General features: G+C 67.0%; 56 protein-coding genes (2 of these 56 only partly in view). 7 read left to right on the forward strand and 49 right to left on the reverse strand.

Annotated elements, in window-relative coordinates; genetic code table 11:
- The 39 genes from LC407_RS06470 to LC407_RS06660 all read right to left on the reverse strand — a co-directional run.
- Positions 1-1,589, reverse strand: the 5' portion of a protein-coding gene (locus LC407_RS06470) for a bifunctional diguanylate cyclase/phosphodiesterase (protein WP_025878984.1). The gene continues 541 nt to the left of window position 1, outside the view; 1,589 of the gene's 2,130 nt are visible here — the first part of the coding sequence; it begins with the start codon at positions 1,587-1,589; its stop codon lies beyond the left edge, outside the window.
- Positions 1,590-1,750: 161 nt separating this feature from the next.
- Complete coding sequence (fliR, locus tag LC407_RS06475) at positions 1,751-2,542, reverse strand: flagellar biosynthetic protein FliR (RefSeq protein ID WP_032974840.1); 792 nt, start codon at positions 2,540-2,542, stop codon at positions 1,751-1,753.
- Positions 2,543-2,558: 16 nt separating this feature from the next.
- Positions 2,559-2,828, reverse strand: a complete 270-nt coding sequence (locus LC407_RS06480) for a flagellar biosynthetic protein FliQ (protein ID WP_005413254.1) — start codon at positions 2,826-2,828, stop codon at positions 2,559-2,561.
- Positions 2,829-2,937: 109 nt separating this feature from the next.
- Positions 2,938-3,717, reverse strand: coding sequence for a flagellar type III secretion system pore protein FliP (fliP, locus tag LC407_RS06485; protein WP_025878986.1), 780 nt, complete (start codon positions 3,715-3,717; stop codon positions 2,938-2,940).
- A gap of 1 nt (position 3,718) precedes the next feature.
- On the reverse strand, positions 3,719-4,123 hold the full coding sequence (gene fliO / locus LC407_RS06490) for a flagellar biosynthetic protein FliO (RefSeq protein WP_033831039.1): 405 nt from the start codon (positions 4,121-4,123) through the stop codon (positions 3,719-3,721).
- A complete protein-coding gene (gene fliN / locus LC407_RS06495) occupies positions 4,120-4,455 on the reverse strand; it encodes a flagellar motor switch protein FliN (protein ID WP_025878988.1) in 336 nt (111 codons plus the stop codon). The genes fliO and fliN overlap by 4 nt, the downstream gene beginning before the upstream one ends.
- A complete protein-coding gene (gene fliM, locus LC407_RS06500) occupies positions 4,452-5,456 on the reverse strand; it encodes a flagellar motor switch protein FliM (RefSeq protein WP_025878989.1) in 1,005 nt (334 codons plus the stop codon). The genes fliN and fliM overlap by 4 nt, the downstream gene beginning before the upstream one ends.
- A 10-nt stretch (positions 5,457-5,466) precedes the next feature.
- Positions 5,467-5,982, reverse strand: a complete 516-nt coding sequence (locus LC407_RS06505) for a flagellar basal body-associated FliL family protein (RefSeq protein ID WP_154880264.1) — start codon at positions 5,980-5,982, stop codon at positions 5,467-5,469.
- 198 nt (positions 5,983-6,180) lie between these two features.
- On the reverse strand, positions 6,181-7,344 hold the full coding sequence (locus LC407_RS06510) for a flagellar hook-length control protein FliK (protein ID WP_223482441.1): 1,164 nt from the start codon (positions 7,342-7,344) through the stop codon (positions 6,181-6,183).
- A complete protein-coding gene (gene fliJ / locus LC407_RS06515; RefSeq protein WP_025878992.1) occupies positions 7,344-7,811 on the reverse strand; it encodes a flagellar export protein FliJ in 468 nt (155 codons plus the stop codon). Before fliJ ends, LC407_RS06510 begins: the two co-directional genes overlap by 1 nt.
- Positions 7,808-9,208, reverse strand: a complete 1,401-nt coding sequence (gene fliI / locus LC407_RS06520) for a flagellar protein export ATPase FliI (protein ID WP_080148829.1) — start codon at positions 9,206-9,208, stop codon at positions 7,808-7,810. The genes fliJ and fliI overlap by 4 nt, the downstream gene beginning before the upstream one ends.
- On the reverse strand, positions 9,205-9,813 hold the full coding sequence (locus LC407_RS06525) for a FliH/SctL family protein (RefSeq protein WP_223482684.1): 609 nt from the start codon (positions 9,811-9,813) through the stop codon (positions 9,205-9,207). Before LC407_RS06525 ends, fliI begins: the two co-directional genes overlap by 4 nt.
- Before the next feature lie 29 nt (positions 9,814-9,842).
- Positions 9,843-10,829 (reverse strand): flagellar motor switch protein FliG, encoded by a 987-nt coding sequence (gene fliG / locus LC407_RS06530; RefSeq protein ID WP_025878995.1) that lies wholly within the window; start codon positions 10,827-10,829, stop codon positions 9,843-9,845.
- Positions 10,830-10,839: 10 nt separating this feature from the next.
- A complete protein-coding gene (gene fliF / locus LC407_RS06535; RefSeq protein ID WP_025878996.1) occupies positions 10,840-12,486 on the reverse strand; it encodes a flagellar basal-body MS-ring/collar protein FliF in 1,647 nt (548 codons plus the stop codon).
- A 12-nt stretch (positions 12,487-12,498) separates the two neighbouring features.
- Positions 12,499-12,864: a flagellar hook-basal body complex protein FliE gene (gene fliE, locus LC407_RS06540; protein ID WP_025878997.1), complete on the reverse strand. Its 366-nt coding sequence runs from the start codon at positions 12,862-12,864 to the stop codon at positions 12,499-12,501.
- A 587-nt stretch (positions 12,865-13,451) separates the two neighbouring features.
- On the reverse strand, positions 13,452-13,868 hold the full coding sequence (locus LC407_RS06545) for a hypothetical protein (RefSeq protein ID WP_223482442.1): 417 nt from the start codon (positions 13,866-13,868) through the stop codon (positions 13,452-13,454).
- A gap of 249 nt (positions 13,869-14,117) precedes the next feature.
- Entirely contained in the window at positions 14,118-15,623 is a 1,506-nt protein-coding gene (locus LC407_RS06550; protein WP_025878999.1) for a sigma-54 dependent transcriptional regulator, read from the reverse strand.
- On the reverse strand, positions 15,620-15,997 hold the full coding sequence (locus tag LC407_RS06555) for a response regulator transcription factor (protein WP_025879000.1): 378 nt from the start codon (positions 15,995-15,997) through the stop codon (positions 15,620-15,622). The genes LC407_RS06550 and LC407_RS06555 overlap by 4 nt, the downstream gene beginning before the upstream one ends.
- 14 nt (positions 15,998-16,011) lie before the next feature.
- The gene (gene rpoN / locus LC407_RS06560) at positions 16,012-17,421 is read right to left on the reverse strand and encodes an RNA polymerase factor sigma-54 (protein ID WP_223482443.1); all 1,410 of its coding nucleotides are present in this window, start codon (positions 17,419-17,421) and stop codon (positions 16,012-16,014) included.
- A gap of 300 nt (positions 17,422-17,721) precedes the next feature.
- The gene (locus LC407_RS06565; protein ID WP_025879002.1) at positions 17,722-18,354 is read right to left on the reverse strand and encodes a response regulator transcription factor; all 633 of its coding nucleotides are present in this window, start codon (positions 18,352-18,354) and stop codon (positions 17,722-17,724) included.
- Positions 18,355-18,445: 91 nt separating this feature from the next.
- Complete coding sequence (locus tag LC407_RS06570) at positions 18,446-19,024, reverse strand: PilZ domain-containing protein (protein WP_025879003.1); 579 nt, start codon at positions 19,022-19,024, stop codon at positions 18,446-18,448.
- The gene (locus LC407_RS06575; protein WP_025879004.1) at positions 19,021-19,314 is read right to left on the reverse strand and encodes a hypothetical protein; all 294 of its coding nucleotides are present in this window, start codon (positions 19,312-19,314) and stop codon (positions 19,021-19,023) included. Before LC407_RS06575 ends, LC407_RS06570 begins: the two co-directional genes overlap by 4 nt.
- The gene (gene fliS, locus LC407_RS06580) at positions 19,311-19,727 is read right to left on the reverse strand and encodes a flagellar export chaperone FliS (protein WP_025879005.1); all 417 of its coding nucleotides are present in this window, start codon (positions 19,725-19,727) and stop codon (positions 19,311-19,313) included. Before fliS ends, LC407_RS06575 begins: the two co-directional genes overlap by 4 nt.
- 129 nt (positions 19,728-19,856) lie before the next feature.
- Positions 19,857-21,275, reverse strand: a complete 1,419-nt coding sequence (gene fliD, locus LC407_RS06585; protein WP_025879006.1) for a flagellar filament capping protein FliD — start codon at positions 21,273-21,275, stop codon at positions 19,857-19,859.
- A 443-nt stretch (positions 21,276-21,718) separates the two neighbouring features.
- Positions 21,719-22,939 (reverse strand): flagellin, encoded by a 1,221-nt coding sequence (locus LC407_RS06590; protein ID WP_100436245.1) that lies wholly within the window; start codon positions 22,937-22,939, stop codon positions 21,719-21,721.
- A gap of 86 nt (positions 22,940-23,025) precedes the next feature.
- Positions 23,026-24,192 carry a flagellin gene (locus tag LC407_RS06595; protein ID WP_105164009.1) on the reverse strand — a complete coding sequence of 389 codons (1,167 nt, stop codon included), beginning with the start codon at positions 24,190-24,192 and terminating at the stop codon, positions 23,026-23,028.
- Between the two features lie 72 nt (positions 24,193-24,264).
- Entirely contained in the window at positions 24,265-25,485 is a 1,221-nt protein-coding gene (locus LC407_RS06600) for a flagellin (protein WP_025879099.1), read from the reverse strand.
- A 471-nt stretch (positions 25,486-25,956) separates the two neighbouring features.
- A complete protein-coding gene (flgL, locus tag LC407_RS06605) occupies positions 25,957-27,159 on the reverse strand; it encodes a flagellar hook-associated protein FlgL (RefSeq protein ID WP_033831049.1) in 1,203 nt (400 codons plus the stop codon).
- Positions 27,156-29,036: a flagellar hook-associated protein FlgK gene (flgK, locus tag LC407_RS06610; RefSeq protein ID WP_032974829.1), complete on the reverse strand. Its 1,881-nt coding sequence runs from the start codon at positions 29,034-29,036 to the stop codon at positions 27,156-27,158. The genes flgL and flgK overlap by 4 nt, the downstream gene beginning before the upstream one ends.
- 8 nt (positions 29,037-29,044) lie before the next feature.
- Positions 29,045-30,238: a flagellar assembly peptidoglycan hydrolase FlgJ gene (gene flgJ, locus LC407_RS06615; protein WP_223482444.1), complete on the reverse strand. Its 1,194-nt coding sequence runs from the start codon at positions 30,236-30,238 to the stop codon at positions 29,045-29,047.
- 1 nt (position 30,239) lies between these two features.
- Positions 30,240-31,376: a flagellar basal body P-ring protein FlgI gene (locus tag LC407_RS06620; RefSeq protein ID WP_032952134.1), complete on the reverse strand. Its 1,137-nt coding sequence runs from the start codon at positions 31,374-31,376 to the stop codon at positions 30,240-30,242.
- An 8-nt stretch (positions 31,377-31,384) separates the two neighbouring features.
- Positions 31,385-32,077: a flagellar basal body L-ring protein FlgH gene (gene flgH / locus LC407_RS06625; RefSeq protein WP_025879104.1), complete on the reverse strand. Its 693-nt coding sequence runs from the start codon at positions 32,075-32,077 to the stop codon at positions 31,385-31,387.
- Between the two features lie 22 nt (positions 32,078-32,099).
- Positions 32,100-32,885: a flagellar basal-body rod protein FlgG gene (gene flgG / locus LC407_RS06630; RefSeq protein ID WP_025879105.1), complete on the reverse strand. Its 786-nt coding sequence runs from the start codon at positions 32,883-32,885 to the stop codon at positions 32,100-32,102.
- 103 nt (positions 32,886-32,988) lie between these two features.
- Positions 32,989-33,738, reverse strand: coding sequence for a flagellar basal body rod protein FlgF (locus tag LC407_RS06635; protein WP_025879106.1), 750 nt, complete (start codon positions 33,736-33,738; stop codon positions 32,989-32,991).
- A gap of 32 nt (positions 33,739-33,770) precedes the next feature.
- Complete coding sequence (gene flgE, locus LC407_RS06640) at positions 33,771-34,994, reverse strand: flagellar hook protein FlgE (protein WP_223482445.1); 1,224 nt, start codon at positions 34,992-34,994, stop codon at positions 33,771-33,773.
- A gap of 32 nt (positions 34,995-35,026) precedes the next feature.
- Entirely contained in the window at positions 35,027-35,710 is a 684-nt protein-coding gene (locus LC407_RS06645; protein ID WP_025879108.1) for a flagellar hook capping FlgD N-terminal domain-containing protein, read from the reverse strand.
- Between the two features lie 23 nt (positions 35,711-35,733).
- A complete protein-coding gene (gene flgC / locus LC407_RS06650; RefSeq protein WP_025879109.1) occupies positions 35,734-36,141 on the reverse strand; it encodes a flagellar basal body rod protein FlgC in 408 nt (135 codons plus the stop codon).
- Positions 36,142-36,144: 3 nt separating this feature from the next.
- Positions 36,145-36,540, reverse strand: coding sequence for a flagellar basal body rod protein FlgB (gene flgB / locus LC407_RS06655; RefSeq protein ID WP_025879110.1), 396 nt, complete (start codon positions 36,538-36,540; stop codon positions 36,145-36,147).
- Positions 36,541-36,700: 160 nt separating this feature from the next.
- Positions 36,701-37,645 carry a chemotaxis protein gene (locus tag LC407_RS06660; protein WP_025879111.1) on the reverse strand — a complete coding sequence of 315 codons (945 nt, stop codon included), beginning with the start codon at positions 37,643-37,645 and terminating at the stop codon, positions 36,701-36,703.
- Positions 37,646-37,777: 132 nt separating this feature from the next.
- Here LC407_RS06660 and flgA point away from each other — a divergent pair, with 132 nt between their 5' ends.
- The 4 genes from flgA to LC407_RS06680 all read left to right on the forward strand — a co-directional run bounded on the left by flgA (position 37,778) and on the right by LC407_RS06680 (position 40,460).
- Positions 37,778-38,434: a flagellar basal body P-ring formation chaperone FlgA gene (flgA, locus tag LC407_RS06665; RefSeq protein WP_033831051.1), complete on the forward strand. Its 657-nt coding sequence runs from the start codon at positions 37,778-37,780 to the stop codon at positions 38,432-38,434.
- Between the two features lie 75 nt (positions 38,435-38,509).
- The gene (gene flgM / locus LC407_RS06670; RefSeq protein WP_025879113.1) at positions 38,510-38,815 is read left to right on the forward strand and encodes a flagellar biosynthesis anti-sigma factor FlgM; all 306 of its coding nucleotides are present in this window, start codon (positions 38,510-38,512) and stop codon (positions 38,813-38,815) included.
- Complete coding sequence (locus LC407_RS06675; RefSeq protein WP_025879114.1) at positions 38,812-39,150, forward strand: flagella protein; 339 nt, start codon at positions 38,812-38,814, stop codon at positions 39,148-39,150. The genes flgM and LC407_RS06675 overlap by 4 nt, the downstream gene beginning before the upstream one ends.
- Before the next feature lie 92 nt (positions 39,151-39,242).
- A complete protein-coding gene (locus LC407_RS06680; RefSeq protein ID WP_025879115.1) occupies positions 39,243-40,460 on the forward strand; it encodes an ATP-binding protein in 1,218 nt (405 codons plus the stop codon).
- Positions 40,461-40,532: 72 nt separating this feature from the next.
- Here LC407_RS06680 and LC407_RS06685 read toward each other — a convergent pair whose 3' ends face one another.
- Both LC407_RS06685 and LC407_RS06690 read right to left on the reverse strand, forming a co-directional pair.
- Positions 40,533-42,308: an EAL domain-containing protein gene (locus LC407_RS06685; RefSeq protein ID WP_025879116.1), complete on the reverse strand. Its 1,776-nt coding sequence runs from the start codon at positions 42,306-42,308 to the stop codon at positions 40,533-40,535.
- Positions 42,309-42,312: 4 nt separating this feature from the next.
- Positions 42,313-44,415 carry a PAS domain-containing sensor histidine kinase gene (locus tag LC407_RS06690; RefSeq protein ID WP_080148819.1) on the reverse strand — a complete coding sequence of 701 codons (2,103 nt, stop codon included), beginning with the start codon at positions 44,413-44,415 and terminating at the stop codon, positions 42,313-42,315.
- A gap of 143 nt (positions 44,416-44,558) precedes the next feature.
- Here LC407_RS06690 and LC407_RS06695 point away from each other — a divergent pair, with 143 nt between their 5' ends.
- Positions 44,559-47,318, forward strand: a complete 2,760-nt coding sequence (locus tag LC407_RS06695; protein WP_025879118.1) for an EAL domain-containing protein — start codon at positions 44,559-44,561, stop codon at positions 47,316-47,318.
- A gap of 250 nt (positions 47,319-47,568) precedes the next feature.
- Here LC407_RS06695 and LC407_RS06700 read toward each other — a convergent pair whose 3' ends face one another.
- The 7 genes from LC407_RS06700 to LC407_RS06730 form a co-directional block, all read right to left on the reverse strand.
- Positions 47,569-48,096, reverse strand: a complete 528-nt coding sequence (locus LC407_RS06700) for a hypothetical protein (protein ID WP_032974823.1) — start codon at positions 48,094-48,096, stop codon at positions 47,569-47,571.
- Positions 48,097-48,163: 67 nt separating this feature from the next.
- Positions 48,164-48,379, reverse strand: coding sequence for a hypothetical protein (locus LC407_RS06705; RefSeq protein WP_025879121.1), 216 nt, complete (start codon positions 48,377-48,379; stop codon positions 48,164-48,166).
- A 98-nt stretch (positions 48,380-48,477) separates the two neighbouring features.
- A complete protein-coding gene (locus LC407_RS06710; RefSeq protein ID WP_025879122.1) occupies positions 48,478-49,668 on the reverse strand; it encodes a methyl-accepting chemotaxis protein in 1,191 nt (396 codons plus the stop codon).
- A 173-nt stretch (positions 49,669-49,841) separates the two neighbouring features.
- On the reverse strand, positions 49,842-50,456 hold the full coding sequence (gene hflD, locus LC407_RS06715; protein WP_025879123.1) for a high frequency lysogenization protein HflD: 615 nt from the start codon (positions 50,454-50,456) through the stop codon (positions 49,842-49,844).
- Positions 50,453-51,595, reverse strand: coding sequence for a tRNA 2-thiouridine(34) synthase MnmA (gene mnmA, locus LC407_RS06720; protein WP_025879124.1), 1,143 nt, complete (start codon positions 51,593-51,595; stop codon positions 50,453-50,455). The genes hflD and mnmA overlap by 4 nt, the downstream gene beginning before the upstream one ends.
- Entirely contained in the window at positions 51,592-52,053 is a 462-nt protein-coding gene (locus LC407_RS06725; RefSeq protein WP_025879125.1) for an NUDIX hydrolase, read from the reverse strand. Before LC407_RS06725 ends, mnmA begins: the two co-directional genes overlap by 4 nt.
- Before the next feature lies 1 nt (position 52,054).
- Positions 52,055-52,543: a hypothetical protein gene (locus tag LC407_RS06730; protein WP_025879126.1), complete on the reverse strand. Its 489-nt coding sequence runs from the start codon at positions 52,541-52,543 to the stop codon at positions 52,055-52,057.
- Positions 52,544-52,656: 113 nt separating this feature from the next.
- Between LC407_RS06730 and clpS the strand changes: the two genes are divergently transcribed.
- The gene (gene clpS, locus LC407_RS06735) at positions 52,657-52,983 is read left to right on the forward strand and encodes an ATP-dependent Clp protease adapter ClpS (protein ID WP_025879127.1); all 327 of its coding nucleotides are present in this window, start codon (positions 52,657-52,659) and stop codon (positions 52,981-52,983) included.
- 46 nt (positions 52,984-53,029) lie between these two features.
- On the opposite strand, the gene LC407_RS06740 is transcribed toward clpS, so the two are convergent.
- Positions 53,030-53,842, reverse strand: a complete 813-nt coding sequence (locus tag LC407_RS06740; RefSeq protein ID WP_025879128.1) for an APH(6) family putative aminoglycoside O-phosphotransferase — start codon at positions 53,840-53,842, stop codon at positions 53,030-53,032.
- A gap of 138 nt (positions 53,843-53,980) precedes the next feature.
- On the opposite strand from LC407_RS06740, the gene clpA reads away from it, so the two are divergent.
- Positions 53,981-55,888: the 5' portion of an ATP-dependent Clp protease ATP-binding subunit ClpA gene (clpA, locus tag LC407_RS06745; protein ID WP_032974818.1), read on the forward strand. It continues 375 nt past the right edge of the window; only the first 1,908 of its 2,283 coding nucleotides appear in the window; it begins with the start codon at positions 53,981-53,983; its stop codon lies beyond the right edge, outside the window.

Raw genomic sequence — 55,888 nt, forward strand, 5'->3', positions numbered from 1 at the left:
GTCCAGCTTTCATGGCCGGCATCGTGCCAGTGGCGCAGCTGCTGGCAGGCCTGGTCCAGCGCCCAGCGGCCGATCTCGTTGATCGCGCCACTGCGCTCGGCCAGGCGGATGAAGCGGTCCGGCGGAATCAGGCCCTGTTCCGGATGACGCCAGCGGATGAGCGCTTCGGCGCCAGCCACCTTCTGCGTAGCCACGCGGATCTTCGGCTGGTAATGCAGGAACAGCTGCTCGCTGCCGATCGCGCGGCGCAGGTCGGCCAGCAGGCGGAACTGCTGCTCGGCGCTGTCGTTCATCCAGTCGGCGAACAGCACGAACGCATTGCGGCCCGACTCCTTGGCCTGGTACATCGCGGCATCGGCGAAGGCCATCAGCTGGCGTTCGCTGGCGGCATGGTCGGGGCAGATCGCGATGCCGATGCTGGCGCTCACCTGCAGCTCGTGGTCCGGCAGCAGCGGGCCGCTGCCCACCGCCTGCAGGATGCGCCGGGCCAGGGTCGGCAGGTCCTCGTCCTGTTCGATGCGCACCACCAGCACGAATTCGTCGCCGCCCAGCCGTGCCAGCATGTCGTGCGGCCGCAGCAGCTGGCGGGTGCGTTCTGCCACGGCCACCAGCAGCGCATCGCCGGCCTGGTGGCCATAGGCATCGTTGACCTGCTTGAAGCCATCCAGATCCATGAACATCACCGCGAAGCGGCTGCCGCCCTGTTCGGCCTCGGCCAGGGCCTGCAGGATGCGCCGCTGCAGCAGCAGCCGGTTCGGCAGGCGGGTGAGCGGGTCGTGCAGCGCGGCCTGGGTCAGTTCCTGCTGGGCGTCGGTCAAGGAGGTGCTGAGCAGCGAATTGCGCAGGCGCAACAGCTGCGCCTCCACCCGCTGGTCCAGCCAGGACACCACCAGCACCACCGCCAGGATCGCCACGGTCAGGACCACCACCAGCATCGCCAGCCAGTTGTTCTGCAGGCCATCGCCCACCGCTGCGCCGCAGACGCTGCCTTCCGGGAAGCGGGCGGCGGCCATGCCGGTGTAGTGCATGCCGACGATGGCCAGGCCGAGCAGGCCGGCGGCGGCCAGGCGGTCGCCGATGCGGGTGTGCTGTGCGCGCAGGCGGAAGGCCACGTACAAGGCAGTCCACGACGCGGCCACGGCGACCAGCAGCGACAGCAGCAGCCACACCGGCTGGTAGTCGATGCCCGGTTGCATGCGCATCGCGGCCATGCCCACGTAGTGCATGCTGGCGATGCCGCTGCCCATCAGCAGCGCACCGCCGGCCAGGCGGGGATGGGGCAGGGTGCGCAGCGATACCAGCCAGAGCGCGAACACCGACGAGCCGATCGCCAGTGCCAGCGACAGCAGGGTGATGGGCAGGTCGTAGCCCAGTGGAATGGGCAGGTCGAAGGCGAGCATGCCGATGAAGTGCATCGACCAGATGCCCAGCCCCATCGCAAAGCCGCCGCCCAGGCGCCACCACCAGGTCGCGCCCTTGCCGGGCGCGGTGACGGTGCGCCCGGCCATCGCCAGTGCGGTGTAGGACGCCATCACGGCAACCAGCAATGAGGTCGCCACCAGCCACGGGTTGTACGTGCCTACCAGCATTCGTCAGTCTCCCGGACCTGCCTGTCAACGGAAAAACTACGGTGGGGCATGCGCAAGGCGGGCGACCAGAGCCGCCGGTTGCAGCGTCCCCCCGGTCGCTGCGCATTCACTCTAACGCGGGCACCGGGGGGGACGGCAAGCAGCAGAACGTGACGACCACGTCAGCGGGTCACCGCACCGGCCGCCTGGAAGGCAGCATCGAACAGGCGCTGCACCGGCGGCCCCATTTCACCGACCAGCAGGGTCAGCAGGAACAGGCCCAGCAGCAGCGAGACCGGCAGGCCCAGCTGGATCGGATTCAACGCCGGTGCGGCGCGGGCCAGCACGCCGAAGGCCAGGTTGACCGCCAGCATCGCCACGGTCAGCGGGATGGCCAGGGTCAACGCACCGCGCAGCACGGTCAGCAGGAAGGTCGGGGCGATGCTGAAGAACGCGTGCGGGTCGGGCAGGGGCGCGCCGATGGGCAGGGCGCGGTAGCTGTCCACCACCAGCGAGATCAGCGCCAGGTGGCCGTTGGCGGTGAAGAACAGCAGGCCGAACAGCAGATAGAACCACTGGCCGATGACACCGGAGGTGCCGCCGCGCAGCGGGTCGCTCATCTGCGCAAACGCCAGGCCGGTGCCCTGGGCGACCAGTTCGCCGGCCATGGCGCCAGCCTCGAACACCAGCCGCAGCATGAAACCGATGGCCACGCCGATCGCCAGCTCGCGGGCGATGGTCAGCACGGTAGCGGCGTCGAAACCGGTCCAGTCCGGTACCGGCGGCAGCAGCGGCGCCAACGCAATGGCCAGCGTGCCGGCCAGCATCACCCGCACCCGGCCGGGCACCGCGCGGGTACCGATCATCGGCATTGCCATGGCCACTGCGCCGATGCGCAGCATGGTCCACAGCACGGTGCCGATCATGCCGAAGGCATTCAGGCCGTCGGCAGCCATCTGGGTGGCGGCGTCCATCTGCGTGCGCGTCCGTCTAGCCGATCAGGTGCGGGATGCGCTGGAACAGCAGCGTGGTGAATTCGACCAGATGGCCGATCAGCAGGCTGCCCAGTGCAAACAACACCGCTGTGAGGGCCGCAGCCTTGGCAACGAAGGCGATGGTCGGCTCGTTGAGCTGGGTCGCCGCCTGCACCACGCCCACCACCACGCCGACCACCAGTACGGTCAGCAGCAGCGGGCCGGCCACCCAGAGCACGGTAATCAGGCCACCACGCAGTTCGGTCAAGGCAAGTTCGGGAGACATCATGGTTCCATCGGTAGCGCCGGGCCAGGCCCGGCGGTGGTCAATGCGGCAGCCGGCACTGCCCGGCGTCGCCTCTGTAGAGCCGAGCCATGCTCGGCTGACCTTCGGATCAGGCCGGATTGAAGCTGGCCGCCAGCGTGCCGACGGTCAGCACCCAACCATCGACCAGCACGAACAGGAGGATCTTGAACGGCGCAGAGACCAGCATCGGCGACAGCATCATCATGCCCATCGACATCAGCACGCTGGCCACGACCAGGTCGATGATCACGAACGGGATGAAGATCAGGAAGCCGATCTCGAAGGCGGTCTTCAGTTCGCTGGTGACGAACGACGCAACCAGTACCGGGAACGGAATCGCATCAGGGCTGGCGTAGGTGCCGTGACCGGCGATGCCGGCGAAGGTCATCAGGTCGGTCTCGCGGATCTGCGCCAGCATGAAGGCGCGCAGCGGCGTGGTGGTCAGCGTCCAGGCAGTCTGGAAGTCGATCTCGCCATTGAGGTACGGCGCCATGCCGGTGCTCCAGGCCTTGTCCCAGGTCGGCAGCATGATCATCGCGGTGAGGAACAAGGCCAGGCCCAGCAGGACCTGGTTGGACGGCGTCTGGCCGGTGCCCAGCGCCTGCCGCAGCAGGCCCAGCACGATGATGATGCGGGTGAAGGAGGTCAGCACCAGCAGCATCGACGGGATCAGGGTGATCGCCGTCATCAACAGCAGTGTCTGCAACGGCAGGCTGACCGGCGCACCGCCGATCTTGCCGACGTTGATGTCCGGCAGCGGCGTGGTCGGCGCGCCCGGGGCGGCGAACGCCAACGCAGGCAGCAGGCACAGGGCGATCAGGCTCAGCCACGGCAGCAGGGTGGCAAGACGGGAACGGGTCACACGCATGTCAGGGGTCCTTGCGCAGCCGCTGTTGCAGCAGCTGGGCGAAATTCGGCAGGTTCTTCAGGTCGGGTACGCGTACCGGCGCAGGCGGTGGCAGCGGTTCGGGCAGGGTGTGCAGGGCGTTGATGCCGCCGGCGGTGACGCCCAACAGCAGTTGCTGACCATTGACCTCGACCACCACCACGCGTTCCTTGGCGCCGACATTCAGGCTCGCCACCAGCTTCATGCCCTCGGCCGGGCGGAAGCCGCTGCCGGGCAGGCGCTTGAGCAGCCAGCCCAGGCCGATGACCAGGGCCAGCACTGCCAGCAGGGCCAGCACCGCACCGAACAGGCTCGGTGCGGCCGGCGCATGCTGGCCGATCTGCGGGGCCGTCTTGGCGACGGCCAGAGTGGTGGCGAGCAGGCTCAACGCAGTCTCCGGATCCGCTCGCTGGGGCTGACCACATCGGTCAGGCGCACGCCGAAGCGGTCGTTGATCACCACCACTTCGCCATGGGCGATCAGCGTGCCGTTGACGAACACGTCCAGCGATTCGCCGGCACCCCGTTCCAGCTCTACCACCGACCCCTGGTTGAGCTGCAGCAGGTTGCGGATCGGCAGGCGGGCGCGGCCGACTTCCAGCGACAGCGTCACCGGCACATCGAGGATCACGTCCAGGTTCAAATCCGGGCCGGTCGCTTCATCGGCCTGCAGGTTGCTGAACTGGGCCGGGGTCGGTTCGAGGGCGTCGATATCGTTCATTGCGGGTCTTCCTGGATGACGGGTACGCGCGGACGGGTGCCCGGCGGATGGGTAGCGGTGATCTTTACGGCGTTCATGCCGTTGGCGACGCCGAACTCACCGGTGAACACCGGGATGTTCTCCACGCACAGCGGCACCTGCGGGCTGAGGTCGATCGGCAGGATGTCGCCGACCTTCAGCCGGGTCAGGTCGCGCAGGGTCATGCGCTTGCTGGCCAGTACGCTGGACAGGGTCACTTCGGCCACGTTGAGCTGCTCGCGCAGGGTGCGGCCCCAGCTCTCGTCGCGGTCGTTGCGGTCGCTCTGGATGCCGGCGTCGAGCAGTTCGCGGATCGGCTCCAGCATCGAGTAGGGCAGGGTCACGTGGATGTCACCGCCACCGCCGTCGAGTTCGACATGCAGGCGGCACACCACCACGTATTCGCGCGGCGTCACGATGTTGGCGAAGTGCGGGTTGATCTCCGAGTTGATGTACTCGAATTCCACGTCCATCACCGGTGCCCACGCTTCACGCAGGTCGGCGAAGGTCTGCTTCAGCAGCAGGTGGATCACCCGCATTTCGGTGGCGGTGAACTCGCGGCCTTCGATACGCGTCGGGTAGCGCCCGTCGCCGCCGAAGAAGTTGTCGACGATGGCGAACACCAGGGTCGGTTCGAACACGATCAGGCCGGTACCGCGCAGTGGCTTGAAGCGGATCAGGTTCAGGTTGGTCGGCACATACAGCGAGTGCATGTAGTCGTTGAACTTGATCAGCTCGATGCCGCGCACGGACAGTTCGGCCGAACGCCGGATCAGGTTGAACAGGCCGATCCGCCACAGGCGCGCAAAGCGCTCGTGGACCATTTCCAGGGTCGGCATGCGACCGCGGATGATGCGGTCCTGGCTGGCGAAATCGTAGGAGCGTGCTTCGCCACTGGGGGCGTCCGGCTCGGTTTCGACCGCGCCACTGTCCACGCCATGCAACAGGGCATCGATCTCATCCTGGGACAGCAGGTCATTCATCGGGGAGCCCTTACTGGGTCACGAAGCTGGTGAACAGCAGGTCGTCGGCACCGTTGCTGCCGGTCTCGGCCTTCAGCACCTTCTGCACTTCGGCCAGCGAATCGGCCTGCAGCTTCTGCTTGCCGGCGATGTCGGCGATCTGCTGCGGGCTGACCTGCGAGAACAGCATCAGCAGGCGCGCGCGGATGGCCGGGGCATGGGTCTTGATCGCTTCCACCGCGGCCGGATCGCGGGTCATCAGCTGCACTTCCACCTGCAGGTAGCGCGGGCCGTCGATCGAGCCGTTGAGGTTGACCACGAATGCCGGTTCCAGCGCGAAGTACTGGGCCGGGGCCGGGGTGGTGGTCTTCTTCGGCGCCTGCGCGGCCTTGTCTTCGTGCTTGGACTGGGTGAAGAACCAGACGCCGCCACCGGCGGCACCGGCGGCCAGTATGGCGACCAGGGCGGTGATCAGGATCGGACTGCGCGGCTTGGCGGTCTTGTCCTTGTCGGCGGTCTTCTTGGTTTTGTCAGCGGCTGCGGCCACGGGGTGAAGCTCCTGAGGGTTGCTTCACCGGGATATGCAAGGGGTGTGCCGGAGCGGCCGGGGAGGGTGGTGACGGAATTCCGTCGGGTGTTCATATCGGCAGCGCCGGGCCATGCCCGGCGGAATGTCGGGAATCCGCCGGGCATGGCCCGCGCTACCCGTGTACTGCCAGGTGCCGACCTTGGTCGGCACGCACGGTCAGGCGTACGCGTCCAACAACCCGCGCTGGCGGATCAGCTGCGACGCCGACACCGTGGTGTCGCCCAGTGACGGTTCTCCGTCACCACCACGACCGCCGCCGCCCGCCGGGCTGCCCGGAGTGCCGTCGCCACTGTGCTGCTGGCCGACATCGGCATGGGCCAGCTGGAAGCCCTGCTCGCCCAGCAGTTCACGCAGGCGCGGCAGGCTGCTTTCCAGCGCCTGGCGTACATCCACATGCGGGCTGCTGAAGCTGGCATGGACCTTGTCACCGTTCATCTGCAGGCGCACGTCCACCGGCCCCAGGTCTTCCGGATTGAGGCGGATGTGGGCATGGCCGATCTTCTGGTCGGCCAGCCAGCCGATGCGCGCGCCGATGGCCTGGTCGAAACCATCATCGCCCAGCACCGGCTTCGGAGTCGGTTCGCCATTGAAGACGGCATTGCTGGCCAGTGCGGCCTTCAGGTCCTGCAGGGCGGCGGGCAGGGGGGGCTGCAGCGGCGCCGGAGGTGCGCGGTCGCCGATCTGCAGGCTGTCACCGTCGTCGGCACGATCCAATGCCTTGCCACTCATCACCAGCTCCGGCAACGGTAGGCCACTGGCCTCATCATCGCCGGCAGCGGATGCCGGAGCGCTGGCGGCCGGCGCTGCCGCGCCCTGGCTCGCGTTGGTCGCCACTGCGGCGGTCGCGGGTGCCAGTGCAGCGGAGGGCAGCGCGCCGCCTTCGGCATCGCTGGCCGCTGGCGGCGGCAGCACAGGCGCCGGATCGACGCCGGCGGGCACGGCCAGCATCAGGCCGGCCAATCCGAGTGGCGGCCAAGGCGCGTCGTCCGCGTTGGCCGGGGTGTCCTTGTCGTCGCTGGCAGCCGACGTTGCCGGTACAGCAGGTGTCGATGTGCTGGCGTCCGTGGCGGCTGCTTCGCCGTCGGTCGGCCGCGGCGTCGCCTTGCCCGGGTTGCCGTCGGGTGGTGTTGCAGCGTTGGCCGGTGTTGCCGGATTGCTGGCGTTTGTCGCGGTACCGGGCGTGCCGGTCGAGGCGCTGCCGCCCTGCAGCATCTGGCCGAAATCCTTGCCGGAATCGCTGCGCGAGGCGCGTGCGCTGCCGGCATTGCCACTGCCGCCGGGCGTCGGTGCGCTGGCGTTGCTGCTCAACGGGGAGGGCATCACGACCGGCCTCCCTGCTCGCCATCGTCCTGGTCTTCGGTCTGCGCCAGGCGCGCGCGGCGTGCGCCGATGTCATCCATCTCGCGCTGGTCGCGGCGGTCGGTCACCACTTTTTCCTGCGCGCGGTAGCTGGCGGCCAGCTGCTCCAGCACGGCCTTGTCACGGCTGGCCAGGATCAGGCGCGCGCGTTCGGCCTCCACTTTTTCGAGGTTGCCGTTGACGGTCTGCTGCTGCTGTTCCACCGCGCTGTCCAGCCGGTCCAGGAATGCGCGCCGGTTCAACAGCTGCGCCGGGCTGGTCGCGGCCATCTGCGCGTTGGCGTACTCCTCGGCGTAGCGCCGCAGTTCGTCCAGGCGCGACAGATGGGTGTCGAGCACGTTCTGGCGTTCGGCCAGGTCGCGGGCGACCGCGTCCTCGTGTTCCTGGGCCCGCTTCAGCAGGGGGTCGATGCGCTTGGACTGGATCATGTCAGCCTCTCGTTCTCTTGTTCCACCAGGCGCTGCAACGCCGCCTGGCTGTGCGGTAGATCTGCGGCCTTGGCCACATCCTGGCCGAGGAATTCCATGATTTCCGGCCAGCGCTCAAGGGCTTCATCGGTTGCCGCGTCGTTGCCGCGCTGATAGGCGCCGATGGCGATCAGGTCGCGGTTGGCCGAGTAGGCCGAGACCAGCCGTTTCAACTTGCGGATGCGCAGGCGCCACGCTTCGTCGGCGATTTCCGTGACCACGCGGCTGACCGACGATTCCACGTCGATGGCCGGGTACAGGCCGCTGTCGGCCACCCGGCGCGAGAGCAGGATGTGGCCGTCAAGAATCGCGCGCGCTGCATCGGCGATCGGATCCTGCGGATCGTCGCCTTCGGTCAGCACGGTGTAGAAGGCGGTGATCGAACCGCGCCCCTTGGCGCCGTTGCCTGCACGCTCCACCAGTGCCGGCAGCTTGGCGAACACCGAGGGCGGATAGCCGCGCGTGGTGGGCGGCTCGCCCACCGACAGGCCGATCTCGCGCTGCGCCTGCGCGAAGCGGGTCAGCGAATCCATCAGCAGCAGGACGTTCAGGCCCTGGTCGCGGAACCATTCGGCGATGGCGGTGGCGCGGTAGGCGCCATGCAGGCGGGCCAGCGGCGGCCGGTCGGCCGGGCTGGCCACCACCACCGCGCGGCGCAGGCCTTCCTCGCCCAGCGTGCTTTCAACGAAATCGCGCACTTCGCGGCCACGCTCACCGATCAGGCCGACCACGATCACGTCGGCGGCGGTGTAGCGGGTCATCATGCCCAGCAGCGTCGATTTGCCGACGCCGGAGCCGGCGAACAGGCCCACACGCTGGCCGCGGCCGATCGGCAGCAGCGCGTTGATCGCGCGCACGCCCACGTCCAGCGGCTGGGTGATCGGTTCGCGCGCCAACGGATTGATCGAAACGCCGGCCATGCCGACGTGGCCTTCAGCGCGGATCGGGCCCTTGCCATCCAGCGGTACGCCATCACTGTCGATGACACGGCCGAGCAGGCCTTCGCCCACTTCCACGCCGCCACGACGTGCCGAGGGCACCACCCGCGCATTCGGCAGCAGCCCGTGCAGTTCGGCACTGGGCATCAGGTAGGTGCGTTCGCCGGCGAAGCCGACCACTTCGGCATCGACCCAGCCGCCGTCAACCACTTCCACCTTGCAGCTGGCGCCGAGCGGCGCTTCGCAGCCGACCGCTTCCAGGGTCAGACCGACCGCCCGCCGCAGCACGCCTTCGCGGATCAGCCCGCGACCGTGCGCGGTGTCGACCTTCAGGCCGTCGAGGCGGTTGGCCAGGCGCAGGTTGCGGGCAACGGCCCAGTCGGCCGGCGGCGACGGCTGCGAAGCGGTATTGGTATTCATGCGATGGTTCCGGTCTGGCGGATCACGGCGTCCAGCGCGCCGCGCAGGCGGGCTTCCAGGGTGCCGTCGATGCGTACCGCTTCGGCATGCACGCGCAGGTCGCCACGGCTCAGGCTGGTATCAGGCACCAGGCGCTGCTGCGGCGACAGGGTCAGCAACGGGGCGAGGGCGGTGATGTCATCGGGATGCAGGCGTACTTCCACCTCGCGGTTGCTGCCACCAACGGCGTCAATCGCCTCGCCGACCAGTTGTCCCAGCAGCGCCGGATCGGCCTCGTAGGCACGGCCAACCAGCGCACCGGCAATGCGTACCGCCAGTTCGCCGAGGGCGCCGACCACTTCATTTTCCAGGCGTGCCAGCGGCCGGCCGAAGTTGTCGAGGATGCCCTCGATCTGCGCGACCAAGCGGCGCACCTCGGCCTGGCCCTGGCTGAAGCCATCGGCATGGCCCTGGTCGAAACCTTCCTTCTCGGCGCTGTCCTGGATCGCCTGGATTTCCTCCAGGGTCGGCAGCTGCAACGGCGGCTCGGGCTCATGCTCCGGGTCCGGCTCGGTGAGTTCGAAGGCCTCGTCCTGGTCCAGCACCGGTTCGGGCTGGGCCAGCAGGTCCGGGGCAAGCCAGCGCACGACGTTGCTCACAGCATCGCCTCCGCGCTGCCGCCGATGGTGACAGTGCCCTCATCGGCCATGCGCTTGACGATGGCCAGGATCTCGCGCTGCGCCACTTCCACGTCGGACAGGCGGACCGGGCCGCGCGCTTCCATGTCTTCCAGCAGGATCTCGGCTGCACGCTGGGACATGTTGCGGGTGATCTTGTCGCGTACCTTGATGTCGGCGCCGCGCAGGGCCAGGCCCAGTCGTTCGCCGCTGACTTCGCGCAGCACCAGCTGCATCTCGCGGTCGTCCAGGTCCACCAGATCGTCGAACACGAACATCAGGTCTTGGATGCGGCCACTCAGCGGTGCGTCGATGCGCGCGATCTCGCCCAGGATCGCCTGGTCCTGGCCGCTGTCCATGAAGTTGAGGATGTTGGCCGCGCACTGCACGCCGCCGATGTTGGACGACTTCAGGTTCTGGTTGCCGGCGAACTGGCGTTCCATGATCTCGTTGAGTTCGTTCAGCGCATTGGGCGGAATGCCGTCGAGGGTGGCGATGCGCAGCAGCACGTCCACGCGGGTGCGCTCGGGCAGCAGCTTCAGCGCGTCGGCAGCCTGGTCAGTTTCCAGGTGCGCCATCACGATGGCGATGATCTGCGGATGCTCGTTGCGCACCAGGTCGGCCACCGCACGCGGGTCCATCCACTTCAGTGCGTCCAGGCCGGTGGTGTTGCGGCCCAGCAGGATGCGGTCGATCAGGTTGCCGGCCTTCTCGCTGCCCAGCGCCTGCACCAGCATGTTGCGGATGTAGTCGTCCGAGCCCACGCCCAGCGAGGTCTTCGAGCCCAGTTCCTGGCTGAACTGGTCCATCACCCGTTCCACCTGTTCGCGGGTGATGTCGGACATGGTGGCCATGGCGATGCCGATCTTCTGCACCTCCTTCGGCTCCATGTGGCGCAGCACTTCGGCCGCGTCCAGTTCACCCAGCGACAGCAACAGGACGGCGGCGCGCTGCACGCCGGTCAGGGGCGCGACCTCAGTCATTGGCCACCCAGCCCTTGACCACCTGGGCCACGCGCTTGGAGTCGGTCTTCACGGCTTCACGGGCCATCCGCAATCGTTCCTCATAAGAATCCACCGGCAGGGCCAGCGCTTCCGGCCCGCCCAGGCTGACCCGGTCGGCGCCCAGCGCCGGCAGCGGGGTGCCATCGTCATCGACCAGCTGCACGTCCGCGGTGTGCGGTTCCAGCGCCAGTTCTTCGTTCTTGCGGTTCTGCCCGGTGATGCCGCGCAGTGCCGGGCGCAGCACGCCGAACAGCAACGCCATCACCACCAGCGCACCCAGCAGCATGCGGCCGGCATCGTGCACCCACGGCAGTTCCCACCAGGCCGGGCCTTCCACCGGCGTGGTGTCACGCACGAACGGGGCATTCATCACCGACACGGTGTCGCCACGCTCGGCACTGAAACCGACGGCCTGCTTGACAAGTGCCTCGACCCGGGTCAGTTCGGCCGCCGACAGCGGCTGCGGTGCAACCTTGCCGTTGGCGCCGGCGCGCGGCACGTTGTCCACCAGCACCGCCACCGACACGCGCTTGATGCGGCCGGCCGGCTGGCGGGTGTGCTGCAGGGTACGGTCCAGCTCGTAGTTGCGGGTCGCGTTCTTGCTGCTTTCGGTCGGTGCCTGCGCGGTGGCCGGTGCGGCGGCCTGGCCCGGCGGGCTGTTGCTGGTGGCACCCGGTACGCCCTGCGGGCCCGGCGTGCTGCTGGTGTTCTCGCTCATCTGCTCGCTGCGCAGCTTCTGCGGCTCGCCGTTGTACAGCTCGCGCGCTTCCTCGGTCACCGAGAAGTCCATGTCGACACTGACTTCGGGGTTGACCCGGCCGGGGCCGGTCATCGGTTCCAGCAGCTCGCGGATACGCTGGTTGAACGAGGTTTCCTGGCGGCGCACCTGTTCGAACTGGGCGGCGTTGACGGCCGCTTCGCTGTTGGGGTCGCTGACGCTGAGCATGCGACCGCTCTGGTCGACCACGGTCACCCGTTCCGGCGCCAGATCGGGAATGGCTGCAGCAACCATGTGCACGATCGCATCAACCTGGCTGCGTTCCAGCTGCTGGCCGCCACGCAGTTCAAGGGTAACCGAGGCACTGGCCACATCACGCTGGCGGGTGAACGCACTGGGCTTGGGAATGGCCAGGTGCACGCGCGAATCGCGCACCGGGCGCAGCGTGTTGATGGTGCGCGACAGCTCGGTTTCCAACGCGTGCTGGTAGCGCGCACTTTCCACGAACTGGCTGACACCAAAACCGGGGTCGCGCTCCATCAGCTCGAAGCCGAGCTTGCCGCTGTCGGTCAGGCCCGAGCCCGCCAGTTTCAGGCGGGCATCATGCAGGTTCTTCTCCGGCACGGTGATGCCACCGGTGGCCGGGTCCAGCTGGAACGGAATCTGTGCGGCACGCAGCAGATCGGTCGCTTCAGCGGTGGCCTTCTGGTCCAGGCCGGTGTACAGCGGCACCATGCCCGGCTTCTGCGACCAGAAGAACACGAACAGCCCGGCCGCGACGGCCACGGCGATCATCGCCATCAGTCCGAGCCGACGGGTGATCTGCAGGCTTTGCAGCCGATCGAACCACTGGCCCGCCTTTTCGGCGTTCAGGGATTCCTTGGAGAGCGACAGGGCCATGCGGTTCTATCCTTACAGCGGCATGTTCATCACGTCCTGGTAGGCCTGGACGAGACGGTTGCGGACTTCCACGGTGGCGCGGAAGGCGATCTGGGACTGCTGCGAGGCGACCATCACCTTGGCCAGGTCGGCACCGGGTTCACCCAGTTCGAAGGCCTTGGCCAGCGCGCCGGATTTCTGTTGCGCATCGTTGACGCCGGCGATGGCGCCGCGCAGGGTTTCAGTGAAGCTGGCAGGCTGGACCTGCGGCGCATCCAGCACCGTGCCCGGCAGGGCATTGCTACGCGGCGCTTCGGCCAGCGGGTTGAGCGCGGGCTGTCCCACCTGGGTCTGGTAGGAGCGGATCTGGGAAAGGATCGAAGTGACGGAGTGGGACATCTGCAACGGTTCCAGAAACAGGGATGGGGGTGTCTGCTGGAGCTAGTGCAAGTGCCGTGCCGAAATGGCTGATCGGTTCAGTGAAGTGAGGGGGGTATTGCTTTGCGGGGTTGCACCCCGCGCCCCGCGGTAGTGCCGGCCGCTGGCCGGCAACCTCAACAGCGACAGCCAAAGCGGCTTTCCTGTGGGATGGCGGGGTGGGTCCGGTTGCGGGGGACGCCGTAAACCCGTCCATGGGGGCTTGGCCGCGGCATCCATGCCGCGGACACCCCCGCAACCGGACCCACCCCGCCTTCGACAATTTCCCGCTGCTGTTGGTGGGTGCTGACCGTTGGTCGGCACGCTGCTCTTGGTAGGTGTCGACCTTGGTCGACACGCTGCTGTTGGTGGGTGCTGACCGTTGGTCGACACGCTGCTGTTGGTGGGTGTCGACCTTGGTCGACACGCTGCTGTTGGTGGGTGCTGACCGTTGGTCGGCACGCTGCTGTTGGTGGGTGTCGACCTTGGTCGACACGCTTGATCCGCGGCATGGGTGGATGGCGCTTGGGATGCGTGACGCGTCATTTCACCGGCGTCGGTTTTTTGGCCTATGGCTGCAGGGTCCAGCGGCCGGAATTCTGGCGCTGGCGTGGGGCGATGGGGCCGTCGTGCTGGGTGTAGATGAAGCGGCCCTGGTGGTCGGTCAGGCAGGTCAGCAGCAGGGTGTAGCGGGCGGGGCCGGCGGGGTGGGCTTCTGTCATCTGGATTTCCGCAATGTGCGGAGCCAGTTGCTGGTAACGGTAGCTGCCGCCGATGCGGAGGTCGGTGCCGAGGATGTGCAGCACGTACTGATTGCTGCCGAAGCTGACCTGCACCATGCGTCCGGCATTCGGATTATCTGGCTGGTACAGCGGATCGCTGAGGTTGGTGAACTGGCGCTGGTCGAGTGTGGTGGGCAGGGCGCAGTCGGCGGCTGTGGCCAGAGCAGGGCAGAGCAGGGCGGCAAGCAGAGTCAGGCGATGCATGGCGGAACCTCGTTGGGACGTCCTTGCCATGCTCCGCGGTGCGGTTGCGTTGTCTGTAGGAAAACGTGCAAATGCAGCGAAATATTCTCGGTACCGTCGCCGGTCATCCACGCATGGCGTGGATCTACTGAGCAATCCGGCCGCTGCCATGGAACCGTCGGACCCGCCCGCGCATCAGGCGGACCCCCACAAACACCAACGCCCGGGCAAGCCCAGGCGTTCGTGCCCCCTTCATGCTGGTAACGCGTGTCAGCTGGCCAGTTCGGCCGCTTCGCGTTCGATGCCGTACTTGCGCAGCTTTTCCACCAGGGTGGTGCGGCGCAGGCCGAGCAGCTGCGCGGCGTGGGCAACCACGCCCTGGGTGCGCTCCAGTGCTTCGTTGATCAGGCCCAGTTCGATGTTGGCCATGTGGTTGCGCAGGTCCAGGCCGTCGTCCGGCAACGCGGCCGGCGCTGCGGCGCGGTTGACGGCGATGCCATGCTCGAGCGACGGCTGGTTGCCACTGCCCGGAGTGTGGAACGAGAAGCTGCGCAGGTCCAGGCGTTCTTCGCTGGCGACAACCGGAGCGGCCGCGACCACAGCGGGTACGGCCAGCGCGGCGTCGCCGCGGTAGCGTGCCGGCAGGTCCTGCACGCGCACCGAGCCACCCGGGTGCAGCACGGCCAGGCGCTCGACCAGGTTGGTCAGTTCGCGCACGTTGCCCGGCCACTCGTAGCCGGCCAGCGCCTGCAGCGCTTCCGGGGTGAAGCGCACTTCGCCGCGACCGGTGCGCGCCAGCTGGGTGGCGATGGTTTCCACCAGCGCCGGCAGGTCTTCGCGACGCTCGCGCAGGGCCGGCACATCGATCGGGAACACGTTGAGGCGATAGAACAGGTCCTCGCGGAACTTGCCATCGGCAATGCGGCTTTCCAGGTCGCGATGGGTTGCGGCGATCACCCGCACGTTGCAGCGGATGGTCTGGTTGCCGCCGACGCGCTCGAAGCTGCGCTCCTGCAGCACGCGCAGCAGCTTGACCTGCATCGGCAGGCTCATGTCGCCGATCTCATCGAGCAGCAGCGTGCCGCCCTCGGCCATTTCAAAACGGCCCTTGCGCGCGGTCAGCGCGCCGGTGAAGGCGCCCTTTTCGTGGCCGAACAGCTCGCTTTCCAGCAGTTCGGCCGGAATCGCGCCGCAGTTGATCGCCACGAACGGGCCATCGCGGCGCGGCGAGCGCTGGTGGATGCTGCGCGAGACCACTTCCTTGCCGGTGCCCGATTCGCCCAGCACCAGCACGGTGGTGTCGAACGCGGCGACCTGCTCGATCATCGTGCGCAGTGCGCTGACCGCCGGACCGTTGCCGGTCGGGCCCTGGTCCTGCACGGCACCGGCCTGGTGTTCGGCATCCAGGCGCTTGAGGCTGGCGCGGCGCAGCAGGGCTTCCATCTGTGCGTGACGCAGCGGCGCTTCCAGCGGCCAGATGTTGGCTTCGTGCAGGCCATGCCGCTGCGCGAACGCAGTCGCGTCACCGTCGGCCAGCAGCACCGGCGGCGGCAGGCTGCTGCCCCCCAGCCAGGCGTACAATGCGGTGCTGGCGGCACTGTCGTCCAGGCTGCCGACGATCACCGCCATCCAGTCGTTCTGGCGCTGGCGCGTCAGGTCGAAATCGGCCGCGTCGGAAACCCAGCGCGGGTTGAAGTCCATGAATTCCAGCAGGGCCACGGTGCGCTCGGCACGCACCGCGTCGTTGTCCAGTACCAGGATGCGCGATTCGCTCACGACCGTTCCTCCCTGAGGCCTTCCAGGATCGGCATGACTTCCTGGATGTAGGACAGCTTGCTGACGAAATTGTCGGCGCCGGCGCGCAGTGCGTGCTCGCGATGCTCGACGTCATCGAAGTGGCTGGCGATCACGATGTACGGGGCATCATCCTGCGACTTGATCAGGCGGGTGGCCTGCAGGCCGCCCATTTCCGGCATCGCCAGGTCCATCAGCACCACCTGCGGGCGCAGGCTTTCCGAGCGTTCGATCGCTTCCAGGCCGTTGCCGGCGCTGCCGACGATCTGCAGCCAGTCGATCTTGCGGAAGTGGCGCATGGCCGCGTTGATGAAGCCCTCGTGGTCATCGACCAGCAGAACTGTGAGCTTGTTCATGTCCAACATCCTTTTCAGCCCACCCGGGCCAGCTGCGGTTGCCTGGCGTTGACCCGGCGCCGTTCGCGGGCCGGGGCGATATCCAGTTGTTCGCGGTATTTTGCGACGGTTCGACGGGCAATGTTCACCCCTTGGCGGGACAGCAGGCCAGCGATGGCCTCGTCCGCCAGCGGGCGTCCGGCCGGTTCGGCGTCGATCAGGCGGCGGACCATGGCCTTGACCGCCTGGCCGGACACGCTGGCCCCTTCCAGGCGCACGGCGAAGAAGTGCTTGAGTTCGAAGGTGCCGCGCGGGGTCTGCAGGTACTTGCCGGTGGTGATGCGCGAAACGGTGGATTCGTGCATGCCGATTTCTTCGGCCACTTCCTTCAGTGTCAGCGGTGCCATGGCTTCCTCGCCACGCACCAGGAAGGCTGCCTGGCGCTCGACGATCACCCGCGCCGTGCGCAGCAGGGTGTCGTAACGCATCGACAGGCCGCGGCTGAACCAGCGTGCCTCCTGCAGCATCTCGCGCAGGGCCGGCGCAGCCTCACCACTGTCAGCCAGAGCCTGTTCGTACTGGCTGTTGATCGATACCCGGCGGCTGGTGGCCGGGTTCAGCGCCACCTTCCATTGTTCGTCGGCGTGCCAGGCGACCACGTCCGGCACCACCACTGCATTGCACTCGGGCAGCAGGCTGTCGCCCGGGCGCGGCTGCAGCGACAGGATCAGGCGGACGGCTTCGCGCACGTCCTCGATCTCGGCATCGTGCTGGCGGGCGAGGGCGGGGTAGTCGTGCGCGGCCAAGGCATCGAGCGCGCCCTGCAGGATGCGCGCAGCCAGATGCCGGGCCGGCACCACGCCGTGCAGGCTGCACAGCTGGGCCAGCAGCGATTCGCGCAGGTCCTGCGCGGCCATGCCGGCCGGCTCGCCCTGCAGCAGGTGCTGGCGGACAGCTTCAACGCCGTCGGCATCGATGTCGAACTGCGCACTGGCCAGCAGCTGCAGCTGCGCCAGCGGTGCCTGCAGGTAGCCGGCATCGTCGCAGTGTTCCAGCCAGAAGGCGGCCACGGCCAGTTCGTGCTCGTCCAGGTCCAGCGCCAGGCGCTGCAGCACGCGCAGCTGCGGGTCGCTCGACTCGCCAGCGGCGATGCGCGCCATGCGGTCGTCGTCGCCGTCCTGCCAGTTGGCGCCGGACACCTCCCACATCGAGGATTCGGGCAGTTCGTCGAACGCGGCCGTATCCAGCGTGGTGGTGGCCGGATCGGTAGCTTCGGCGGCGGGCGCTTCGGCGTCTTCGATTTCCAGCAGCGGATTGGAGTCCAGCAGGCGCTGGATTTCCTGTTCCAGGTGCAGGCCGTCGAGCTGCAGCAGCCGGATCGACTGCAGCAACTGCGGGGTGAGGTGAAGTTGTTGGCCCAGCTGGGTCGAGAGTGAAGCCTTCATCGTGGTTCCCCGGCGCCGCTCCCCGACGCCTTGTGGAACACATCTTGCTTTTGATCCGGCAAGGGCGGAATCGGGGGGTTCCTGAGGGTGTTGGTGGTGTTCCCGACACCGTGTAGGGAAAACCCCTACACAAGCGCGGGATTTTGACGATCATGCGCGCCAAGTCATTGATTCGTGGTCAGCGGCCACGGCGGCAGGTCGTGCGTGCTGTACGGAATCCCGTCGGGATGCGCGTGGGTGACGGTATTTCGGCGCCAGCCCTGCCAGTGGCGCTGCGGCGTTACCGCCGACGCGGGGACGTCATTCCAGTTCGTGCTGGTGGCGCGCGGCCAGCAGCAGCAGATCATTGGCGCGACGGCAACCCAGCGATTCCATCATGCGTGCGCGATGGGTCTCCACCGTCTTGACGCTGATACCAAGATCGGCGGCGATTTCCTTGTTGCTCTCGCCCTTGCCGATGCGGCGAAGGATCTCGCGCTGGCGCGGCGACAGTGCGGCAATGCCGGTCGGTTTTTCGCGACCGAGCATCGGCGCCAGCATCTTGGCCGAGATCTGCGGACTCAGGAATACCTGGCCGGCATGCGCGGCACGCAGCGCCAGTTCCAGCTCCTGCGGTGCGGCATCCTTGACCACGAAACCGACGGCACCCCGATCCAGGGCATCACGCACGTGGGCGGCGTCGTCGTGCATGGTCATCATCACGATGCGCGTGCCGGGTGCGCGCAGGCGGATGTCGCTCAGTGCTTCCAGGCCGGTACGGCCGGGCAGCGACAGGTCCATCAACACCACGTCCGGTGCGTGCTGCAGGGCCATCTGCAGTGCCTGTTCGGCATTGCTGGCCTCGGCGACGAGCTGCACGTCGGCAAACCCCTGCAGCAGCCGCGCCAGGCCGGCGCGAACCAGGGTGTGATCGTCGACGATGAGAACTCGCACAGGCACGCTGGAGGTTGGGGAGGGGGGTCCACCTTAACTTAGCTGAACGGGCACGCCAAGGGCTGTCCGTCCGCCTGCATGGTGGCAGATTTCAGCGTGCGCGGCGGGCCTCGGCCACCTGCCGACGGTGCAGCCGGAACAGATGCCGTTCCATCGCCATTTCCAAGCCATCGCCGAGGCGATGGAAGCGCAGCCACAGATAGTGACCACCACCGCCATCGGCCGCTTCGGCGATGACTTCCACCGGCAGGTCGATATGGTCGGGCAGCCAGTCGCTGGGTTGCAGGCGGACAACGCCGGCCTGGCCGGGCGTGCTGCCGCTGCGTGGGCCCAGCTGCAGGCGGATGCCACGGCGCGACCAGCGCACCGGGCGCAGCGTGGGTTCCTGGCCCTGCTGGCGGATCAGGCGGCCGAGCAGGACCATGGTCAGGTCCACCTTGGCTTCCAGGCGCTGCAGCTGCAGGCTGGCTTCGCTGCGTTCCTCGTGTTCGTCGATGCGGCTGTCTTCGACCAGTGCCAGGCTGCGCAGCAGGCCTTCGGCACTGCTGGTCCGGCCCACTGCACTGCCGGCCTGGAACTCGGCGGGCAGGGCCAGTTCACAGCTGAGCGTTTCGTCGAACAGCTCGCTTTCAGCCGGGTGGTGCAGGGACGTGGTCGGCAGCACGGTCATGCCAGCGATTCTGCCTGCAGGTAGGCATGCGCGGCGCGAAGGGAGCGGCGGCCGTCCTGCATCTGCACGGAGACTGCGTCGCGACGCTGGCGCAGCAGGCCGAGCAGGCTCTGCTGGCGCTCCAGCAGGGCCGACAGCGGCGCGTGGTCGGCGCTGCCCAGCGGCTGGCTCAGCAGTGCGTGCAGGGTGCTGTCATGGCCATCGAGCAGGCTGTCGGCCTGTTCGAAGGCCTCTTCGTCGAGGGCCTTCTCGAAGGCATCCAGCTGCGCGTTGAGTTCAAGCAGGCTCATGGCGCCACCGCCGCGGGACGGCGCTGTTCGTGCGGAATGGCATTCCAGGCACCGTCGATCTCGCCCAGCAGCTGCAGCGATTCGTCCAGCGCGGCGCGGTCGTTGTGCAGGTTGGCTTCGGTCAGGCGCTGCAGCAGGTAGTCGTACAGCGCCGACAGGTTGCCGGCGATTTCGCCGCCGGCTTCATGGTCCAGCGAGCCGTTGAGGTGGGCGACGATCGCGCACGCTTCGCCGATCGCCTTGCCCTTGCCGGCCTGGTCGCCCTGGTCAAGGGTGGCCTGTGCACGGCGCACGCGCTCCAGCGCGCCAGACAGCAGCAGCGCCACCAGTTTGTGCGGATCGGCATCGGCGACCGCACTGGTCACACCCACCTGGCGGTATTGCTCGGCGTACTGACGGCTGGAACCGTACATTCGTGATTCTCCCTTGCGCGGGGTGCCGGGGTGCGGTCGAAGGGACCGTTGACGCCGGCACTGCGATGATTGCTGTTGCGTCCGTTATCGGTGCGTACGGCGCCAAACTTGAGCGCCGTGCGTGCTTCCTCAGCGGTTCAACTGGGCCAGCTGCTGCTGCAGGGCGGTGTTGCTCTGCTGCAGCTTGCCCATCAGGCTGTCCAATGCCACGAACTGCTTCTTGTAACGGGCCTCGACACCGACCATGCGCGCGTCCAGGTCCTTGCGGCGCTTGTCGATGTTGTCCAGCGTGGTGTTCAGCCCCTTGGTGCGGGCGACGAAGGCGCCTTCCTTGCCAACCGTGGTGCTGACGTAGCCGTCCACCAGTGAATACAGCCGGCCGGCACCGCCGGTATCGCCGGTGACCGCCTGGCGGATCTTCTCCGGCTGCGCGGCGAGGGCTGCGGCGAACTTGGTGCTGTCCAGCACCAGGGTGCCATCGGCATTGGGATAGCCGCGGGTCTGCAGGCCCAGTGCCTTGGCATCCAGCTGGTCGCCTGCCAGGTCCTTGAGCACACCGGACATCGTCGAACGCAGCTGGGCGATCGCACCCCGCATCTGCGCATCGCCGGTCAGCGCGGCGGCTTCCTTGGTCTTCGGGTCGTACTTGGTTTCGGTGTTGATCGCCGCGACGGCCGCGTTGTAGGCGGTGACGAACTCCTGCATCACCTTGGTTGCGGCCGTGGTGTCGGTGCTGATGACGACCGTGCTCAGGCCCGGCACCTTCAGGTTCAGGGTCAGGCCTGGCACCGCGTCGGTCACGGTGTTGCTGGCACTCACCACTTCCACGCCGTCAATGGTCAGCAGCGCATCCTTGGCGGGGCTGTTTTCCTTCAGGCTGCCGACCAGCGCGCCCAGCTTGGGATCGCTGCCGGCGTATTCCAGCTTGATCGCGCTGGCCGCGCCGGTCTTTTCCTGGGCGATGGACAGGTACTGGTTGTCGCCGGAGCTGATCAGCGTGGCCTGCACGCCTTCCTTGCGGCCGGCGGCGTCGATCTTGTTGCGGACGGTGGTAAGTGTGTCGCCTTCCTCCACCTGCACGTTCATCGTCTTGGCCTTGTCACCCACGCCGACGGTAAGCGTCAAGGTTCCGGCACCGAAGGTATCGGTCTTGGGAACCGACGTGTCGGCAATCAGCTTGTGCGCCGACGCCAGGTTCTTCACCTCGACCTTGTGGGTACCGTTGGCTGCGGCCGCCTTGCTGGTACCGAGGTCGTACAGCGCCACCGATGCCGTCAGCACATCCTCGGTATTGCCTGGCTGTGCTTTGCCGGAGGCGGTTACCGTGCGGGTGTCGAAGGCGGTGGTGGCCTTCAATGCGGTCAGGGCGGTCTTCAGCTTGTCGAAGGCCGAGGTGACCGTGCCGAGCGACGACAGCTGCATCTTGGTCTTGGACTGCTGCAGGTTCAGCGCATTGTCGGCCGGCTTGCGGTCCGCTGCGACCAGCTGGTTGACGATGCTGGAGATGTCCAGCCCTGAGCCAATGCCACCGTATCCAAAGTCTGCCACGTCGTTTCTCCTGGTATACGGGCCTGGCCGTCGTGCAGCGGCCCGTCGTCAACGAAAATAGCGGCCTGTGCCGCTGGGTCTTGAGGACTTCGTTGATGCATGCGCCGTGCCACTGGCCGGTGGGGCGGTTCTGGCACGCCGGTTGCAGGAGGTCTGGGGCAGGGCGCGGGTGGGTTCACCGCGGGCTGCCGGGGGTCTGTAAAAAACCCTCCCCCAATGCAGGGGAGGGATCAGGCTACTGACAATCGGGGGGAGACGAAGCCGCCCGGTACGTACAGTCAACATGCACAACGCTGAAAGAGAGGTCCGCAGGGGCGGGCGATGCCAAGCCGGTTCGGGAAGCTTCCCGGGCCGGGCATGGCCGGCACCTGAGTACGCCGTGGCTGTCGGGTTGCCGCTACCGTCGGTTGAACCCGACGGTAGCGGCGCCTTCTTGCCGTGGATCAGCGCAGCAGGCTGAGCACGCCCTGCGGCACCTGGTTGGCCTGGGCCAGCATGGCCGTACCGGCCTGCTGCAGGATCTGGGTGCGGGTCAGCTCAGCGGTTTCCTTGGCGAAGTCGGTGTCCTTGATGCGGCTGCGCGACGCCGACAGGTTCTCCGAGGAGGTCTGCAGGTTGGCAACGACCGAGGTGAAGCGGTTCTGGATCGCGCCGAGGTCGGCGCGGGTGCTGTTGATCGCACCCAGGGCCTTGTCGACCACTTCCATTGCCTGCTGTGCACCCTTCACGGTGGACACGTCGATCTTGTCGGCAAAGCTCTTGGCACCTGCGGTGGTGCTGGCGGCGATGTCGGCCGGGCCAGCGGCAACGCCGGTCCAGGTGCCGGTTTCCACGGCGATGCCGAGGAAGGCGCCGTTCTTGTCGACGCTGTCCTTGACCGAGCTCAGGTTGATCTTGCCGCCGCCGGCGGTGTCGATCTCGGCCAGCACGCCGGTCTCACCGATCTTGGCATTGATCGCAGCAACCATCGCCTTGGTGGCGGCGTCCTGGGTCTTGGTGCCGTCTGCACCGCCCTGTGCGGCGATGTCGATGCCATCGATGGCCACCGCTGCGCCCGAGGCGTTGGTGATGGTCATGCCGGCGACCTTCAGGCCCGTCGTGCCGTCAGCCGGCGCGCCTACGGTGAAGGTCACGGCGTCGAACTGCGCACCGCCCAAGGCGTTGGCCTTGGCATCGATAGTCTTGTCGATGGCGATGGCCTGGCCGGCGTTGGCGCCGACCTGGAACAGCTGGCTGGAGAACGAACCGTCCAGCAGCTTGGTGCCGTTGAAGTCCGACTGCTTGGCGACGCGGTCGATTTCCGAAACCAGCTGGGTCACTTCGGCCTGCAGTGCCTTGCGGTCGCTGGCCGAGTTGGTGGCGTTGGAGGCCTGCACCGACAGCTCGCGGACGCGCTGCAGGTTGTTGCCGATTTCGGTCAGCGAACCTTCGGCGACCTGGGCCAGCGAAATGCCGTCGTTGGCATTGCGGATGGCCACGTCGGTGCCGCGGATCTGGGTGCCGAAGCGCTCGGAGATCGCCAGGCCGGCCGCATCGTCCTTGGCGCTGTTGATGCGCGAACCGGAGGACAGGCGCTGGATGGTGGTAGCGAGCGAGCTGCCGCTGGTGCTCAGGTTGCGCTGAGCATTCAGGGACATGGTGTTGGTGTTGATGACTTGTGCCATGGTGCTTTTCCTTTGGCGAAGGTGGAACGTATTTCAGGAACCGGGCGGCAGCTCGGCCGCCGCCCGGTGGTCGATCAAGGAGCGGATCAGCGCAGCAGGCTGAGCACGCCCTGCGGCACCTGGTTGGCCTGGGCCAGCATGGCCGTACCGGCCTGCTGCAGGATCTGGGTGCGGGTCAGCTCAGCGGTTTCCTTGGCGAAGTCGGTGTCCTTGATGCGGCTGCGCGACGCCGACAGGTTTTCCGACGAGGTCTGCAGGTTGGCCACCACCGAGGTGAAGCGGTTCTGCACGGCACCGAGGTCGGCGCGGGTGCTGTTGATCGCGCCGAGTGCCTTGTCGACCACTTCCATCGCCTGCTGTGCACCCTTCACGGTGGACACATCGATCTTGTCGGCGTACTGCTTGGCCGGCACGGTCGTATTGCCGGCAACGGTCACGCCACCGGTGGAAGCCAGCTGTACCAGAGTGCCGTCTGCCTTGACGCTGTCCTTGACCGAGGTCAGGGTCAGTGCGCCGGTAGCATCGGCCTCGGCCAGGATGCCGGTTTCGCCGATCTTGGCGTTGATGTGGGTCGCCAGCGCCTTGCCTGCACCAGCGGCATCGGTGTTCTCGACCTTCAGTGCATCGAAGGTGACCGTGCCCTGAGCGCTGGTCAGGGTAAAGGTTGCGATGTCAGCGGTGGTGGCCGGGGTACCGGACAGGGTCGGAGCAGCAATGGTACCGGTGACGAACTGTGCGCCACCCAGGGCATTGGCCTTGGCATCGATGGTCTTGTCGATGGCAATCGCCTGACCGGCGTTGGCGCCGACCTGGAACAGCTGGCTAGAGAACGAGCCGTCCAGCAGCTTGGTGCCGTTGAAGTCCGACTGCTTGGCGACGCGGTCGATTTCCGAAACCAGCTGGGTCACTTCGGCCTGCAGCGCCTTGCGGTCGCTGGCCGAGTTGGTGGCGTTGGAGGCCTGCACCGACAGCTCGCGGACGCGCTGCAGGTTGTTGCCGATTTCGGTCAGCGAACCTTCGGCGACCTGTGCCAGCGAGATGCCGTCGTTGGCATTGCGGATGGCCACGTCGGTGCCGCGGATCTGGGTGCCGAAGCGCTCGGAGATCGCCAGACCGGCCGCATCGTCCTTGGCACTGTTGATGCGCGAACCGGAGGACAGGCGCTGGATGGTGGTGGCCAGCGAGCTGCCGCTGGTGCTCAGGTTACGCTGAGCATTCAACGACATCGTGTTGGTGTTGATTACTTGTGCCATGAGGAGAGGTCCTTGAGCGGTTGCACGTGAGTTGGGTTAGACGCCCCCGACGTGCCCCGGGGGCGGCTCATGTCAGCGCTGCAACAGGCTGAGCACGTTCTGCGGTACCTGGTTTGCCTGGGCCAGCATGGCCGTACCGGCCTGCTGCAGGATCTGGGTGCGGGTCAGCTCGGCGGTTTCCTTGGCGAAGTCGGTATCGCGGATGCGGCTGCGCGATGCGGACAGGTTCTCCGAGGAGGTCTGCAGGTTGGCGACCACCGAGGTGAAGCGGTTCTGGATCGCGCCGAGGTCGGCGCGCACGCTGTTGACCGATTCGAGGGCCTTGTCGACGATGGACATCGCCTTCTGTGCGCCTTCGGCCGTGGTGACGTTCAGGTCCTTGACGAAGCTGGCCGTTGCACCGGTCAGCGTGCCGCCGTTGGTGCTGGTCTCGGTCAGGCCCAGGCCGGCGATGGTGGCGGCGGTGGCGCCGGCCGGCGGGGTCGCCGCGCTGACACCCAGAGCGAAGGTCTGGCCGTCCTTGACCGAGGCCAGGCTGACCACGCCGGCGTTGACGGAGGCGACCACGCCGGTTTCGCCCAGCTTGTTGTTGATCGCGGCCGCGGTGGCCGAGGTGATCGATTCGCCTGCCTTCACGGTGAAGTCGCTGACGGTGACCGTGGTGGCGGCGCCGCCCGGCGGGGTCACCGAGATCTGCAGGCCGGAGTAGGTGGTATCAGCGGTGGCCTTGTCGGCTGCAGCCAGGCTGGTGCCGGTGTAGACGTTGGCGAAGCTGGCCGCGCCCAGCGAATCGGCCTTGGCGTTGACCACGCTGTTGATGGCGATGGCCTGGCCGGCGTTGGCGCCCACCTGGAACAGCTGGCTGGTGAACGAACCGTCCAGCAGCTTGGTGCCGTTGAAGTCGGCCTGCTTGGCGACGCGGTCGATTTCGCTGACCAGCTGGGTCACTTCAGCCTGCAGCGCCTTGCGGTCGCTGGCCGAGTTGGTGGCGTTGGAGGCCTGCACGCCCAGTTCGCGGATGCGCTGCAGGTTGTTGCCCACTTCGTTCAGCGAGCCCTCGGCCACCTGGGCCAGCGAGATGCCGTCGTTGGCGTTGCGGATGGCCACGTCCAGACCACGGATCTGGGTGGTGAAGCGCTCGCTGATGGCCAGGCCGGCGGCGTCGTCCTTCGCGCTGTTGATGCGCAGGCCGGACGAGAGGCGCTGGATGGTGGTGGCGAGCGAGCTGCCGCTGGTGCTCAGGTTGCGCTGAGCGTTGAGCGACATCGTATTGGTGTTGATTACCTGTGCCATGGGGTCGTCTCCTCTTATGTGGAACCCGTTGGTGAATGAAACGAAGCGCCGCCTGATTTTTTTGTTTGGCTGTGTGCTTCGCCGTTGCCAAATGAATAACGGCGCTTTGTCAACAACCTTTAGCCGGGAATTTCGTTGCAACCGAATTTCGTCGCTGAAAGCTGTTTTTCCGGGGATTTCCGCCCTGGAAAAGCGTCAAGGCCACCCCTGGTAGGGGCGGTCGGGTATGCCCAACCCACGCTGATGAAGGTATCGGCGGGGGCCGGCTGGGCTTGATGGGCGATCTCGGAACATCCGCCGGGCATGGCCCGGCGCTACCAGGGCCAACCCTTCGGAACATCTGCCGGGCATGGCCAACCTTTCGGTAGCGCCGGGCCATGCCCGGCGAGCGCAGCGGTACATGACCGCCGAAACGAAAAAGGCCGCGATGCAGGGCATCGCGGCCTTGGGCTCCAGCGCTGGCGCGTGGAATCAGCGGATCTTGTTGAACAGCGACATCGACTGCATCTGCGAGAACAGCGTCTGTGCCGCCTGCAGCGCGGTGCTTTCCAGCTGGTACTGGCTCAACGCATCGGCGTAGTCCAGGTCGCGCATCTCCGACAGCGTGGTCTTCAGCGTCACGCCGTTGGCCTCACGCATCTCCGCCGCGTTGTCCAGCGCCTTCAGCTGCGCGCCACCGGCAGCGCGCGAATCGATCATCCGTTCCGCCGCGCGGCCGACATCACGCAATGCGCTCTGCAGCTCGTTCTGCTGCGCGGCCATCTTCGCTGGGGTACCGGTATCGGCATCCAGTGCGGCAATCAGCTTGTCCATGGTGCCGAAGATGTCGCGGCTGCTGGCGGCCTGCACGTTGAAGCTGTCACCTGTTGCTGGCGCGCCAGCGATCTGCAGGCGAACGCCATTGATCTCCAGTTCGCTGCCGGCCTTGTAGGTGCCGGTGCCGGTTACGTTGCCGGCGCCGTCCAGCACTTCGTACTGATCGGCTGCGGTGAAGCGCACGCTGAACGATTGCCCGTTCCAGCTGTCGCTGCCATCACGGGTGATATTGGTCAGCACGCCGTTGCCGGCGTTGCCTGCCGCTGCGCTGCCATCGACGAAGCCATCGCCGGTGGGGATGCGCAGGAAGATCTCGCTGCCGGGCAGGGCGTCGCGCACGTAGGTATCCGGGCCGACTTCCACCTGGCGCTGGGTCTGGTCGCCGCGATAGACAACCTTGCCGTCAATCTTGGCGAACGGCGGATCGCTGTCGTTGGTGCCGCCGAACACGTAGCGGCCGGTGCCGTCGCTGCTGTTGGCCAGCGACAGCAGGCCCTCGCGGATCTGGTTCAACTCGGTGATCAGGGTCTTCTTGTCGGGCGCACTCAAGGCGGGATTGCTGGCCTGGATGGTCAGATCGTTGACGCGCGCCATCAGGTCGTTGACCTGGGCCAGGGTGTTTTCCTGCACGCCCAGGCGGTTCTGCACGTTGTTGCCATTGAGCTTCATGCGTTCCAGTGCGGCCAGGCTGCGGTCCAGGCCCACCGCAGCGCCTGCGGCGACCGGATCGTCCTTGGCGCTGACGATCTTGCTGCCGGTGGCGATCTGCTGTTCCAGGTGGCTGAGTTTGGCCTGCTTGGCCATCATCAGCGCTACCGACTGGCTGTACATCATTCCGGTGGAGATGCGGTTGCTCATCGGCGCACGGCTCCCAGGATGGTCTGGAACATGGAATCGGCGGTGGAGATCAGCTGCGAGGCGGCCTGGTAGGCCTGTTGCAGGCGCAGCATGTCGGCCGCTTCCTCATCGAGGTTGACGCCGGACACTTCGTCACGCGCTGCCTGTGCCTGGTCGGCGATCACCTGCTGCGCCCCCAGCGAATACTCCGCCGAACGCGCTGCTGCACCGACCTGGGTGGTCAGCCCGCCCAATGCGCCGCCCAGGGTCACCGTGCCGGCGTTGAACGCCTTGGCCGATTCCACCTTGGACAGCTTGGTGGCATTGCTGTTGTCCGACGAGCCGGCCGGAGTCGGGGTGATGTTGAAGGTGTCGCCATTCTTCGGCACGCCATCGAGCACGAAGCTCCAGCCGTTGGCGCTGATGGTCTGCCCGGGCGTATAGGTCTGCGGCGGGCCGCCATCGATGGTGTAGGTGGTGGCCGAGGTGAACACGATCGCAGCAGGATTGCGCAGGTTGGCGTTGGCCGCATCGGTCACGGTCACGCCGCTCAGCTTGCCGGTGCCGGTGTTGGCCAGTGCGGCAGCGCCCTTGATGGCGGCGGCCGCGGCAATGCGCGACGGATCGGTGATCGCCATCTCCAGGCTGCCAGCCACGCCAGCTGTCGGCTGCAGCAGGAAGCGGTCGTTGGCCGCCGGGGTGCCGCCCACCACCAGCTTCACGCCGTTGATGATCAACGGGTCGGCAGCGGTACCGGTGCCGGTCAGCGGCACGCTGGCGCCGGTGTCGGCGCGGCTGGCGGCCCAGTTGCTGCCATCGAACTTGAGCACGATGTTCTGTGCTTCCAGCTTGCCGAGGTCGCCATAACTGGCGGTGATCGCGCCGGTGCCGGTGTTGCCGGCATTGCCGGTGACACGCGGCGTGCCGATGTTGAAGAAGTCGCCGCCCATCTGTCCGTACAGATCCACGCCCTGGCGATGGGTGCTGTTGAACGTCTCGGCCAGGCCCACAGCCAGCTTGCCCAGTTCGGCCTGGGCCGGGGTCAGCACGGTGTCGCGGAACTCGAGCAGGCCGCCGATCTGGCCGCCCACGGCCTTCGGGTCCAGGGTGATGGTGCCGCCCTGGGTCTGCAGCGCAAGCTGCAGGCGCTCGGGCTGGTACGGGTCGGCCACCGTGGTGACCTTCGATGCGGTGGTACCCACCACCAGCGCCTGGCCGCCGGCGGTGTAGACGTTCATGATGCCGCCGTCCTGGATCACCGCGGTGCCGCCGGTGTAGCCCACCAGCTGCGAGATCAGCTGGTCGCGGCGGTCCAGCAGGTCGGGCGCGGCGTTGGCGATGTTGGTGCCGATGGCACCGTTGATCTGCGCGATCTCCGACGCCAGCCGGTTGACTTCGGTGGCACCGGCCATCAATCCATTGTTGACCTCGCCATTGAGGTTGTTCAGGTGGGTGTTGAGCTGGCTGAAGCGGTTGGCCAGGGCCTTGGCGCCATCGAGCATGTTCTGCCGGTCGGCAGTACCCGCTGCGTTGGAGGACAGGCCGCTGACGGTATCAAAGAAGTTCGACCAGACCCCGGCCACGTTGGTGGCCGCGTCGGAGAACAGGGCATTGACCCGGTCGGCCATGCCCGAGAGCTGCTTCAGGCGTGCCAGTTCGCCGCCGCTGTCGAGCAGGCGCGAGATCGCCAGCTGGTCGGCGGCGCGGCGGATGTCGACGATGCGGGTGCCGTTGCCAACGTCACCATAGCCGTAGTTCTGCGGGGTGGCGGTGGCGAAGTCGACCTTCTGCCGGCTGTAGCCGGGAGTGTTGAGGTTGGCCACGTTGTGGCTGGTGGTGGCCAACGCACGCTGGAAGGCGAGCAGGGCACTGGTACCGGTGGAAAGTACGCTGGACATGGGGTTCCTCAACGACGGGTGATACCCAGCGCCGCGGTTGCGGTGCTGGCGAAGGTCTGGCCGATGCGTGAGCCGGCGTCGGCCACGGCGGCCACGGCGCGCTCGATGGTCGGGCCGCCGGCGATCGCGGCGATCTTGGCCGCGTAGCGCGGGTCGGTGGCGTAGCCGGCGCGTTGCAGCCCGCGCGCGAAGCCCTGCACATCGGTGCCGGCCTGCAGCGCCTGCTGGTAGCGCGGGCTGGTCTTCAGCAGGCGCACGTAGTCGGCAAAGCTCTCTGCAGGCGAGGTGTAGGCGCGGAAGCTGGCGGTCTCGTTGCGGCGCACGCCATCGACATACTCATGGGTGCCGGCGGTAGCGCTCTGGCCCTTCCAGCCGGTGGCCTTGATGCCGAACAGGTTGTGCGAGGTGCTGCCATCGGCATGCTTGATCTGGCGCTTGCCCCAGCCGGTTTCCAGCGCTGCCTGGGCAACCAGGGCGCGCGCGTCCACGCCCAGTTCCTTGGCCGCGCTCTGTGCGTGCTGCCAGATGCTGGCGACGAAGCCTTCCGGGGTGTGCGCGCCCAACTGGGCGACGGCGGTGCGCGTGGCCAGTGCATCGACCGGGGTGCCGCTGCTGCCGCGGTTGCTGGCGGTCGGTGCCCACTGGTCGCTGGCAGCGGCCCAATCGGCGCCACCGATGGCACCGGCATAGGGATCGTCGGTACCCAGCGAACGGTGCATGCCGCTGCTTTCCCGGCCCGCAATCAGGTCCAGCGCCTGCTCCATCGGGGCGACGGAGGACTGCGCGCCATCCTGCACACCGGCCGCCATCTGCTGCAGCATGCGCACGGCCTGGCCGGCGTCCTGCAGCGGCAGCGACGGCGCCGCCGGCGCATTGAGCTGGTAGGCGCGGCTGGCCTTGGCCGGGTCCACCCGGGTATCCAGCGCCGGGCCATCGGCCTGCGCGCCGGACAACTGGCGGGTGATCATGCTCGACAGGCCCAGGCCCTTGCCGCGGGTCATCGCCTCGGCGATCTTCTGGTCGTACATCTCCCGGAACATCTTGTTTTCACCCGGGAACAGCGAATCGCCGAAGCTGGCGTCACGCATGCTCTTGACCAGCATCTGCGCGAACTGGCCTTCAAGCTGGCGCGCGACCTTGTCGATCTTGGCCGGGTCGTTCTGCTGGGCCGGGCTGAGTTCGAATGCGGGAGTGATGCGCATGTCAGATCACCTCGAGCTCGGCGCTCAGGGCGCCGGCCTGCTTCAGTGCTTCCAGGATCGCGATCAGGTCACCCGGTGCCGCGCCAACGGCGTTCACCGCATGCACGATCTCGTCCAGGGTGGTGCCGCCGTTGAACTTGAACATCCGGCTGCCATCGTTGGTGGCGGTGATGGTCGACTGCGGCGTGGCCACGGTCTGGCCACCGGCAAAGGCGTTGGGCTGGCTGACGTTGGTGTTTTCCTGGATGGTCACCGTCAACGAGCCATGCGAGATCGCGGCCGGGCCGACACGCACCTGCTGGCCGATGACCACGGTGCCGGTACGCGAGTTGACCACTACCTTGGCCGGTGCAGCGCCCGGGGTCAGTTCCAGGTTTTCGATACGGGCCAGCAGGCCGATGCGCGCACCGGCATCGGTGGGCGCACGCACGGCAACGGTGCCGCCGTCCACGGCACGCGCCGAACCCTCGCCGAAGGCATTGTTGAGCGCACCCACCATCCGCGAGATGGTGGTGAAGTCGCTGTTGTGCAGGTTCAGGGTGATCTCGCCGCTGGCGCCGAACACATCGGGCAGGGCGCGCTCAACGGTCGCACCGTTGGGGATGCGGCCGACGCTGGGCACGTTCACCGAGACGCGCGAACCGTCCTTGCCCTGTGCACCGAAGCCGCCCACGATCAGGTTGCCCTGGGCAATCGCGTAGACCTGGCCGTCGGCACCGCGCAACGGCGCCATCAGCAGCGAGCCACCGCGCAGCGACACGGCGTTGCCGATCGAGGACACGGTGATGTCGATCGGCTGGCCGGGCTTGGCGAACGGCGGCAGTTCGGCGTGGATTGCCACTGCCGCCACGTTCTTCAGCTGCGGGTTGACGTTGGCCGGTACGTTGACGCCCAGCTCGCCCAGCAGGTTCTTCAGGCTCTGCACGGTGAAGGGCGCCTGGCTGGTGCGGTCGCCGCTGCCATCCAGGCCGACCACCAGGCCGTAACCCACCAGTGCATTGCCGCGCACGCCACCCACCTGGGCCAGGTCCTTGATGCGCTCGGCGCTGGCGGGTGCAGCCACCGCAAAGACCATGAACACGGCACAGTAGAGCGACGCTGCGCGTCGCTGCCAGGAAGAAGAGAAGGAGAGTTTCATGGCCATACTCAGAACGGCGTCAGGCCGGAGTTGAAGAAGCGGCTCAGCCAACCCATCGCGTTGGACTGCGCGACAGGGCCGCGGCCGCCATAGACGATGCGCGCTTCGGCCACGCGGCTGGAAGGCACGGTGTTGTCCGCGCTGATGTCGCCGGGGCGCACGATGCCCTGTACCTGCACCAGCTCATCACCCTGGTTCAGGCGCAGGTTCTTCTGCCCCTGCACCACCAGGTTGCCGTTGGGCAGGCGCTGCACCACCGTCACGGTCACGTTGCCCTGCAGGCGGTTGCTCTGCGCGCTGTTGCCCTTGCCGGTGAAATCGCGTGCGCCCTTGGCCGTTGCACTCAGGATGTCCTTGCCGCCCAGGGTGACCGGTGCGCCGAGAATCGACGGCGTGCCGAGGCTCAGGTTCGATTCCTTGTTGGTGGCGGTGTTGGCGCTGGTCTGCGCGGTGGTGTTTTCCAGCAGGGTGATGGTCAGCAGGTCGCCGACATCGCGCGCACGGCGGTCCGAATACAGCTGCAGGGTCGGGCCGGCGGCGTAGATCGCGCCGGCGGTCGGTTCGGCCTGCGGCGGCATGATCGGCTGCAACGGCGCCATCGTCGGATAGGGGCGCACGTCGCCAGCGATCACGCAGCCGCCGAGCAGGGCAGCCACGGCGCAGGCGAGGGCAGTACGGGCGAAGGAAGAAAGGGGCGACATGGCAGTTTCCCGGTGAGGGCGGTCAGAGCTTGTTGCTGAGGTAGCCGAGCATCGAGTCGGTGGTCGAGATCGCCTTGGCGTTCATTTCGTAAGCGCGCTGGGTTTCGATCATCGACACCAGCTCTTCCACCACGTTGACGTTGCTGCCTTCCAGCGCACCCTGCACCACGGTGCCCAGGCCGTTCAGGCCGGGATTGCCGTTCTGCGCCGGTCCGGAGGCGGTGGTTTCCAGGAACAGGTTTTCACCACGTGCCTGCAGGCCCGCCGGATTGACGAAGTCGGTAAGGGTCAATGCACCGACTTCCACCGATGCCGCGCCGTCGGCCATCTTCACGCTGATGGTGCCGTCGGTACCGATGGTCACCGACTGCGCGCCTTCGGGAATCTGGATGCCCGGCTGCACCGGGTAGCCGCTGTTGGTGACCAGCTCGCTGTCCTGGTTGATCTTGAACGAGCCGTCGCGGGTGTAGGCCGAGCTGCCGTCGGGCATCTGCACTTCGAAGAAGCCGCGGCCGTTGACCATCACGTCAAGCGCGCGGCCGGTCTGCTGCTGGCTGCCCTGCTCGAAGTTCTTGGCGGTGGCCACCACGCGCACGCCGGTGCCGATCTGCAGGCCGGTGGGCAGCTGGGTCTGTGCCGAAGAGGAACCGCCGGGCTGGCGCACCTGCTGGTACAACAGGTCCTCGAAGCTGGCGCGGTCCTGCTTGAAGCCGGTGGTGTTGGTGTTGGCGAGGTTGTTGGAAACCACCGACATGCGCATCTGCTGCGCATCCAGTCCGGTTTTCGCGATCCACAATGCCTGGTTCATCTTCGGAGTCCTGTCTGGGTGAAGCCGGCCGCGCGGTGCGGCCCATGGGGTAGGGAGTGCAAGCGGCGTGCCAGCACCGGCGCGGGCCGGTGCCGGAATTCCGTCAGCTGCCCAGGCGCAACAGGCTGTTGGCGCTGCGCGCGTTGTCATCGCCGTGCTTGATCACCTGCACCTGCATTTCGTACTGGCGCTGCAGCTGGATCATCTGCACCAGCGCGCCGGCGGCATCGACGTTGCTGCCTTCCAGCTGGCCGCTGTGCACCGCCGTGCCCTGCGCCTGGGCGAACGGCTGCAGCGGATCGGTATTGCGGAACAGGCCATCCAGGCCGCGTTCGAGGCGATCATCCGGCGCCTGCACCACCTTGATCCGGCCGATCATCGCCATCGTCTGCGGGCCTTCGCCCTGCGGGATGATCGAGATCGTGCCGTCGTTGCCGATCTCCATCGCCTGGTAGGGCGGAATCGCGATCGGGTTGTTGTTGTCGTCCAGCACCGGACGGCCGCTGGAGGTCACCAGCTGGCCGTTCGGGGTCACCGACAGCGCGGCGCCACGGGTGTAGGCCTCGCTGCCATCGGTGGACTGCACGGCAAGCCAGGTGCCGGTCTGCAACGACAGGTCCAGCGGCTTGCCGGTGATGTGCTGCGCGCCGGCCGTGCGGTTGAAGCCCGCATCGACATGCAGTGCATCCACCCGCGAGGCAAAGCCCGGGCCACGGATCGGGAAGGCTTCGGTGTTGGCCAGCGCTTCCTTGAAGCCGGGGGTGTCCGAGTTGGCGAGGTTGTGGCTGAGCGTTCCCTGCGCCTGCAGGGAGGCGCGGGCACCGGTCATCGCCACGTAAAGGGCTTTATCCATGCGGGGAGTTCCGTGACAGGGTCAGCAGGTCATCAACGGATGTTGATGACGGTCTGGGTGATCTGGTCCTGGGTCGTGATCATCTGCGCGTTGGCCTGGAAGTTGCGCTGCGCGGTGATCATGTTGACCAGCTGTTCGGTCAGGTCGACGGTGGAGGATTCCAGCGAACCGGCCTGGATCTTGCCGAGGTTGGAGGTGTCGGCGGCGCCGGTGCGCGGCGTGCCCGAATCGAAGGTCTCCACCCACAGGTTGTTGCCCTTCTGTTCCAGGCCCTGCGGATTGTTGAAGCTGGTCAGTGCAACCTGGCCCAGCGGCTTGTCGTCGCCGTTGGAATAGCGGGCGAACACCACGCCGGTTTCCGAAACGGTGATCTCGTTGAGCTTGCCGGCCGCGTAGCCATCCTGCTGGGTGTTGCGCAGGGCGAACTTCTCGCCGTACTGGGTCGAGCCGCTCACATCCAGCGTCATGTTCAGCACGCCGGCGCCGGTGGTCGGGGTGAAGGTGCCCAGGCTGATCTTGCCGTTGGCCGGCGCGGTCAGCTTGCCGGCGTTGTCGAAGGTCAGCGGGGTGGGCGTACCGGCCGGCTGGCCATCGACGTAGTTGTGCACCGTCCAGGCGTTGGTGGCCGCTTCCTTGACGAAGTAGGACACCTGGGTGTGGCTGACGCCCAGCGAGTCATACACGGTGATGCCGCCGCTGGAGTGGCTGTAGCTGTTGGAGTTGGTGGGGTCGAAGGGGGTCACCGTCGGTTGCTTGGCGTTGCCGGGCAGGGTGAAGCCGACCTTGACCTCGCTGGTCTGCTTGGGCGGGCTGTCGGTGGTCAGCAGCTGCAGATCGACCAGGCGGCCGGCGTCGAAGTTGGTGCCGTCGGCGTTCGGAGCGAACACCTGCAGGCGTGCGCCCTGCGGGTTGACCACGTAGCCGGCGGCGTCGGTCTGGAAGTTGCCGGCGCGCGAGTACACGCGTGCACCGTTCATGTTCATGGTGAAGAAGCCCTCACCGGAAATGGCCATGTCCAGGCTGCGGCCGGTCTGCTCGTTGTTGCCCTGGATGAACTGCTGGGCCACGTTGGAGACGCGCACGCCCGAACCGATCGCGTTCTTGGACAGGCCGTAGCTGGTGGCGGCAAACAGGTCGGCGAATTCCGCACGCGACTGCTTGAAGCCGGTGGTGTTGACGTTGGCCACGTTGTTGGCGGTGACGCTCAGGTCCGAGTTGGCAGCGTTGATGCCGGACAGGGAAATGTTGAAGCCCATGGGATGCTCCTGTTGGATGCGGTAGGTGCGGCTCAGCTGACGCGGAGCACGTAGTCGAGAGGGGCCGTGCCCAGGCCCTTGAGGTTCAGGTAGAGGCCGTCGGAACCGACGGTCACGCTTTCCACCGGTGCCTGCACGAAGGTGGACAGCTTGGTGCTCTTGCCGGTGGTGTCGACGTGGTTGGCGACGATGTTGTACTTGCCCGGCTCCATGCGCTTGCCGTTGGCATCCTTGCCATCCCAGGTGAACGCGGTCTCGCCGGCGGCCTTGGCTTCAACGCTGATCGAGGTGACCTTGGCGCCGTTGGCGTCGGTGACGTCCACGGTGACGATGCCGGCGGCCGGCGCGGCAACCGTGCCCTCCACCGAACCTTCCTTCTCCAGCACCAGCTTTTCCGACGGCACCAGCACCTGGTGGCCGACCAGGGCGGCGCCACGCAGCACCTGGTCGCTGGCCATCGACTCCTGGAAGCCCTTCACCGACTTGTTCAGATCGGTGATGCCCTGCACGGTCGACATCTGCGCCATCTGCGAGACCATCTGCGTGTTGTCCATCGGCTTCAGCGGGTCCTGATGCTGCAGCTGCTCGGTCATCAGGCGCAGGAAGTCGGCCTGGTCCAGCGTGTTCTTCTTCTTGGTGGCGTTGCTGTTGGGGGCGTTCAGGCCGAGTGCGGCGTAGACGTCCTGGTTGCTCTGGTTGTTGACGGCAGTGGTCATGGCGGTGTCCGGTGCAGCGGGCCTCAGCGGCCCATGGTCAGGGTGGCCAGGGCCAGTTCCTTGGCGGTGGTCAACATCTCTACGCCGGCCTGGTAATTGCGCGAGGTCGAGATCAGGTTGACCATCTGCGCCACCGGATCGACGTCGGGCTGGTAGATGTAGCCATCGCCGTCGGCCAGCGGATGGCCCGGCTCGTAGCGCTTGATCGGCGCCGCGTTGCTCTGGGTGATCTCCTTGACCTGCACCGAGGTGATGTTCGGATCGGTCTTGCTGGTCACCGCCTGGAAGATCGGTTCCAGCGGCTTGTACACCGCGTCGGCCGAGCCGGCGATGCTGTCAGCGTTGGACAGGTTGGAGGCGATGGTGCTCATGCGCACCGACTGCGCCTGCAGCGCGGAGCCGGCGATATCGAAGATCGGCAGGTTGCTCATGGCTTATTGCCCCGTGATCGCGGTGAGCATGGAACGCACCTTGCTTTCGACGAAGCTCAGCGAAGCGCGGTATTCCAGTGCAGCGCGGCCATAGGCGGCGCGTTCGGCATCGGGGTCGACGGTGTTGCCGTCGATGCTGGGCTGTACGCCCTCGCGGGCCACCTGGAACGGGTTGAGGCCACTACCGATTTCGTAGTGCTGCTCGTTGGTGGTGGTCATCAGGCCGTTGGCATCCAGCCCCTGCGCATGGCGAAGGGCCGAATCGAAGTCCAGGTCCTGGGCCTTGTAGCCGGGGGTGTCGGCATTGCCGAGGTTGCTGGCGATCAGCTTCATGCGCTGTTCGCGCAACGGCATTGCCTGGGCATGGACGCCCAGGTAGTCGGTAATCAGGTTGCGCACGGTGCACTCCCACGGGAACGTTGCCCGGGAAGCTGCAAGCGGTGTGCCAGAACCGTGGTGCGCAACATCGCGCTCGCCGGGCATGGCCCGGCGCTACCGTGGGTCGGAGCAGGTGTCTGGTAGCGCCGGGCCGTGCCCGGCGCAGACGCGTGCGGCGGCCTTACGCCGCCATCGCCACCTTGCGCAGGCGGTCCAGCACGAAGTCGGCTAGCTCGTGCGGCGAATACTTGGCGACAAAGGCGTTGGCACCCACGCGCTCGACCATCGCATTGTTGAATACGCCCGACAGCGAGGTATGCAGCAGCACGTACAGCCCGGACAGGCCGGCATGGCGCCGGATTTCCGTCGTCAGCGTGTAGCCGTCCATGGCCGGCATCTCGATGTCCGAGATCACCATGGCGTAGCGTTCGGCCGGGTTTTCACCCGAGGCATGGATCTGCAGCAGGTGGTCCAGCGCCTGTTTGCCGTCCGAGAGCAGGGTCGCGCCCACCCCCAGCTGGTCCAGCACGCTGCGGATCTGCTGGCGCGCCACCCGCGAATCATCCACCACCAGCACCTGCAGCTGCGGGGCGTCGGCGGGCATCGCCATGGCCGGGTCGAGCACGGCCTCACCGCGCACCTGGGCGATGTCGGCCAGCACGCTTTCCACGTCGATCACCTGGATCAGCTCGCCCTGGAAGCGGGTCACCGCGGTCAGGTAGCTCGATTCAGCGCCCAGTTCCGGCGGCGGGTGGATGTCTTCCACCGCGATGTTGACGATGCGCTCCACGCCGCTGACCAGGAAGCCCTGGATCGAGCGGTTGAACTCGGTCACCACCAGGTAACCGGGTGCGGTGTCCGCATCGGGCTCGCGCTCGGGGTGGCCGATGGCCAGGCCCAGGTCCAGCACCGGCACCGAACGGCCGCGTACGTCGGCCACGCCGGCGAACTGGCCGGGCAGGCCGGGTACCTGGAACAGTTCCGGGCGGCGCAGCACTTCCTGCACCTTGAAGACATTGACGCCAAAAAGCTGACGTCCGCCGAGGCGGAACAGCAGCAGCGCCAGGCGATTGTGGCCGGCCAGTCGGGTTCGCTGGTCGATCCGGTTGAGCAGGTCATGAGACATGGCTGCTGTATCGGCGCGGGCAGGGGGGAACTTGAGGGCGAGTGCAGCGCCGGGCCCAGTGAGATTTCCGTGGCCCGTCTGTGGCACGCAGCTTGCACGCGTCTGGGCCAGGTCTTACCGACAGGAGGCGCCATGCGCCGCATTGCTTCTTTCCTTGCCATTGCAATGGCCGTGGCCGCGCCGTGGGCAACCGCAGCCGACTGGCAGCCGGTGGCCAGCATCCGTGCTGCCGCGTTGTCGACCCTGGCCGCCGGCACTGAAGGTGAGGCCGTGGTTGCTGATGCGCTGCGCCTTCCGCGTTGCGGCGGCGCATTGCAGGTGCAGCCCACGGCAAACACCACCGTGGAAGTGAGTTGTCCCGACGCCGGTGGCTGGCGCCTGTTCGTGCCGGTGAAGGTGCGCCGCAACCAGACCGTGCTGGTGCTGACCCGAGGCATCGGCACTGGAGAATCCATCGCCGCTGCCGATATCAGTACTGCCCAGCGTGACGCGGCACGGATTGCCGGTGCAGTGCTGGCCGATCCTGCCGCAGCGATCGGCCGCATCGCCCGTCGGCCGTTGCCGGCAGGAACACTGTTGTCGAGCAACGATCTGGTTGCACAGCGTCTCATCAAGCGAGGAGACAGTGTGGCACTGGTATCGCGGCGTGGTTCGGTCGAGGTCCGCATCGCCGGCCGCGCACTGGGCGATGCCGGGCAGAACGAGCGCGTCTCGGTGGAAAACCTGTCCTCGCGCCGTATCGTGCAGGGCACGGTGGACGCGACCGGTGACGTAATCGTGGCGCGTTGAAATAATGCAGAATTCCCCTAAAGATCACGGCCCTGCGGCCGTTATCCCTTGTGTACGGCAACTCCAGGACACCCCATGAGCCAGAAAATCGACGGCAACCTGCAGGTCCCCCAGGCACTGCGCAGCGTGACCACCCCGGCCGCCAAGCCCGGCGTCAGCACCGATTCGGCGGCACGTCCAGTCGAGGCGGCCGACAGCCTGCGCCTGACCGGCGAAGCCACCAACCTGCAGGCCATCGAGCGTGAGCTGAGCACCGCCCCGGCGATCGACGCCCAGCGTGTTGCAGCGGTGCGCGAATCGCTGCAGAACGGCACCTACAAGATCAATCCGGACGCGATCGCTTCGCGCATGCTTGAACTGGACCAGCAGCTGCAAGGATGACCGCGGCGATGAGCGAGCCGCTGCAGCGCCTTGCCCAGGCCCTGGACGTTGAACGCCAGGCCCTGGTCGAGCACGACGTGCACGCCCTGATCCGTGCCACCGGTGCGAAGCTGGAAGCGCTGCGTGCGCTGGAAGGCGCGCCACCGGTGGGCGAGGGCGAGCAGCTGCAGGAACTGGCCGAGCGCAACCGCGCCAACGGGGTGCTGCTGTCGCGGCGCCGGCGCGAGGTCAACTGGGCACTGCGCCAGATGGGCCGCACCGAAGAGTCCTCGGCATACGATGCCAAGGGCCAGTCGCATACCGTCACCGCGCGGCGGCCACTCGCCGTCGCCTGACAGGACCGGCGGTCGGCTGACCGCCCGATGGCGGCTGTAGGCCGCCGCGTGAACGCGTATATTGGGCCCCTGTTTGATCGCCCCGAGCCGCCGTGTCTGCCGCCAACGTTCTGGTTACCGCCCCCCTTCCGCCGCAACCGGTGCTGCAGGCCCTGCTTGAGCGCCTGCGCGAGGGCCTGCTGCTGTTCACCGAAGATGGGCAGGTCGCCCTGGCCAACCCGGCCGCGCAGAGCCTGCTGGGCAGCGATGAAGGCACCTTGCCGCCGCCGCAGCGCCTGCGCCAGCTGCTGCCGCCGGATGCGCTGGAACATGCGCGCCAGCACGGTCACTGGAACGGCAGCCTGCCGCTGGGCGAGGGCGTGGTCATTGCCCATCTGTACTTCCATGGCGAACCCGGTTCGGGGCACTACCTGGCCTTGTTCCGCCATATCGAAGGCCAGGAAGACTACGAACGCGAACTGCAGCAGCGCCATGCCGAACTGCGCCAGGCCTACCTGCGCTTGAACGGCACCCAGGAAAAGCTGCTGCAGTCGGAGAAGATGGCGTCCATCGGCCAGCTTGCCGCCGGCGTGGCGCACGAGATCAACAACCCGATCGGCTACGTGCATTCCAACCTGGGCAGCCTGCAGGAATACCTGCGCAGCCTGTTCACGGTGATCGAAGCCTACGAACGCGCCCTGCGTGCGCCCGACCCGAAGGCGCTGATTCCGGAAATCGACGATATCCGTGACCGCCTGGACATCGATTTCATCAGCCGCGACCTGCCGCAGCTGATGGCCGAGTCACGCGAAGGCATCGAGCGCGTCACCCGCATCGTGCGCGACCTGAAGGACTTCTCCTATTCCGGCCGCGACGAATCGTGGAAGCTGGTCGACCTGCATTCCGGCCTTGAATCGACCATCAACATCATCTGGAACGAGCTCAAGTACAAGGTGCACCTGGTGCGCGAGTTCGGCCAGCTGCCGCTGGTGGAATGCCTGCCCTCGGAGTTGAATCAGGTCTACATGAACCTGCTGCTCAACGCCGGCCACGCCATCGCCGAGCGCGGCACGATCACCGTGCGTACCGGCGTGGACGGCGACACGGTGTGGGTCGAGTTCGAAGACACCGGCGGCGGCATTTCGCCGGAACTGCGCCAGCGCATCTTCGATCCGTTCTTCACCACCAAACCGGTGGGCAGCGGTACCGGCCTGGGCCTGTCGATCTCCTACAGCATCATCAACAAGCACCACGGCCGCATCGATCTGGACAGCACCCCGGGCGTCGGCTCGCGCTTCCGCCTGGTGCTGCCGATCAAGCAGCCGCGCTGATCGTGGCCGCCGGGCATGGCCCGGCGCTATCCCAGGGCCGCGGTAGCGCCGGGCCATGCCCGGCGGATGCGGTTACCGCAGCGGCGAACGATCCTCACCGCCGTCGGCCGGCTCGACAGCCGCCAGGCCACCGTTGCTGCGCCGCTGTTCCTCGTACGTGCGGAAGGCCTGGTGGATGTGCTTGCGCAGCTCGTCGTCGTTCCACGGCTTGGTCAGGAACCGGTAGATCGCACCGCGGTTGATCGCATCGGTCACCGTGTTGAGGTCGGTGTAGCCGGACAGCACCAGCCGGATCGTGTCCGGGTACAGCATCTTCACCCGGCCCAGGAACTCGGTGCCGCTCATGTCGCTCATGCGCTGGTCGGACAGGATCACCTGCACATCGTTGATGGCCAGCAGATCGAACGCATCGCGCACGTTGCCTGCCGCCAGGATGCGGTACCCATCGCGGCGGAACAGGCGCACCAGCGAGCGCAGCACGTTCTCCTCGTCGTCCAGCAGCAGCAGGGTGCGGTCCGGCCGGGTTTCGGCGAACGCTTCGGGGCGCAGGTAGCGGCGGCGCAGGGTCATGCCGGCGGCATCGGCGGACATCGGTTCGCCGAACAGGTAGCCCTGGAACACGTCGCAGTCGTTGCGGCGCAGGAAGCCCAGCTGTGCCTGCGATTCCACGCCGTTGGCGATCACCGTCATGCCCAGCTGGTGGCCCATCGCAATGATCGCGCGTGCGATCGCCGCTTCACGGTTGCCGGCCGGGGCGCTCTTGATGAAGCTGCGGTCGATCTTCAGCTTGTCTACCGGGTAGCGCACCAGCGCACTCAGGCTCGAATCGCCGGTGCCGAAGTTGTCCAGGCTCAGGCTGATGCCTTCGTTGCGCAGGTTGGCCAGGGTTTCGTGCACGAAGTTGACGTTGTTGGTCAGCGCGCTTTCGTTGATTTCCAGCGTCAGCATCTGCGCCGGCACGCCGGACGCCTGGATCACGCCCATCACTTCGGCAAAGAAATTCGGGCGCAGCAGCTGCAGGGTGGACACATTCACCGCGATGGTGAAGTCATCAAAGCCCTGGTCGCGCCACAGCCGGGCCTGCTTCAATGCACCCTCCAGCACCCACGTACCAATCTGCACGATGATGCCCAGGCGCTCGGCGGTGCGCATGAAACGCTCCGGCACCAGCATGCCCAGGGTCGGCGACTGCCAGCGCAGCAGCGCCTCCATGCCCACCACATGGCCATCGCGGGCACTGACCAGCGGCTGGTAACGCAGCTTCAGTTCGCCGTTGGGAATGGCATCGACGATCTGCCGCGCGATGATGCTCTCGCTGTGCGCGCTCGGCGGCGTGTCCACCGCGTGGATGCGCACCGCATTGCCGCCTTCGCGGGCGGCCTGGTACAGCGCATCCTCGGCATGGTCGAGCAGGCGCGAGGCATTGCTGGCGTGCTCCGGGCACAGGCTCACCCCCAGCTTGCCGGTCATGAACAGCGTATAGGGCAGTACCGACAGCGGCAGTTCCATCTGCTGGCGGATCTCTTCGGCGAAATCCTCGGCCAGGGGCAGATCGGCGGTGCGCGGCACGGCAATCAGGAACTCATCGCTGCCATGCCGCCACAGCATGCCGCGTCCGCGCAGGTAGGACTGCAGGCGCTGGGCCACCAGCACCAGGGCCTGGTCACCAACCTCCGCGCTCATGTTCTCGTTGACCGAGGCGAAGTGGTCGATGTCCACATGCATCAGCATCAGCGGGGTACCACCGGAGGCGGCTTCGGCGACCATCGCCTGCAGCTCGGGGTTGCCGGCGCCGAGGCGATCAGGTGCATCATCGATGCTGACCGGGGGCAGGTTGGGGTTCCACATGGGCTCAGTATTCCGCTGACTCGACGGCCGCCGTAACAGCGGCCTGGTAAGGAAGGTGGACATCGACGAGGGTACCGGCGCCGTGCGCCGACTCGATCCGCACATGGCCGCCCACGCTCTGCGCGCGCTCGCGCATCACGATCAGGCCCAGGCCGCGCGGGCCATCCGGATCGAACCCTTCGCCATCGTCACGGATCATCAGGTGCAGCCCGCGCTGGTCGACGTCGCGCAGCTGCAGCACCACCTGGCTGGCGCGCGCGTGGCGCAGTGCATTGGTCAGGCTTTCCTGGGCGATGCGGAAACAGGCCTGCTCGATGCTGTTGTCCGGGCGCGTGGGCAGCGATTCGATCTCGGCCTGCAGCTCGACGGTGGACGAGCGGAACAGCACGCGTGCCTGCCAGCTCAATGCCGCTTCCAGGCCCAGCGCATCCAGCTGCGGCGGCCGCAGCAGGGTGGAGATGTCGCGCAGCTTGGCAACGGTGGTATCGGCCAGGCTGACGATCTGTGCCAGGTCCTCGCCGCGCCGCTGCGCATCGTCCTCGTCCTGCGCCGCATAGGCCGACAGCTTGATCGCGGTGATCGCCTGGCCGATGTCATCGTGCAGGTCGCGCGAGATTGCCCGGCGCTCGTCCTCCTGCAGCGAGAACAGGCGGCCGGCCATCGCCTGCAGCTCGCGGTTGCTGGTCTCCAGCGCGCTTCGGGTCTGTTCGGATTCACTCAGGTCGCGCACGATCAGCAGCTTGCAGTCGCGGCCTCCGTAGCGCACGTCGCCCACCGCAATGCCAGCCTGGAAGCTGCGGCCGTCGGCGCGCTGCATGGCCACCACGCTGCTGTGGCCCGGGCTGTGCTGCGGCTGCCCGGCACGCATCTGTGCGCGCATCCGGGCCAGATCGCCGCCTGCCACCAGGGCCGACAGCGGCTCGCCCAGCAGCGTGTGGCTGCCGTAGCCGAACAGGCCGGCCGCCCACGCATTGGCATACAGCACATGTTCGTCGGACAGGATCACCACGCCATCGGGCAGCACCCGCACCAGCTCGCGGAACTGCTCTTCGCGTTCGCGCAACAGGCGCCGCGACTGCTCACGCTCGGTCACGTCCTGCAACGTGCCCAGTATCCGGTCACGTCCGGCTTCATCCACGCCGCTGGCGGCACGCAGGTGCACCATCAGCGCACGGCCATCCATTGCCAGTACCGGCAGCAGCACGTCCACCTGCACCTGCTCACCCGAGCACAGCTCGGCCAGCACCTGGTCGGTCTGTGCGGCCGTGGCCGGGTCGGCTGCCACCAGCAGCTCGTCGAAACGATGCCAGCGTCGCGCCTCGGGCGGGCGACGGCCCAGCAGGCGATAGACCTGGTTGGAGTAACGGCCCTGGCCGGTCGACGGGTCCAGCTCCCACGCGCCGATCCGGGCCAGCTCGTGGGCTTCTTCCACGCGGGCCAATGCCTGGTCGCGCCGCAGTTGGGCCAGGTCTTCAGCGGTGCGGTCGATGGCGATCAGCAGGCGCGCAGTGTGGCCGTCGTAGTCGATCGCGTTCGAACGCAGTTCCATCTGCCGCAGGCTGCCATCACGCAGCTGCAACTGCGCGCGCAGGATGCACAGCTGCTCGGGCGCGCCGCGAATCTCCTCCAGCTTGGTCTGCAACGCCTGGTCCTGGCCGGGTGGCCAGAGCACGTCGATGGTCTGCGCCAGAAGCGCCTCGCGGTCCCAGCCGAAGGTGGTGCAGGCGGCCGGATTGGCATCGAGGATGGCCAGGCTGTCCAGGTCATACACCAGGATCGGGCCCGGGTTGCCCTCGAACATCTGCCGCAGGCGCAGTTCGGAGGCCTGCAGGCGGGCATGGGTGTGCAGTACGTGCTCGGCCAGCGGCCGCAGCAGCAGGTACAGCAGGCCCGCGCTGGCCAAAGCGAAGAACGCGCCCTTCATGCTCTGCCAGAGCGCCGCCTGCTGCGGGTCGGGCACCAGCGCGGTCACCGCGCCGTCGGTGGCGATCATCCAGGCCAGCGCCATCGCCAGGTAGCTCAGCACGATGCGCCGACGGTCGCGCCCCAGCGCCTGCGCCATCCGCGGGTCGGGAACAGGGGCGGTGCCGGTCGGTTCTACGGGCATGGACAGGGCAGGGGGGCGGGCAGGGAGAAGGGGTGCGGGCCATCTTACCGCGCAGCTGTGCCCTGGCCACTCAATTATCCGCCGCAGGCGCCGTTAACCACTGCGTGCCCCGCTGTCGGGCGTTTCATCCGGAGCAAGATCGCGTGGACCAAGGGATCATCGCCAGCCTGCTGCAGCATCCGCTCGCCTCGGCGCTGGTCATCGTCGACCGCAGCGGGCGCCCGCTCGCGGCCAATCCGGCTGCGCGCGAGCATGGCCTGCCGGCCACGGTGGCCGCCTACGCGCCGATGCTGGAAGACCTGCGCCTGCTGGCCGCCGACGGTGGCATCGTCGCCTGCACGCTGCCGGGCGGCCCGCGCGGCCACTACGATGGCCACCTGCGCGCCGTGCATGACGGCAGCGGCAACCTGCTCGCCTTCACCCTCAGCGTGCCCGAGCCGGTGCCGGTTGATGGTGGCGGTCGCTGGGAACTTGCACTGGACAGCGCCGGCCACAGCCTGTGGGACTGGGACATCCCCAGCGACCGCGTGGCGCGCACGCCCGCACTGGGTGAGGAAACGGCCACGCAGATACTGGCGCGCGTGCACGCCGACGACATCACCCAGGTGCGCGCCGCGCTGGATGAACACCTGCACGGTGACAGTGAGCAGTACAGCGCCCAGTTCCGCTTCCGCCAGGCCGATGGCCAGTGGCGATGGGTGCTGGACCGCGGCCGGGTGGTGGCCCGTACCGCCGACGGCCAGCCGCTGCGCATGGTCGGCACCCATACCGACATCGAGCAGCAGAAGCAGCTGGAAGCCCTGCTGCAGGAGCAACAACTGCATCTGCGCGAAGCCCAGCGCATCGCCAGCATGGGCAGCTGGTCGTTCGATCCGCACAGCCGCCAGTTCTGGTGGTCGCCGGAACTACGCTCGCTGCTGGCGCTGCGGCAGGACAGCATCCCGGGGCAGCGACGCTGGCTCAAGCAGCTGCACCCGCGCTCACGTGGCGCACTGCGTGCGGCCTGGCGTCGCCTGTGGCGCGATGGCCGGGCTGCCAACCTCGAACTGGAACTGACCCGCGGCAACGAACCCTCGCAGCATCTGCGGTTGTGGATGCAACCGTTGCTGGACATGGACGGGCAGCCCAAGCGCCTGCTGGGGCAGGTGCAGAACATCACCGAACAGCATCAGACCGATGCCCTCATCCGTTGGCGTACCGAACTGCTCAACCGCGTGTCCGCGCTGGGTCGCATCGGTGGTTGCGAGATCGAAGTGGCGACGCGCAACATGCAATGGACCGAGGAGTGCTATCGCATCCACGGCCTGCGCAAGGAGCCGATCACCCTCGACCAGGCGCTCGCGTTGTATGCCGAGGATTCGCGTGCGGCGTTTGAAGCCGCGCTGGGGCGCATTGCCGGTGGCGGCCTGCCGGAGCAGCTGGATCTGTGCTTCTACCGCCAGTCGGGGTTGCGCGTATGGGTGCAGGTGCTGATCGAGCTGGACCGTCGTGATGGCCTGCCGCCGCGCTTTGTGGTCCTGTTCCGTGACATCACCCGCGAGCGCGAAGCGAACGAGCGGATTGAACTGCTTGCCCATTACGATCTGCTGACCGGACTGCCCAACCGGGTGCTGCTGGGCGAGCAGACCTCCGAAGCCATCGAGGAAGCGCGCGATCGCGGCACCTCGCTGGCGATGCTGTTCATCGACCTGGACGGCTTCAAGAACATCAATGACAGCTTCGGCCACGCCACTGGCGATGCGCTGCTGAAGGCCGCCGCAACCCGGCTGCACCAGAACCTGCGCAACAACGACCTGTTCGGCCGCTTCAGCGGCGACGAGTTCATCGTGGTGCTGCGCGACCTGGCCGAACCGGAGGATGCCGGGCACGTGGCGCGCAAGCTGATCAATTCGCTGGCCGAGCCGCTGCGCCGTGGCGACACCACCTTGAAAGTGGGCGCCAGCGTGGGCATCGCCATGCTCGGCGAGAGCCAGACCGACTTCGATTCGCTGCTGCGCGCGGCCGACGCAGCGATGTACGCGGCCAAGGAAGCTGGTCGCAATACCTACCAGTATTACAGCCAGGACGCGCTGGCGCGGATCCAGCGCCGGCTGGAGATCGAGCACGGCCTGCACGGCGCCATCGAGCGCGACGAGTTCAGCCTGGCCTATCAGCCACTGCTGCACGCCCATCACGGCGAGCCCCCCGCAATCGAGGCGTTGCTGCGCTGGCATCGCCCGGGCATCGGCTACTGCAGCCCGGCAGAATTCATTCCGATCGCCGAAAAGTGCGGCGAAATCGTCCGCATCGGCGACTGGGTATTGTCCGAAGCCTGTCGCCAGGCAGCCGCGTGGGATCGTGCCGGCCTGCATTTCGAGCGCATCGCCGTAAACGTGTCGGCGGTGCAGTTGCGTGATCGTGGCTTTGCCGAGCGCGTGATCGAGATCTGCCACGCGCATGGCTGGCCGCCGCAGCGGCTGGAGCTGGAGCTGACCGAATCGGCGTTGATCCGTGACACCGACATCCTGCGCCACTGCTTCGATGTGCTGGAACGGCACGGCGTGCCGCTGGCGGTGGACGACTTCGGTACCGGCTTCTCCAACCTCAACTACCTCAACCGTTTCCCGGTCGGCCGCCTGAAGATCGACCGCAGCTTCGTGCAGGGCATGCTGCATGACTCGGGCACCGCCGAGGTGACCCAGGCCATCGTCCATCTTGGCCACGCACTGGGCATGAAGGTGGTGGCCGAGGGCGTGGAAACGCACCAAGAAGAAGACATGCTGCGCCGCCAGGGCTGCGACGAGATCCAGGGCTACCTGTACTCGCGCCCGCTCACACCGCGCGACCTGGCGCAGTGGCTGCGCCAGCAGCACCTCGCCCCAGGCCGCACTGATGCCGCCAGCGAAGTGATGCTGGCGCGCTGACGCACTCATCCACGCATGGCGTGGATCTACTCCAGGGCCAGCCCTGGTGGGTGCCGTTGGGCAAGCCTAGGGGGGGGGGGGCGACCGTTGGGCACGCTTTGGTGGGTGCCGACCGTTGGTCGGCACTGATGCCTGCACTCGCGACCATCCACGCATGGCGTGGATCTACTCCCGGGGCCAGCCCTGGTGGGTGCCGACCGTTGGTCGGCACTGATGCCTGCACTCGCGATCATCCACGCATGGCGTGGATCTACTGCGGCGCGGCAACCAAGCGCTGCGGAAATTCGGAGCGAAGTCGTGCGCGTACCGCTTCGACCACCTCTACATAGCGTCGGCGCTGGATGAAATAGCCTATGTAGAACAGCACCAGGGCCACCAGCATCGGCCACGCAGCGGGTCGGACGAGGATGACCGGCACCAGCATCAGTGTCAGGCCCAGCGCGAACCAGCTGCACAGCCCGATCACCCGCACCTCCCTGCGCCGTGCATCGATCATCACCCGCCCGCGCATCAGCGGAAAGTAGCGACGGCCAACGCTCGGCACGAAGCTCTCGCGAAAGGCGATACTGCCGTCCGGCAGCGCGCGGAACACCAGGCAAAGCCAGGTATCGGGCGGCAGGTCATGCTCCAGACCGGCCAGTGAAAGCTGCGCCAGCTCTGCCGGCGTAGCGGCGATGCGCTGGTTGAACAGCGCGATGCCGGTGCGGAAGAAGAACGGCGCCCAGAGGGCCAGCAGCAGGAGTTCGATCAGCAGCAATGCGATCAGGGCGATGGCCATCGGTCTTCCATGAACGGGACCGGCGCATCATGCCACGTGGGCAGTTGCATCCACGCATGGCGTGGATCTACTTCAAGGCACTGCCATCCAGCCCCAGGTCCCACGCCAGGCCCAGCACGTCATCGCCGGCTGCCGGTGGGGCAGGGCGCGCGTCGGCCAGTTTCTGCAGCTCCTGGATTTCTTCGCGGGCCACCTCTTCCAGCTGGCGCAGCTGCTCACGTACGCCCGCATTGCGCGGGCGCTCGTTCTCGTTGATCGGGGGCAGGGCGCGGATCAGGGTCATGGTGCGCTTGCAGGATGCATCCAAAGGCGGGTCACACGCAAAGGCCCCGGCAGAACCGGGGCCTCGCACGCTGCCGGACGGGGCAGCGGACATCAGGATCAGAACAGCTCGACCGTACCGGCGCCCATGCTCTGCTGGGCAACCGGCTTGTGCGGCGGACGCTCCCATTCGCTGCGCAGTTCGCGCAGGCGGTTGCCGGTGCGCTGCAGGGCAGAGGCGATTTCTTCGTCGAACACGCCGCCGTTGCGGTGCAGCAGTTCCTGCAGGGCCACCGCTTCGCGGTTGATCGCGGTCAGGCGGTCCAGGTGGGTATGCACGCCGCCCAGGGCCTGGGTGGCGATGTCCTCGAACTGCAGGGCGCGCACGGCTTCGGCCACGCTGCCATCGATCGAGCGCGCGCAGTCGGACACTTCGCGCATGCCGTCACCCAGCGAAGCGTTGATCTGCGCCACGTTGTCCAGCATCGCCGCCGCTTCCTGGCGCGCTTCACGGGAGCGGTCCATATCGCGCGAGGCCATGTGCGAAACCGTCTCGCGGACCTTGGCGATGGCATCCTTGGAGCTGTGCGCCAGCTTGCGGATCTGCTCGTTGAAGGTGGTCGAACGCTCGGACAGGTTGCGGACCTCGTCGGCAACCACGGCGAAACCACGACCGGCTTCACCGGCACGCGCAGCTTCGATGGCAGCGTTCAGGGCCAGCAGGTTGGTCTGGTCGGCAATCGACTTGACGTCTTCCAGCAGCGCGAAGATGCCATCCAGGTGCTGCGCCATCTGGTCGATGTGCTGCACGGTGGTGCTGCTCTGGCCGCTGACCTGCTCCAGCGCTTCCACCAGCTGTTCCATGCGGTGGCTGGCGTGCTGGGCGAAACGGGCAACGTCGAGGCCGGCGCCGCCTTCGTCACCAGCGCGGTCGACGATGCGTGACAGGGCCTGGCTCTGCTGGCGCGACTTGCGGTTCATGGCATCGAAGCTGCCGCCGAGGCTGGAGACGGCCTGGCGGATCAGGTCGCGGGCGCGTTCCACTTCGCCACGCGAACCGTCGATCTCGTTGCCGACGAAGTTGCGCAGTTCGGTCAGCAGCTGGTCCTGCTCACGCAGGACACGGGCATGTTCCGGGGAACGGTGCGCCTGGGCGCGGGCGGTCCACCACGCAAAGCCGAGCCAGCTCAGCGTCATCGTGGTCAGGATCGCCCAACGCAGGGCAACCGGCCATTCGAAACCGATGGCGAAGGGGAGCAGCAGGGTCAGAGCCAGGGGGGCGGCCAGACGGATGAAAATGCGTGAGTACATGGACGTTCTCGGGAGGTGCACGGAGGATGTATCGGCCGTACCCCCTTTCTCTTTAACGTCGATGTGCTCACTGAATGCGCCGGATTTCTGGCGCCATCCGCCGGGCATGGCCCGGCGCTACCCTCGGGTGCTCGGTCGCCAGCGCCAGGCCATGCCCGGCGGGCTCCCCGCCTTCAGGCCAGCTGCCGGTCCACGGCCTCGACCATCGCCTTGCGGCTGAGCAGGAAGTCCCAGTAGCTGCCACCCAGCTGCCGCCACAGTACGGCGGCGCGCACGGCGGCCAGCAGCAGCGCGCGGATCTCGGCCACCACGCCGGCCTGGCCCAGGTAATGCGGGTTGCCCTGCACCATGACCCGCGGCTTGAGGTGGCTGATGGTGTCTGCATACAGGCCGCCCAGCGCGGCCAGAACATCCGGGTGGCCGCTGTCACCCAGCTCGGTGGCCTGGCGCTGGGCGCGCTCGATACCCGAGGCGACCTTGTTCACGGTGGCGCCGTCCTGCACGAAGCGGCGCTCCAGCTGCAGTACCGACAGGGCCAGCTTGGGCAGGATCGGGTCCTGGCCCTGGCTGCGGAAATAATTGTGCAGCAGGCGCAGGCCGGATTTCAGGGCGTGCCGATCGCCAAAAACCGCCTGCGGCGAGGACGCATCGATGCGGAATACGCTGTCCACGGCAGTGCGCACGGCAGCGGCGTCGGAGTGGCCGGTATCGGCGATACGGCGTACCTGCTGCAGGGCCTGGGCAATGCCGGCCAAAGCCAGAACGCGGTCGTCGACAGTGAAACTCATGCAGCGATTACCTCAAAAGGAGAAGGGGTGGTGCGCAGGCGCTGTTCCAGCGGCGCGTCGGTGGCGGCGATCACCGCGCCACCCAGGCAGACCTCACCGTCATACAGCACCAGGGATTGCCCGGGGGTGACTGCACGCTGCGGCCGGGCGAAGGTGACCTGCACGCTGCCGTCGTCCAGCACGTCCACGGTGCACGGCTCATCGGGCTGGCGGTAGCGGGTCTGCGCGGTGCATTCAAAACGCCGCGCCGGTGGTGCACCGGCAATCCAGTGCGCGGTCTCCGAGCGCAGCCGGTTGGACAGCATCCACGGGCTGTCACGGTCCTGGTCCACGTACAGCACGTTGCTGGCCACGTCCTTGCCGACCACATACCAGGGCGCGGCAGGGCGGCCGCGCACGCCGCCGATGTTCAGGCCTTCGCGCTGGCCCAGGGTGAAATAGAAGACGCCAGGATGTTCGGCGATCACGCTGCCATCGCTGGGATCGAGGATCTGCCCGGCCTTGGCCGGCAGGTAGCGCCCAAGGAACTCACGGAAATCGCGCTCGCCGATGAAGCAGATGCCGGTGGAGTCCTTCTTGGCATGGGTCGGCAGGCTGACGTCGCGGGCGATCCGGCGCAGGTCGCTCTTTTCCAGATCACCAATCGGGAACAGGGTGGCCGCCAGCTGCTCCTGCCCCAGCTGGTGCAGGAAGTAGCTCTGGTCCTTGGAGCGATCGGCGCCACGCAGCAGCAGCCACTGATGGCCGCGCTGGGCAATGCGTGCGTAATGGCCGGTGGCGATCCGCTCGGCGCCCAGTTCGCGGGCCGCATCAAGGAAGTGCTTGAACTTCACTTCGCGGTTGCACAGCACGTCCGGGTTGGGCGTGCGGCCGGCGGCGTATTCGGCCAGGAAGTGCTCGAACACGCCCTGCCAGTATTCGTTGGAGAAATCGCGGAAATGGAACGGAATGCCCAGCAGTCCGCAGACCGCCACCGCGTCGCGGCGGTCGTCCTCGGCGCGGCAGTCACCGCTGCCGTCGTCGGCCCAGTTCTGCATGAACAGACCGGCCACGGCCTCGCCCTGCTGCACCAGGCGCCAGGCAGCCACGGAAGAATCCACGCCGCCAGACACGCCAACCATCACCCGTGGGCTGCTCATGCGACCTCCCGGACCAGTGCAAGCGGATAGCGCTGGCCGGCCAGGTAGTCGGCCAGCACCTGCCAGACCAGCGGGCTGCGCTGGCGTCCGGCGGCGGCCTGCAGTTCGGCCGGGGTCATCCACAGCGCCCGATCGATGCCGGCATCCAGCGGCCGCGCGGGGTCGTGCGAGACCGGGCGCGCGGCATAACAGAAGCGCAGGAACGGGGTGCCGTCACCGGCGGTCCACTGGTAGCAGCCGATGAAGGCGGTCAGTTCCACCGTCCAGCCGGTTTCCTCGACGGTCTCGCGCAGGGCGGCCTCGGCCAGGCTTTCACCCGGCTCCAGATGCCCGGCCGGCTGGTTCAGCACCTGCCGGCCCTCGATGGTTTCTTCCACCAGCAGCACCCTGCCGCCGTCGACCACCACGGTGGCGACGGTTGCATGCGGTGCCCAGCGCGGGTCCGGCGAGGTGTTCAACTCAGAGATCGTCCTTCTTGGTCAGCTCCAGCTCCATCGCATCGGCGGTGCGGATGGCCGCATCGATGGCGTCGCTGAGCTGGTCGGAGGTGGCGTCGGCATCGATCTTCACCACGAACATCGCAGTCGATTCCTGCTTCACCCAGCCGCCCATCTTGGCGTCCTGCGAATCTTCCAGCAGGCGGTTGGCCACGGCCACCGGGAACTGCTTGGTCTGCGAGGTGTAGCCCGGCGACCAGATCTCGCGGATGTTGTGGGTACCGAAGTCTTCCACCGACGAGCGCACATAGACGATCTGGGTGCGATCGCCTTCGACATCGAACACCATCTGGTAATCGCCGTCTTCATCGACCTCGTAGGTGTAACCCAGCTTTTCCAGGTGACGGGCAACGGCCTTGTCGGCCTTCGTGCTGTCAGTGGTGGTCGCAGCGCCAGCGGTGCCCGCGGCAGCCAGGGCGATCAGCAGGGCGGAGAGAAGGGTCCTTTTCATGAAGATCCTGTGAAACCAAGTGTGTGGGAAGGTGCAATTGTGACGGCGGGCGCCCGTGCCGTCCATTCCACGCGGGGCCTACGCAAGGCCGTCGCACCCCTTATAATCGGCAGATGCCTCGCGAGTCCGCCCCCGATTCCCACCACGAGCACGGCGTTGCCGTGGAGCCCGCGCGCCCGGAAGTGGCGCCGCCGCCCTTCTATCAGGTCATGCTGCTCAATGACGACTACTCCCCGATGGATTTCGTCGTGGATGTCCTGCAGCAGTTCTTCAACATGGACCTGGACAAGGCCACCCAGGTGATGCTGCACGTCCACACCCGTGGCCGTGGCGTCTGCGGTGTGTTCACCCGCGAAGTGGCCGAAACCAAGGTGGCCCAGGTCAACGAGTACGCGCGGATGAACCAGCACCCGCTGCTGTGCACGATGGAGAAGGCCTGATCCTGGCACGGCGTGCCCACCAGGGTGGGCACCTGCCAGGTTCGAGTCACGCCTCCGCCAGCGCCTGCAGGGCCATCACGGCCACCGCCTCATCGATGTCGGCCGGGTCGCCATCATCCCTGAACCACACCGCTGACAGGCCGGCACTGGCCGCGATCCAGCGCAGCAGCCGCGTGCGCTCGAGATCGGCCAGCCGGCAGACCTGTTCCACCCGGGCATGGAAGCGCTCGGGCCGTGTTGCCACATGGATGCCCGGCCCGCACAGGTCCGGGTTGCTGAACATCGTGGTGTAGTCGAACGCGCGGTCGCCCAGCAACCGCTTCGGGTCGATCGCCAGCCAGCCCCGCGCGCCGAAATCCAGCACGTTGTCGTGGTGCAGGTCGCCATGCAGGGGCCGGATCTCCTGCTCGTCCTCCAGCAGTGCCATCGCCAGCGATCTGCACTGTTCCAGCAATGGCGGCAGCGGTGCCCTTGGTTGCAGCAGATCGGCGAACCATCTACGCAGGCAGACCAGATCTTCTGGTGGCGCGCTCCGTGGCCGGTGCAGCTGCTGCAGGACCTGGCACAGGATCATGGTGCAGGCGTCGTCCTCGCCCTTGATCGAGCGTTGCCGCAGCGAATCGCCGTGCGCCCGTTCGATCAGGATCGCCGGCCCCTCGTGGGCCAGCAGGCGTGCGGCACCGTCGCCGTTCCACCAGCGCAGCAGGCGATGGCCGTTCTGTTCCTCTGTCTCCGTGCTCACCTTCAACATGGCCGCCTCGCCAGAGGCGGTCAGCACCGGCCAGAGCCGGGCATGGGGGGTACGGATCGAAGGACCATCACGTCGCAATCGCCAGCGGCTCAGGTAGGGTTCGCTCATGTGGGTGGGGCTGTCCTGGAGTGAACGATGATCAAGCGTTTGGTAGTGCTAACGCCATCTGAACGTCGCAATCCGCTAGGGTGATGGAAATCGTGTAGTCAGGCCGCATATTGTCTCCAACTGCCGCCGGAGTAATCCATGTTCAGCAAAGACCTCGAACACACCATCGGCCAGTGCTACAAGCGCGCCCGTGAGGCCCGACATGAGTTCATGACGGTCGAACACCTGCTGTTGGCACTGCTCGACAACCCGTCCGCCCAGGCCGTATTGAAGGCGTGTGGCGCCGACGCCGACCGCCTGCGCCAGGAGCTGGAGCAGGCCATCGAGGCCTCCGTGTCCCGCCTGGCCGAAGATGACGGCCGCGATACCCAGCCCACGCTGGGCTTCCAGCGCGTGCTGCAGCGGGCCGTGTACCACGTGCAGTCCTCCGGCAAGAAGGAGGTCACCGGCGCCAATGTGCTGGTCGCCATCTTCGGCGAGAAGGACTCCCACGCGGTCTATTACCTCAACCAGCAGGATGTCACCCGGCTGGATGTGGTCAATTACCTGTCCCACGGCATCGCCAAGCTGGGCGAGGAAGGCGAGCAGCCGTCTTCGTCCGAGGGTGAGGGCCGTATGGAAGGGGGCGAAGGCGAGCCCAAGGGCGATGCCCTGACCGAGTTCGCCAGCAACCTCAACGAGCAGGCCCGTGCCGGTCGCATCGACCCGCTGGTCGGCCGTGCCGACGAGATCGAGCGCACCATCCAGGTCCTGTGCCGCCGCCGCAAGAACAACCCGCTGTACGTGGGCGAGGCCGGCGTCGGCAAGACCGCGATTGCCGAGGGCCTGGCCCGACGCATCGTTGAAGGTTCGGTGCCGGACGTGCTGGCCGATGCGGTCATCTATTCGCTCGACCTCGGCGCGCTGGTGGCTGGTACCAAATACCGTGGCGACTTCGAAAAGCGCCTGAAGGGCGTGCTGACCGCGTTGAAGAAGGTGCCCAATGCGGTGCTGTTCATCGACGAGATCCATACCATCATCGGCGCCGGTTCGGCGTCGGGCGGCACCATGGACGCCTCCAACCTGATCAAGCCGGCACTGGCGTCGGGCGAGCTGCGCTGCATCGGCTCGACCACCTTCCAGGAATACCGCGGCATCTTCGAGAAGGACCGGGCGCTGGCCCGTCGCTTCCAGAAGATCGACATCGTCGAGCCGACCGTGGGCGAAACCTACGAGATCCTGCAGGGCCTGAAGTCCAAGTACGAAGCCCACCACGGCGTCACCTACGCCGATGAAGCGCTGCAGGCCGCCGTCGACCTGTCGGTCAAGCACATCGCCGATCGCCTGCTGCCGGACAAGGCCATCGACGTGATCGATGAGGCCGGTGCCCGCCAGCGCCTGATGCCGGAAGGCCAGCGCAAGGAGCTGATCGACGTCGAGGAAGTCGAGGCCATCGTCGCCAAGATGGCGCGCATCCCGGCCAAGCAGGTCAGCGCCACCGACAAGGATGTGCTGCAGCACCTGGAGCGCAACCTGAAGATGGTGATCTTCGGCCAGGATCCTGCCATCGGCACCCTGGCGTCGGCCATCAAGCTGGCACGCTCGGGCCTGGGCAATCCGGAAAAGCCGATCGGCAACTTCCTGTTCGCCGGCCCCACCGGTGTCGGCAAGACCGAGGTGACCAAGCAGCTGGCGCTGCAGCTGGGCATCGAACTGGTCCGTTTCGACATGTCCGAATACATGGAGCCGCATTCGATCAGCCGCCTGATCGGTGCGCCCCCGGGCTACGTCGGCTTCGACCAGGGTGGCCTGCTGACCGAGAAGATCGTCAAGACGCCGCACTGCGTGCTGCTGCTGGATGAAATCGAGAAGGCGCACCCGGACATCTTCAACATCCTGTTGCAGGTGATGGACCGCGGCGTGCTGACCGACACCAACGGCCGCGAAGCCAACTTCAAGAACGTGGTGCTGGTGATGACGACCAACGCCGGCGCGGCGCAGGCCTCGCGGCGCTCGATCGGTTTCACCAAGCAGGACCACGCCACCGATGCGATGGAGACCATCCGT

The sequence above is a fragment of the Stenotrophomonas sp. OVS01A genome (genome assembly GCF_019969775.1).
Classification (GTDB): Bacteria; Pseudomonadota; Gammaproteobacteria; order Xanthomonadales; family Xanthomonadaceae; genus Stenotrophomonas; species Stenotrophomonas indicatrix.

Excerpts from the sequence above, each read along its gene's own strand:
- LC407_RS06620 (WP_032952134.1), bottom strand. The coding sequence starts at position 31,376 with ATGAAACTCTCCTTCTCTTCTTCCTGGCAGCGACGCGCAGCGTCGCTC.
- flgJ (WP_223482444.1), bottom strand. The coding sequence starts at position 30,238 with ATGCGCATCACTCCCGCATTCGAACTCAGCCCGGCCCAGCAGAACGAC.
- fliJ (WP_025878992.1), bottom strand. The coding sequence starts at position 7,811 with ATGATCCAGTCCAAGCGCATCGACCCCCTGCTGAAGCGGGCCCAGGAA.
- flgH (WP_025879104.1), bottom strand. The coding sequence starts at position 32,077 with ATGTCGCCCCTTTCTTCCTTCGCCCGTACTGCCCTCGCCTGCGCCGTG.
- fliN (WP_025878988.1), bottom strand. The coding sequence starts at position 4,455 with ATGAACGATATCGACGCCCTCGAACCGACCCCGGCCCAGTTCAGCAAC.
- fliP (WP_025878986.1), bottom strand. The coding sequence starts at position 3,717 with ATGCGTGTGACCCGTTCCCGTCTTGCCACCCTGCTGCCGTGGCTGAGC.
- LC407_RS06710 (WP_025879122.1), bottom strand. The coding sequence starts at position 49,668 with ATGTACTCACGCATTTTCATCCGTCTGGCCGCCCCCCTGGCTCTGACC.
- flgE (WP_223482445.1), bottom strand. The coding sequence starts at position 34,994 with ATGGGCTTCAACATTTCCCTGTCCGGCATCAACGCTGCCAACTCGGAC.
- LC407_RS06575 (WP_025879004.1), bottom strand. The coding sequence starts at position 19,314 with ATGAGCCTGCTTGAACTCAACGCGCAGCTGGATGCCTTCGAGAAGGCC.
- hflD (WP_025879123.1), bottom strand. The coding sequence starts at position 50,456 with ATGAGTTTCACTGTCGACGACCGCGTTCTGGCTTTGGCCGGCATTGCC.
- LC407_RS06510 (WP_223482441.1), bottom strand. The coding sequence starts at position 7,344 with ATGCCCTCCCCGTTGAGCAGCAACGCCAGCGCACCGACGCCCGGCGGC.
- flgL (WP_033831049.1), bottom strand. The coding sequence starts at position 27,159 with ATGAGCAACCGCATCTCCACCGGAATGATGTACAGCCAGTCGGTAGCG.
- LC407_RS06600 (WP_025879099.1), bottom strand. The coding sequence starts at position 25,485 with ATGGCACAGGTAATCAACACCAATACGATGTCGCTCAACGCTCAGCGC.
- LC407_RS06570 (WP_025879003.1), bottom strand. The coding sequence starts at position 19,024 with ATGACCGTGCTGCCGACCACGTCCCTGCACCACCCGGCTGAAAGCGAG.
- LC407_RS06740 (WP_025879128.1), bottom strand. The coding sequence starts at position 53,842 with ATGAGCGAACCCTACCTGAGCCGCTGGCGATTGCGACGTGATGGTCCT.
- fliE (WP_025878997.1), bottom strand. The coding sequence starts at position 12,864 with ATGTCCCACTCCGTCACTTCGATCCTTTCCCAGATCCGCTCCTACCAG.
- rpoN (WP_223482443.1), bottom strand. The coding sequence starts at position 17,421 with ATGAAGGCTTCACTCTCGACCCAGCTGGGCCAACAACTTCACCTCACC.
- clpS (WP_025879127.1), top strand. The coding sequence starts at position 52,657 with ATGCCTCGCGAGTCCGCCCCCGATTCCCACCACGAGCACGGCGTTGCC.
- LC407_RS06730 (WP_025879126.1), bottom strand. The coding sequence starts at position 52,543 with ATGAAAAGGACCCTTCTCTCCGCCCTGCTGATCGCCCTGGCTGCCGCG.
- LC407_RS06660 (WP_025879111.1), bottom strand. The coding sequence starts at position 37,645 with ATGTCTCATGACCTGCTCAACCGGATCGACCAGCGAACCCGACTGGCC.
- fliF (WP_025878996.1), bottom strand. The coding sequence starts at position 12,486 with ATGGCCCTGTCGCTCTCCAAGGAATCCCTGAACGCCGAAAAGGCGGGC.
- flgG (WP_025879105.1), bottom strand. The coding sequence starts at position 32,885 with ATGAACCAGGCATTGTGGATCGCGAAAACCGGACTGGATGCGCAGCAG.
- LC407_RS06545 (WP_223482442.1), bottom strand. The coding sequence starts at position 13,868 with ATGCATCGCCTGACTCTGCTTGCCGCCCTGCTCTGCCCTGCTCTGGCC.
- LC407_RS06705 (WP_025879121.1), bottom strand. The coding sequence starts at position 48,379 with ATGACCCTGATCCGCGCCCTGCCCCCGATCAACGAGAACGAGCGCCCG.
- LC407_RS06690 (WP_080148819.1), bottom strand. The coding sequence starts at position 44,415 with ATGCCCGTAGAACCGACCGGCACCGCCCCTGTTCCCGACCCGCGGATG.
- LC407_RS06675 (WP_025879114.1), top strand. The coding sequence starts at position 38,812 with ATGACCGCGGCGATGAGCGAGCCGCTGCAGCGCCTTGCCCAGGCCCTG.
- LC407_RS06645 (WP_025879108.1), bottom strand. The coding sequence starts at position 35,710 with ATGACCACTGCCGTCAACAACCAGAGCAACCAGGACGTCTACGCCGCA.
- flgA (WP_033831051.1), top strand. The coding sequence starts at position 37,778 with ATGCGCCGCATTGCTTCTTTCCTTGCCATTGCAATGGCCGTGGCCGCG.
- LC407_RS06480 (WP_005413254.1), bottom strand. The coding sequence starts at position 2,828 with ATGTCTCCCGAACTTGCCTTGACCGAACTGCGTGGTGGCCTGATTACC.
- mnmA (WP_025879124.1), bottom strand. The coding sequence starts at position 51,595 with ATGAGCAGCCCACGGGTGATGGTTGGCGTGTCTGGCGGCGTGGATTCT.
- flgM (WP_025879113.1), top strand. The coding sequence starts at position 38,510 with ATGAGCCAGAAAATCGACGGCAACCTGCAGGTCCCCCAGGCACTGCGC.
- fliS (WP_025879005.1), bottom strand. The coding sequence starts at position 19,727 with ATGTACGGTTCCAGCCGTCAGTACGCCGAGCAATACCGCCAGGTGGGT.
- LC407_RS06590 (WP_100436245.1), bottom strand. The coding sequence starts at position 22,939 with ATGGCACAAGTCATCAACACCAACACCATGTCCCTGAATGCTCAGCGC.
- flgC (WP_025879109.1), bottom strand. The coding sequence starts at position 36,141 with ATGAGCAACCTGCCGATCTTCGATATCGCCGGCTCCGCGCTGCAGGCG.
- LC407_RS06555 (WP_025879000.1), bottom strand. The coding sequence starts at position 15,997 with ATGAACAAGCTCACAGTTCTGCTGGTCGATGACCACGAGGGCTTCATC.
- fliR (WP_032974840.1), bottom strand. The coding sequence starts at position 2,542 with ATGGACGCCGCCACCCAGATGGCTGCCGACGGCCTGAATGCCTTCGGC.
- fliI (WP_080148829.1), bottom strand. The coding sequence starts at position 9,208 with ATGAATACCAATACCGCTTCGCAGCCGTCGCCGCCGGCCGACTGGGCC.
- flgK (WP_032974829.1), bottom strand. The coding sequence starts at position 29,036 with ATGTCCAGCGTACTTTCCACCGGTACCAGTGCCCTGCTCGCCTTCCAG.
- LC407_RS06635 (WP_025879106.1), bottom strand. The coding sequence starts at position 33,738 with ATGGATAAAGCCCTTTACGTGGCGATGACCGGTGCCCGCGCCTCCCTG.
- fliM (WP_025878989.1), bottom strand. The coding sequence starts at position 5,456 with ATGAATGACCTGCTGTCCCAGGATGAGATCGATGCCCTGTTGCATGGC.
- LC407_RS06595 (WP_105164009.1), bottom strand. The coding sequence starts at position 24,192 with ATGGCACAAGTAATCAACACCAACACGATGTCGTTGAATGCTCAGCGT.
- LC407_RS06700 (WP_032974823.1), bottom strand. The coding sequence starts at position 48,096 with ATGGCCATCGCCCTGATCGCATTGCTGCTGATCGAACTCCTGCTGCTG.
- LC407_RS06685 (WP_025879116.1), bottom strand. The coding sequence starts at position 42,308 with ATGTGGAACCCCAACCTGCCCCCGGTCAGCATCGATGATGCACCTGAT.